This window comes from Kitasatospora sp. NPDC056783, assembly GCF_042789895.1.
Classification (GTDB): Bacteria; Actinomycetota; Actinomycetes; order Streptomycetales; family Streptomycetaceae; genus Kitasatospora.
On the sequence record NZ_JBHUAF010000025.1, the window covers coordinates 1 to 42,456 of the forward strand.

Genomic DNA, 42,456 nt, shown 5'->3' on the forward strand with positions numbered 1-42,456 from the left:
CGGCCGCCCCGGTCCATGACGGCCCCGGGGCAGCCCCCGCCCGCCGTCCCGCGCGGCTCGCACCGGACGGACGGACCGTCAGGCGGCCGGTGTGGCGCCCTTGGTGGCGCGGCGGCGCAGGTGGACGGTGGCGAGGGCGCCGGCGACCACCGCGCCGCCGCCCACCCCGGCGACCGACGGGTCGATCATCGGGACCGAGGCCGCGGGCTCGGCCCCGCCGCACGAGGCGTGGCCGATGACCAGGTTGGCGCCGTTCAGCGACGGCAGCAGGGTGATGTGGACGGCGTTGACGGTCAGCACCCCGTTCGCGTCGGTGGTCTGCTCGTTGAGCACGATCGAGCCGACCAGCGGGATGCTGACCTTGGTGTTGGCGGGGGCGTTGGCCTGGAGGTTGGTCGGGAGGCCGGCGACGCTGACCGACCCGCCCGCGATCAGGCCGCTGCCGGTGGCCCCGGTCGGGGTGGCGGTGCAGGTCGAGTTGACGCCGGTCAGCGAGACCGAGGCGACACCGAGGTTGAGCCCCAGCTTGTCGACCGTCGCGGAGGCCGAGGAGGTGCCGGCCGCCGGGTCCCCGGCGGTGGTCGCGGTCAGCGTGGAGTCGGTGGCGACCGGCCCGATGTTGAGGCCGACCAGGGTCCGGGTGCCGCCGGCCGGGTAGGTCGACTCGGGTGACGGCGCGACGGCGACCATGCCGCCCAGGGCCTCCGTGGAGACGACGTAGGCGTCCGCGGCGGGGGCGGGCAGGGCGGCGTACGCCGGGGAGGCCACGGAGAGGGCCCCGAGGGCGGCGAGCGCGGTTCCGGCGAGGACGCGGTTGCGGGTACGAGTTCTCACGGGTTGGCCTTTCGGATGGGTCGCACGGCGGACAGGCGCGTCCGCGGCGCGGGGGCGGGGGCGGGAAAGGGTGGTGCGTCGACTCCGCCGACCGGCCGCGGCGTTCGGAGCGGCCGCGGCATCGCCGGTCGGGGAGAAGTCCTGGGCGCTCAGGCGGTGGCGGCCTCGGGCCCGGTGCCCGCCGGCGGCGCGGCGGGCCCCGGCGGCGGCGCGGCCGTGCGGGCCGTCTTGTGCCAGGCGCCCTTGCCCCGCACGATCCGCCAGAAGGCGCGGACCGCAACGAGGTAGGTGGTCGCGGCGTACACCGCGAGGGCGAGTCCGTAGCCGAGCGCGGCCCGGCGGCTGATCCCCGGCTCGCTGCGGCGCCGGTACAGCGGGCCCCAGAGGGCGAACTCGGCGACGCCCACGACCAGGTAGAACGCGATCAGCACCGCGCCGCCCTGGCGGAGGAAGTCGAGCACGAACGCGGGGTAGAAGACGGCGTTGTAGGCGAAGGCCGCGATCGGCACGGTGTAGACCACCAGGCCGACGACCTGGAGCCAGGGCTGGACCATGAAGTAGAGGACTTCCAGGAAGCCCGGCGTGCTGAACTCGCGGGAGCGCCAGACCCGGCGCAGGTACGGCGCGCACTGCATCGAGCCCTGCGCCCAGCGGACCCGCTGGGTGATCAACTGCCGGACGTTCCACAGGGCTTCCTGGTCCACCCAGGCGGTCGTGGTGTAGCCGTTGCGCCAGCCGGCCAGCATCATCCGCAGCCCGAGCTCGAAGTCCTCCAGCAGCGCCTTGCCCCACGGTTCGCCGCCGCCCCGGTCGATCGAGCGCAGCGCGCTGAGCCGGTTGGCCTGGCCGTTGCCGCCGACGTTGACGGTCCGGGTGAGCCGGCGGGTGATCTGGATCGCGGAGATCGGGCCGCGGAACTCGATGTCCTGCAAGCGGGCCAGCAGCCGGGCGAACCGGTTGGCCAGGCTCCCCCGGTGGGGCAGCGGCACGGCCACGTCGCGGTTGGACATCCGGACCTCGACCTGGACGGCGCCGATGTCCGGGTCGGCGAAGAAGGACGGACCGGCGAAGACCTCCAGCATCCCCGGGGAGGGCCGGCCGTCGGCGTCCACGACGGTCAGCACGACCCGGTCGGCGTCGGTGTCCTCGGGCAGCCAGGCCTCGAGCGCCCGGTAGGCGGCGTTCAGGGCGTCGCCCTTGCCGGTGCGGGCCCGCGGCAGCCGCCGGCTCACCAGGTGGACGGGGCGCCCCGCGTCCGCCCTGGACCGCACCACCTCGGCCGTCCGGTCCTCGCAGTGGTCGTCGACGACCCAGACGTGCGCCCGGGGGAAGCGCCGGTCGAGGTAGTCCAGGGTGGTGCCGATCACGGCCTCCTCGTCCCGGCAGGGTATGAGGAAGTGCCAGTCGAAGCGGTCCGGATCGCCGGTGGCGTCCGGGCGGGCCCGCAGGAAGCCGCGCACGATCACGGCGACGTAGGCGAGGAAGCCGATCCCCAGCACGAAGGACAGCGAGACGGACAGGTCGAGCAGGGTCACGGCGCACCGGCCTCCGTGTCGCGGGTGGACGTTCGAGTGGTCAGGAAGAGGAAGAGCAGCAGCGCGATCAGGCCGGCGGCCATCATCAGCAGCGAGCCGAACAGGACGTGGGTCCAGCCGAACCCCTCGTCGCCGTACCGGTGTTGCATGGCGACGATCAGCGTCAGCCGGCCCAGGTTGGCGGCGACGACGAGGCCGGCCGCCAGGACGAAGCCCAGCAGCACCCGGGTCGGCCGGCGGGTGCCGAACAGCAGCAGGACACCGGCCAGCAGGGCCAGCGGGGCGATCAGCAGAGCGCTGCCGCACCCGGTGCTCAGGGCGATCCCCCGCCCGAATCCGCCCGCGTCGCCGGCGTACAGCACCGGCGCGTCGGGGGATTCGAGCAGCAGGGTGCGCAGGCCGAGCCCGTGCGAGACGAGCCACCGGGCGGCGGCCATCTCGCGGAACCGGTAGGCCCGTTCACCGACGACCAGGAACCCGCACAGCCCCAGCAGCAGCGGCCCGGCCACTGCGGCGAGCACCCGGCCGGACAGCGGGGTGCGGCCGTGCCGGGACGGCGGCCGGCGGGCCGCCCCCGGCGGTCGGGCGGGTTGCGGGTGAGCATCTGCGGTCACGAGGAAACCCCTTGGGGGAACGGCGGGTCGGCGGAGTTCGGCGCGTCGGCGGCCGGCCTTCGGGGCGGCCGGCGGTCGCGGCTACCGGTCGTCGCGGTCGCGGCGGCCGGGCGCGTCCCGGCCCGGCGCGTCCCCGTCGGCCGCCAGCCGGCTGCGCCGCAGCAGCGCGACCCCCACCAGCACCAGGGCCGTGCCGGCCGCGGCGGCGATGCCGAGGCCGGGCGAGCCGGTCGAGGCCAGGACGCCGCCGCCGGCCGCCGTCGGGGGAAGGCCGCCGCCTATCGGTCCGTACATGGGTGGGTTCCTCTCGTTGCGACCGGGTTGTCCCGATCTTCGTGATCTGGAGCCGTATGTTGCTGGGCCGATCGGATGATCGGAAAGATGCGGCGCGCCCATTCGGGTGGAATTCACCCGTTTGCCGCAGTCACGCCAAATCGGCCCGGTGCGAACAGTCTTGATGGGGTGGCACACGAACCGACCCCCCGTCCCACCTGGGCCGATCCGAGCCTCCTAGGCCAAGTGGGTGACATCGGCCCGAGGTGTGGACATTTCTTTCGAATCCGCCCATATCGTCTGCTGTTACTTCCCCCGCCCCACCCCTCGCCCCATCGGAGCGCCATGTCCTCGACCGATGTCGCCCTGGTCCTCGGCACCCGGCCGGAGATCGTCAAACTCGCCGGAGTGGCCCGGCTCCTCGGCCCGCGGGCCCGCATCGTGTGGAGCGGCCAGCACTGGGACCCGGCCCTCACCACCACCTTCTTCACCCAGTACGGCCTCCCCCGCCCGCACCACCTGCTGACCGGCGTCGGCGGCGAGCCGCGCGGCCGGCAGATCGGCCGGATGGTCAGCGCCCTGAGCGACCACCTCGCGGCCCACCCGCCGGCCGCCGTCGTCGTCCAGGGCGACACCAACACCGCCGCCGCGGGCGCCCTCGCCGCGCACTGCGCCGGCATACCCGTCGTCCACGTCGAGGCCGGTCTGCGCTCCTTCGACCCCGACATGCCCGAGGAGGCCAACCGCCGACTGATCGCCCCGCTCGCCGACCTGCACTGCGCACCCACCGCGATCGCGGCGGCGCACCTGCTGCGCGAGGGCATCCGACCGGACCGGGTGGTGGTCACCGGCAACACCGTCGTCGAGGCGACCCTGGAGACCCTGCCGTCCGAGGCCGAGGCCCACCGCGTCATGGCCGGGCACGGCGTCACCCCCGGCGGTTACGTGCTCGCCACGATCCACCGGCCCGAGAACACCGACGACGCCGCCCGGCTCGCCCAGATCCTCGGCCAACTCGCCGCGCTGGAACTGCCGGTGCTGCTGCCGCTGCACCCCCGCACCCGGGCCGCCGTCGAGGCGTTCGGCCTACGCGGACCGGCCACCCGGCTGCGCCGGATCGAGCCGCTGGACCACCCCGGTTTCCTCGCCCTGGCCCGGCACTGCCGCCTGCTGGTCTCGGACTCCGGCGGGGTCCAGGAGGAGTGCACGGTGCTCAAGCGCCCGCTCGTGGTGGTGCGCAACTCCACCGAGCGCCCCGAGGCCATCCAGGCCGGCTTCGCCCGGCTCGCCCGGCCCGGCCACGAACTCGCCCGCGCGCTGCGGGAGTTGCTGGCCGACGAGACCCTCACCGAGCGGCTCGGCCGGCTCCCCTCCCCCTACGGCACCGGACGGGCGAGCGCCGAGATCGTCGCCGCGGTCCGCGGCCGCTACCTCGGACCCGAGCGGGCCCCCGTGCCGGCCCCCGTCCCGGCCTCCGTACCCGCCGTCGTACCGGCCGTCCAGCGGCTCACCGCGAAGGCCGGCCACCAGGTCACCACGGCGGCGGCCCACCCCGGACGCTGACCCCGGCCCGGCCCGGCACCCCCGATCCGCCCGCAAGCTGCCTGGCAGGAAGGTGGCGGATCGGACCCGTCGACCCGGGGCGACCCGGCTGGCAGGGTCTGTCGCAGCCCGCAACCGGCGGGATCCACTGCTCCCGGGGGGTTCCCTTGACGACGACATCCGACGCCCGGACGACCACCGGGCCGGACGCCGACGGGTGCCGCCCGCAGCCCTTCCACCCGCGGCCCTCCGAGTCGCCGGCCCTCCCGCGGCGGCCCCGCCGGTCGCGGACCGCGGGCTGAGGCGGGCACCGTGGACGACCGCTACGAGCGCCACTGCCTCGCCGACCCGCTGTTCTACGACGACCCGGCCCGCGCCGAACGCCCGGACGACCGGTTCGCCGCCGCCACCACCCCGCTGCCGCCCGGCTGGCAGCGCCACGAGCACGGCCCCTGGGTGCACGTCAGGCCCCCGCGCCCGCGGCTGCCCGAGCAGGGCTGGAAGGTGCACGTCTCGGCGACCCCGGACGAGGCCGAGCGGGTGATCGACCAGGTCCTGGCGTACTGCCTGGAGCACGAGCTGACCTGGAAGTTCCTGCGCGGCCGGGCCACCGTGCACATGCTGAACAGCAAGTACGCCGACCGCCGTTCCAGCGGCAAGCTGATCACGCTCTACCCCGAGGACGACGCCCGGCTGACCCAGGTGCTCGACGAACTGTCGGACCTGCTCAAGGGCGTCCCCGGCCCGTACGTGCTGAGCGACCTGCGCTACCGGGAGGGCCCGCTCTACCTGCGCTTCGGCTCGTTCAGCGAGCGCTACTGCACCGACGAGCACGGCCGGCGGGTGCCCGCCATGAGCGGGCCGGACGGCGAACTCGTCCCGGACGTCCGGGGCACCGTCTTCGCGGTGCCGGACTGGGCACCGGTGCCGGAGGTCGTCAAGGCCCAACTGGCCGCCGACGCCGAGCGGGAGGCCGCGGAGACGGCGGAGGACTTCCCGTTCGAGGTCACCAAGGCGCTGCACTTCTCCAACGGCGGCGGCGTCTACCTGGCCACCGACCGGCGCGACGGCCGGCAGGTCGTGCTGCGCGAGGCCCGCCCGCACGCCGGCCTGGACCACGCCGACCGGGACGCCGTGCAGCGGCTGCTGAGCGAGCGCCGGGTGCTGGAGGCGCTGGCCGGACTGGACTGCGTACCCGCGCTCCACGAGTACCGGCAGGTCTGGGAGCACCACTACCTGGTCGAGGAGTACATCGAGGGCGAGCGGCTGGAGGAGGTCTTCACCCGCACCTGTCCGCTCGCCCACCCCGACCCGGACGAGGCCGAGCTGGCCCGGTACACCACCTGGGCGCTCGACGTGGTCGAGCAGGTCACCGGCATGCTGGCGGCGCTGCACGAGCGCGGGCTCGTCTTCGGCGACCTCCACCCCAACAACGTACTGATCCGGCCGGACGGGCGGTGCGCGCTGGTCGACTTCGAGATCTCCTTCCCGGTCGACGACGCCACCGCGCCACCGCTGGGCGCGCCCGGCTTCGTCTCGCCCGCCGCCCGGCGCGGCACCGCGGTGGACGCGTACGCCCTCGCCGCGCTGCGGCTCTACCTCTTCCTGCCGGTGAACCACCTGCTCGCGCTGGACTCCGGCAAGGCCGAGCTGGCCGCACGGGAGATCTCCGCGCGCTACCCCGTCGCCCCCGGCTTCGGGGCCGAGGTCGCCCAGGCGCTGCACCGGGCGGCCGGCGGGAAGCTGCCGCCCGGCGCCACCGAGCGCCGCCCCGGGGCGGCCGACGGCCCGGCACCGTCGCGACCGGCCTGGCCGCAGGCACCGGCGGCGGACACCGAGGCCTGGCGCCCGGTCCTGGACTCGCTGGCCGCGGGCATCCTGGCGACGGCCACCCCGGAGCGCGCCGACCGTCTCTTCCCCGGGGACGTCGAACAGTTCGGGCCGACCCACAACGGCCTGGGCCTCGCCCACGGGGCGGCCGGCGTGCTGTACGCCCTGGGGGCCTGCGGCCGGCCCGCCCCCGCCGGGCACACCGACTGGCTGATCACCCGCACCGGCGCCACACCCGACCTGCCGACCGGGCTGTACGACGGACTGACCGGCATCGCCTGGACGCTGGCCCGCCTCGGCGCCCCGGACGCGGCCGGCGCACTGGTCGAGCGGCTGCTCGCCGCCGAGCTTCCGCTCGACCCGGGGCTCGGTTCCGGACGCGCCGGCATCGCGCTCGGCCTGCTCGACCTGGCCGGCCCGCTCGGCTGGGACCACCTGGCCGAGCAGGCCCTGGAACTCGGGCACGAGCTGGCCCGGGAGGAGCGCGCGCCGCTGCTGCGCGGCCTGCTGGACGGCTGGAGCGGGCAGGCCGCGCTGTTCCTGCGGCTGCACGGGCACACCGGAGGGAGCGAGTGGCTGACGGCCGCCGAGGCGGCGCTCGGCCGCGAGCTGGACGAGGCGGACATCACCGACGGGATGCTCTTCCTGCCCGAGGACCGTTTCCGCCGCAAGCTGCCGTACCTGGCCGCGGGCGGCGTGGGCACCGCGGGCCTGATCGCCGAACTGGCCCGGCGCACCGGCCCCGACCGGCTGCCCGAGCGCTTCGCCGAGGCCCTGGCGGCCGCCGACCGTGCCTGCCTGCCGGACCTGATCGCCGCGGCCGGCCTGTTCGAGGGCCGGGCCGGGCTGCTGCTGCACCAGCTGCGGACCGGGAACCCGGCGGCGGCCGACCGCCATCTGCGGCTGCTGGAGTGGCACGTGATGGACCATCGCGGCCACCTGGCCTTCCCGGGCCGCCGCTCGCTGCGGCTCTCGACGGACCTGGCCACCGGCGCGGCCGGAGTGCTGACCACCCTGCACGAGGCGGTGCTCGGCCCGGTGCCGCTGCCCGGCATCACGGACCTCGCCTGACACCCGCCGGACTCTCCCGGCACCACGGACTTCCCCGGCCCCGAGCCGGGGGAAGGACGACGGCCGCCACCCGGTGGCCGCGCCCACCTCACCGAAAGGAACGGACCATGTCGAAGATCCTGGCCCTCCAGGGGCTGGAGACCGAGACCGGCGCCTCGGCCTACACCACCATCCTGCCGCCCAGCCACACCAGCAGCGCCCTGCACATGCGCTTCGAGGCCCCCGTCGCGGACGAGACGGCCCGCTGATGTCGAAGATCCTGGCCCTCCAGGCCCTCGAGACCGAGACCGGCGCCTCGGCCGCGGTCCCGTACAGCTTCTGGAGCAGCACCATGCACGACGTCTACGACGCTCCCGTCCCGACCGAGAAGGCGGCCCACTGATGTCCAAGATCCTGGCCCTCCAGGGGATCGAGACCGAGACCGGCTCCCCGGCCGCGGCCCCGTTCAGCTACTGGAGCAGCGACGTGCACTACATCTACGACGCTCCCGTCCCGACCGAGAAGGCGGCCCGCTGATGTCCAAGATCCTGGCCCTCCAGGCCCTCGAGACCGAGACCGGCGCCTCGGCGTACACCAACACCATCGAGCTGCCGCCCAGCCACTGGAGCGGCGCCGCGCACCTGCGCTTCGACGCGCCGGTGGCCGGTCCGGTCGAGACCGAGAAGTAACCGCCGGTCGGCGGAGCGGCTGCCCGTCGGGTCCACCCCCGGCGGGCAGCCGGTACTTCGCCTCAGCCGAAGAAGCCGAGCGCCCCCGCCGCGCAGACGCCTCCGACGCCCATGAAGACCGGCGTCAGCACCTTGACCTCCACCCGGCTGCCGGCCCGGAACCGCAGGCCCTTCGGCGGCCCGACCGGGTACCAGCGCCTGCGTCCGACCGGGATCGGCCACAGCACCGGGCAGCCCGAGACGGTCAGCGCGTCGCCCAGGCAGTGCACCAGCGCGCCGAGCCCGATCGGCAGCCCGATCCACAGGTACTGCTGCCCGGGCTCCTCGAACAGCCACTGCGAGCCGTTGCCGGGCTTGTCGAGGACCTCGGCGAGCATCCAGGCGCTGGTCGCCCCGAGCAGCCACACCAGGACGTCGCTGGAGACCCGGGCGTGCCGCCACAGCAGCCCCTCGATCGCCAGCACCATGTGCACGAACAGCACCACCAGCACGCCCCAGCGGCCCCCGTACACGGCCACCGCCGCGGCGCCCGCCCCGCACAGCACCGCCCAGAGCCAGGTGTGCGTCAGCGTCCGGTGGCCGCCCGAGCGGCGCGGGTCGCCCTTGCCCCGGGTGGCCTTGTAGACGGCGTGGGAGAGGTTGTCGATCACCTCGCAGGCGATCCGGGACAGCGGCCCGAACGCCCGGGATATCGTCGCCGCCTTGTGGTCCAGGTCCGGCGCCAGGGCCGCCCCCGCGCAGATCAGCGTGCCCGCGAGCAGGACCGGCCAGGGCATCGGCTCCCCCAGCCCGGCCGCCGCGGCACCGACCCCCAGCCACGCGGCCGCACCCGACAGCGAATGCGCCGGTCCCATCATGTCCGTACACCACCGATCCTCATCAGTCCTGCCCTCCCCGTGAGGACCTGACATCACGGCAGCCTATCCGTCCATGATCACCGGGCCGGTTCCCCGCCTTCCCCCCGCCCGTCCCCGGCCCGTCCACCCCGCCCGTCCCCCGGCCCCGGACACGACGGCGCGCCCGGCCGGAACCGGGCGCGCCGCGGCCGCCCCGTTCAGGCCAGACTCTTCTCCAGCGCCGCCAGGTAGCTCCGCATCAGGTGGTCGCGGATGCCCTCTCCGTCCGGCGAGAACGCCGCGGCGCCCAGCCCCTTGGCCCGGTCGGTCAGCCCGGCGACCAGCCCGGTCTTCTCCTCGATCCGGCCCGCGTCGTCGATGTGGCGCAGCGCCTGGACGTGGGTGAAGGCGGGCTCCGGCGGCAGCTCGGGCACGATGTCGTTGCCGTGGACGAAGCGGAAGGTGCGCCCCTTCAGCGCCTTGTCGTACGCGGCGGCGAGCAGCCGGTCACAGGTCCGGGGCTGCCCGAAGGTGTAGACGCCGTCGGCCGCCAGGCGCGGGTCCTCCAGGTCGAGGCGGGCGGCGACCAGCATGGCGAGGGCGCCGCCGAGGCTGTGGCCGGTGAACCACACGGTCTGGTCGTTGCTCCGCAGGTCGGAGATGGCCTTGGCGACGTCCGGGAAGACCGATTCGAGGGCCTCGGCGAAGCCGTAGTGCACGAAGCCCGTCCGGGCGGGCCCCGGCCAGGGCGGGGTGGTGGCGTCGGTGAGCCAGTCGCGGAGCTGTGCGGGCTCGGTGCCCCGGAAGGCGGTGACGATCATGTCGTCGCCGGCCATGGTGTAGGCCTGGGTGTCCTGGAGCGGGAACGGCGGGGTGAAGCGCGTCTGGTGGTGGCGCACGGTGTCGAAGCCCCAGGCGCGGGCCTGCTCGTCGATGGTCGCCCCGTCCTGGTAGGCGAGCTCGGAGGCCTTCGCCAGCCAGTAGGCGTGCGGAAGGCTGTAGCCGGTGACGTGCTGGTCGAAGGTGGTGGGGACGGCCACGGGGGCGCTCCTGTCGGGTCGACGGTCGGGACGGCGGGTCCCCCCCACGCCCACCGCCGGCGGCTCACCGTCACGGTACGGTGACCGGATGTGACGCTACTCCGCCCGCCGTTCGCGGGCGACCGGGCCGGTGCCCGCCGCGCCGCCCGGTCCGCTCAGCCCGCCCGCGTCCCGTCCAGGTAGGCGAGCACCGCGAGCACCCGGCGGTTGTCGTCGTCCGAGGCCCCCAGGCCCAGCTTCCCGAAGATGCCGGAGGTGTGCTTGCTGACCGCCCCCTCGCTGAAGCGCAGCCGCTGGGCGATCGCCGCGTTGGAGCGGCCCTCGGCCATCATCGCGAGGACCTCGCGCTCCCTCGGGGTGAGCAGGGCGAGCGGCTCGTCGTAGGCGTTGCGGGCCAGCAGCCGGGCGATGACCTGGGGGTCCATCACGGTGCCGCCGGCGGCGACGGTGTGGACGGCGTCGACGAACTGGTCGGCCTTGGAGACGCGGTCCTTGAGCAGGTAGCCGACGCCGCCGGTGCCGTCGGCGATCAGCTCCCGGGCGTAGAGCTGTTCGACGTGCTGGGAGAGGACCAGGACGGGCAGGCCGGGCTGTTCGCGGCGGGCGGCGAGCGCGGCCTGGAGGCCCTCGTCGGAGTAGGTGGGCGGCAGCCGGACGTCGACCACCGCGATGTCCGGGCGGTGTTCGGTGAGCGCGGCGGCCAGTTCGGGGCCGCTCTCCACCGCGGCGACGATCTCGTGCCCGTGGGCGCCGAGCAGCAGGGCGAGGCCGTCCCTCAGCAGGACGAGGTCCTCGGCGAGGACAACGCGCACGGTAGCTCCATGATCAGCCGGGTCGGACCCCCCGGGGGGCTGGTCAGCGTGAGCGTACCGTCGAAGGCGGCCAGCCTGCGCCGGATGCCCCGCAGGCCGCTGCCCCGGGCGGGGTCGGCGCCGCCGCGGCCGTCGTCGGTGACCTCGGCGCGCAGCAGTCCGGCGGCGTGGGCGAGGTGCACCGTGGCGTGCCGGGCGTCGCCGTGCTTGACGGCGTTGGTGAGCGCCTCGCTGACGGCGAAGTAGACCGCCGACTCCACCGGCGCCTCCGCCCGCCCGGGCAGTTCGGTCCGGACCTCGACCTTCAGCGGGACGTCCAGCGCCAGCGCCCGCACCCCTTCGGCGAGGCCTCGTTCGGCGAGCACCGGCGGGTGGATCCCGCGCACCAGGTCACGCAGTTCCTGGAGGGCCTGGGTGACGTTGTCCTGGGCGTCCGTCACCACCCGCTTCGCCTGTTCCGGGTCGTGGTCGATCAGCGCCGCGACGGCGCCCAGGCGCAGGCTCACCGCGACCAGCCGGGCCTGCGCGCCGTCGTGCAGGTCCCGTTCGATCCGGCGCAGTTCGGCGGCCTGGGCCTCGGTGGCGTCCAGCCGGATCTCGGTGAGCTGCTCGACCCGCCGGGCCAGCCGGGCGCGCTCGGTGGGGCCGAGCAGGAGGCGGGTCCACCGGCCGTGCAGGCGCAGCGCGGGCCGGGCGAGGGCGAGGCCGCCCGCGACCAGGGCCAGGCCGGACAGCGGGGCGAGGGCGCCGGCCGACGGGAGGAGGTCGTAGCCGGGGCCGGGCGCCGGCAGCAGGGGCTGGGCGAGCCCGTACAGGCCGTAGCCGACCGCCAGCGGGGGCGCGGCGGCGATGCCTCCGCCGACCAGCGGGTCGGTGACGGCCCACAGGATGTCGCGCCAGGTCGCCGGGTCGTTCCAGATCCAGCGGAGGTTGCGGGCCGCGCGCGCGAACCACTGGTTCTTGTGGTAGTCGTGACCGGTCCAGAACCAGCCGTGCGGGGTGCGCTCCAGCCCGGGGCGCGGCCGGTAGGGCGACGGCACGGGCACCTGCGACCACTGCCCGGCCACCCGGCGGGCGGCCTCGGCCGCGCGGCGGAGCAGCCGGACGGCCAGCAGGGCGAACGGGAACAGTCCGAGGCCGCACCAGAGCACGGCAGCGAGCAGCACGAGCGCGCCCAGCGCCGCCCCGGCCGGTACCAGCAGGGTGAGGACGGCGAGGCGCCCGAGCGCCCGCGCGGCCGGGCACGACGCTCGGACGCCCGGGGACTGCGGGCTGCTCACGGGACCTCCGGTTCCAGGGGATCGACGGACGCGACGGCCTCGACGGACGCCTCGGACGCCACGGCAGGCACGGCAGGCACGGCCCCCCGGTTCAGCCGGTGCGCCGCGACCAGCAGCCCCGCCCCGAGCAGGATGAACCCGCCCGCCGCCGGCGCCCGCCAGCCCGGGGGAAGGTACATGGCCGCGAACCAGCTCCGGTTGGCCGGCAGGAAGAACGCCATGGTCATCGCCACCGCGCCCTGCGGGGCGACGCCCAGTATCCCCGCCGTGGTCAGCAGTCCGACCGCCGCGGCGCGGCCGGCCGGCAGCCGGTCCGGGCCGTCCCGCTCCGCCGGGGCCCGCCGGGCGCCCTTGCGCAGGGCGTCGAGCAGTTCCGGCCCGTGTGCCTCCAGCCGTCGCCGGGCCGCCCGGCCGAGCCACCACGCGTACAGCCACCCGGTGCCGAGGCCCGCCGCCACCCCGGCCCAGCGCAGCGGCGCGCTGGGCAGCAGGGTGCCGGCCAGGACGACGCCGACGGCGGGCAGCGCGGCGAGGAGCTGGAGCAGCAGGACGGCCAAGCCCTGCATCCGGCCCTGGTCGGCGCTCTCGTCGCCGAGGGCGTCCAGCGGGTTTCCGCCGGGCCGGTCCGGTGCGGGCGCCGGGCCGAGCAGGGACATCAGCGGCACCAGTCCGGCGCCGGCGCCGAGGACGGCGGGCAGGGCGGCGAGCAGCCAGGGCCAGGCCCGCCCGGGCGGGACTGCGGCGCTCGCCGCGAGGGTGAGCAGCAGCGCGGCGGGGCCCACGACGGCCAGCCAGGCCAGCTGTCGGGCCCGGACGTCGACCCGTTCGGCGCCGGGGACGACCATGGTCAGCCAGAGCGCTCCGGCGTCCAGGCCGTACAGGTTGGCGCCCAGCGAGCCGGCGAACAGCGCGGCGACCACACCGGTCCACGGCACCAGGACGTCGAAGCCGCCGAGCAGCGGGAGCAGGCCGGTGAACACGCCGGTCCACAGCGCGGCCCGCAGGGCGCGGGCCCGGCGCGGGTCGCGCGTCCACAGCCGCAGTTCCTTGCCGAGGACGGCCCCGGCGGGGGTGTCGGGCACGGCCTTCAGCAGGATGGCACTGCTGGAGCCCCGCAGGGCGGCCGGGCGGCCCCCGGCGGTGCCGTGCGCCAAGTGCCGGGCGAGCAGGGCGGTCCAGGCGGCGAACAGCAGCGCGCAGAGGGCGAGCAGTCCGCCGAGGCACGCCGTGACCAGCGCCCAGTCGCCGCGCCGGGCGGCGCCGACCGCGACCACCGACCAGCCCGAGGGCAGCACCCGTACGGCGGTGCCGACGCCGCCGGCCCACTCGCCGGTGAGCAGCCGTACGAAGAAGCCGATCGCGAACCAGCCGGTGTTGAGGAAGCCGATGACCAGGCCGAGCAGCAGCGCGGCCAGCTCCCAGCCGAGGCGCGAGCGGGTCGCGCCGCCGAGGACGCTCAGGGTGAGCTTGGACAGCACCACGACGAGCAGCAGGTGCAGCAGCAGCGCGGGCACGGCGACCAGGGCGGGCAGCGGCCCCAGCCCGGCGCCGAAGACCGGCAGCACGGCGAGGGCGACCAGGCTGACCAGCGGGGCGACACCGACGAAGGAGGCGCCGAGCAGTCCGAGGGCGAGGGTGCGGGGGCGCCGCGGCACCAGGGTGACGTAGTCGAGGCGCAGGGTCGGGTCGCCGCCGGTGACGGTCGGGCCGAGCGCCCAGCCGGCCGTCCAGACCAGCAGCACGGCGGCGATCACGCCGACCCCGGCCTCGGGGGTGGCGAAGTCCGCCAGGCCGAGCAGCGCGGTGCCGACGGCCGCGAGGAGGCCGGTGACGGCCCCGAGGATCAGGCTCGCGGCCCGGGGGCCGGACATCGACCGCCGCAGGACGGCCAGTTTCATCCCGGTCAGGACGCCAACCACGACAGCCCCTCCGCTCCCCCGGTCCGGGCGCCGACCAGTTCGACGAAGGCCTCCTCCAGGCCGCGTCCGGCGCGGACCTCGTCGACCGGTCCGGCCGCCAGCACCCGGCCGGAGGCGATCACACCGACGTGGTCGCAGAACTGCTCGACCAGGGCCATCACGTGACTGGACAGCACCAGCGACCCGCCGGAGGCGACGAAGCGCCGCAGGATGACCCGGATGGTCGCGGCGGACAGCGGGTCGACGGCCTCGAAGGGCTCGTCCAGGACCAGCAGCCGGGGGGCGTGCAGCAGGGCGGTGGCCAGGCCGATCTTCTTGCGCATCCCGGTGGAGTAGTCGATGACGGGGGTGTGCTCGGCCCCGTCCAGCTCCAGCACGGCGAGCAGTTCCTCGGCCCGGGCGTCCGCGGTGGCGGCCGGCAGACCGCGCAACCGGCCCAGGTAGTGCAGCAGTTCGCGCCCGGTCAGCCGCTCGGGCAGCATCATGCCGTCGGGCAGCACCCCGACCAGCGCCTTGGCCCGCACCGGGTCGCTCCACACGTCCACCCCGAGGATCTCGGAGCTCCCGGCGTCCGGCCGCAGCAGCCCGACGGCCATCGACAGCGCGGTGGTCTTCCCCGCGCCGTTGGGCCCCACCAGCCCGTAGCGGGACCCGCGCGGCACCACCAGGTCCACCCCGTCCACCGCGGTGTGCGACCCGAACCGCTTGCGCAGTCCCGACAGCCGCAGTGCCGGGGCCTCCTGCCCCGTCCGCGCCGTGCTTCCCGGCACCTCGTCCTCCCCGCGTCGTCACGGCCGCCCGGCTCCGGGCGGCTCGTGCTCGACACTAGGAACGACGGGAGGCCGGCGGAATCCAGCTGCGCCCCCGGCGGGGGGTGGGTCCAGGCCCACCCCCCGGGTCCAGGGCCTCAGGCCCCCGGTCTCAGGTCCCCGGTCTCAGGCCCAGGGCGGCTTGCCCCGCCCGTCCGCCCACAGGGCGAGCGCGCGCCGGTCGACGGCGCGGATGCCGACCCGGCCGCAGAACTCGGCGGCGGCCTTGGTGAAGGAACTGGTCGTCACCACGGCGGCCAGGTCGCAGCGGTGTATGTCGCGGTAGGTGCCGTTCACGGTCTGGACGTCCCGGGAGCCGACGAAGGTCCGCGGCCCGTAGCGCTTCGCCTGGATGAGGATCCGCTGCCCGGTGGGGGTGGTGGCCAGCACGTCCGCCGCGAGGTCGCCGGACCCGCCGACCACCGTCACCGCCGTGCAGCCGTCCCGGCGGCACAGGTCCGCCAGCGCGTGCTCGAAGGCCTTCGGGGTCATCGACAGGAACGGGCCGATGTGCCGCAGTCCGGCGGTCCGCGCGTCCAGCTCCCGCTGCCTGGTCCGCACCCGCGCGCGCCGCACGACGACCCCGGCGCCCGCGCCGACGGCCAGCAACGCGGCGAGCGGCAGCAGGTGGTGGGCCGCCCACTGGAGCACCAGCAGGACCAGGACGAGCGCGGCCAGGACGGCCGCACCCGCCACCGCCGGGTGGCGTCTGGCCACCCGCCGCGCCACACGGACGGCGATCGGCCGGCGTCGCCGGACGGGCTTCCGGGCCACAGCATTCCCCCTCGCACCACGGTGTCCGGACGAGCCTAGGGCCGGCCGCCTCCCGTGCGCCCGCGATCCACCGAACTCCACCTGCCGGGTCGCCGAGTTGACCGGATACCGGCGGCCGGGGGCCGAACCCCCCGCGCGCGGCCGCCGGACCGATTCTCCTGGAACTTCCCGCGGCCCGGCTCAGCGCCCGACCGGAAGCACCCGCCCCGGCTTCCCGTCCTGACCGTCCCGACCGTCCCGACCTGGCCGCCCGGCCTGCCCCGACGGCCCGGGGCGGTGCCCATGGTGCCCCGAGCCCGGCGAGCCCGACTCCGGCCGCCGCGGCTCGACGTAGTCGATCAGCTGCATCATCCCGAGGTCCTCGTGCTGGAGCTGGTGGCAGTGCAGCACGGTGCGGCCGGTGAAGTCCTCGTACTTCACCAGGAAGGTGAAGGTGTCGCCCGGCCGCCCGCCGGCCAGGCTGACGGTGTCGTGCCACACCGGGGGGTCGAGCCGTTCGCCGTTGCGGTGGGTGACGAGGAAGTGGTTGGTGTGCAGGTGGAAGGAGTGGTGGAAGACCGGCCGGTCGTCGTCGGTGCGGACGGTCCACCGCTGGACGGTGTCGAGCGCCAGGGTGTGGTTGACGTAGTCCGGGTCGAACAGGCCGTAGGCCGGGTCGACGGCGAGGTCGCCGTCGGGGTCGGCCGCGGGGGTCGGGTTGCTGCCGAGGACGCGGTAGGCGTTGGGGAACGGCCTGGCGAAGACGCCCCCGTCGACGTGGAAGACCACGCTGCGCTCGTCGTCGGGGTCGGTGACGTCGTCCGCGTCGAGGAACGGCTTGCCCTGCGGCAGCCGGTCCGGCAGCCCCATCGGCGGGGAGACGGCCTCCCCCGAGACCTCGACCGTCATCAGCGGCCCGGACACCCCGTCGGCCCGCAGCTCGTACGTCCCGGGGTCACCGCCGAGGACCAGCACGTCGGCGCGGTTGCCGGGGGCCATGACCAGTGTCCCGGTGGCGACCGGCGCGGGGAAGGTGATGCCGTCCTGGGCGATCTGGTACAGCGTCACGTCGTCGTCGCCGTCGGTCAGGTGGAGCGGAAGCGTGGTGAACGCGAGCGCCCCCACCAGCCGCCAGCGCTGGACCTCGCCCGGGCGCAGCACCAGGGTGGGGTTGACCTCTCCGTTGACGGTGAAGGTCGGCGCGACGGCGGCGAACGTGTCGCCGGCCGTGAACTCGGGGACCTTCCCCTTCTTGAGCCGGAGTTCGTTGATGCACACGACCACGTCGGCGGCGGCCGCGATCTCCGGCACCTCGTCGACGTCGCCCTCGACGATGATGACCCCGGCCATCCCCCCGGCGATCTGCTCGGCGGTGGACCCGTGCACGTGCGGGTGGTACCAGTAGGTGCCGGCCGGGTGGCCGTCCGGAATCCCGACGGTGGTCAGGTACTCCGGTTCCGGGGCGCCGGCCTCGACCTCGTCCGCGGTGCGCGGCCGGAACTCGCGCAGGATGTTGTCCGCGTTCCCGGACGGGGAGACGTGCAGGCCGTGGGTGTGCAGGTTGAAGGTGTTCTGGTGGTGCGGGCGGTTGTGGGGGCCGCGGTAGGGGCGGTCGGGCGGCAGGCCGTTGATCTGCCGCAGCCGCAGGGTGTCCCCGGCGCGCACCCGCAGGGTCGGCCCGGGGATGGTCCCGTTGTAGGTGCGGGTGGTGGCCGTCCCGTAGCCCGGGATGTCGGTGTCCGTGAACCGCACGTCGAGCGTCTGTTCGAGCACCGCCCTCGGCCTGCCGGCGGCCGTCTGCGCCGTCCCGGCGGCCGCCCGCGGGCTCCGGACGACCGGCTGCGGGAAGGCGGCCGCCGCCGCGGCCGGGGGAAGGGCGAGGATGCCGTCGGAGGCGGCCACGAGGGCGGCCGCGGGGAGGGCCTTGAGCAGTGTCCGACGACTGATTCCGACATTTTCTCTCATAACCGGGCAATTTAGGTCGGCTTGCGGACGGCCCCGGTCAGGCACACCGCGCGCCCGCCGGGGGTTGGGCCTTCCGTGCTCCGGTCCGGTGCCCGGCTACGAGTGCTCCGGGTGCGTCAGGTTCGCCCCGCCGCGCGGGTCGAAGACGTGGATCCGCGCGGTGTCCACCCACAGCTCCAGCGGGCCGCCCTCGGCGGCCCGGGTGGCCGGGCTCAGCCGGGCGACCACCCGGTGCCCCCGCATCCCGGTGTCGGCCCGGCCCGAGTCGGCGGCCAGTTCCTCGAGTTCGTCGGTGAGCACCGGCCCGCCGTCCTCCGTGAAGTGGACGTAGACGTCCGAGCCCACCGACTCCCGGACCTCCACGGTCACCGTGACGGTCACCCCGCCGGCGTGCCCCTCGGCCAGGGCGGCGTCCCCGAAGTCCTCGGGGCGGATGCCGACGATCAGCTCGCGCGGCGCGTCCGCGCGCTCCAGGGCGCGCCGGGTGCGGTCGTCCAGCGGCAGGTCCCCCAGCGAGGTGCGCAGCGCGCCCCGCTCCAGCACGGCGCCGAGGAAGTTCATCCCGGGCGAGCCGATGAACCCGGCGACGAAGAGGTTCACCGGCTCGTCGTACAGGTGCTGCGGCGAGCCGACCTGCTGGACGACGCCGGAGCGCATCACCACCACCCGGTCGCCGAGCGTCATCGCCTCGACCTGGTCGTGGGTGACGTAGACGGTGGTGGTGCCCAGGCGCCGTTGCAGGGCGGCGATCTGGGTGCGCATCTGCACCCGGAGCTTGGCGTCCAGGTTGGACAGCGGCTCGTCCATCAGGAAGGCCTTGGGGTCGCGGACGATCGCCCGTCCCATCGCCACCCGCTGGCGCTGCCCGCCGGAGAGGTTGGCGGGCTTGCGGTCCAGGTGCCGGGTGAGGTCCAGGATCCGGGCGGCCTCCTCGACCTTCGCGGCGATGACGCGCTTGTCGGCCTTGGCCAGGCGCAGCGCGAAGCCCATGTTGTCGCGCACGCTCATGTGCGGGTACAGGGCGTAGCTCTGGAAGACCATCGCGATGTCCCGGTCCTTGGGCGCCCGGTCGTTGACCACCTCCCCGGCGATCCGCAGGGTGCCCTCGGTGATGTCCTCCAGCCCGGCGATCATGTTGAGCGTGGTGGACTTGCCGCAGCCGGAGGGGCCCACCAGGATCACGAACTCGCCGTCGGCGATGGTGAGGTCGACGTCGCGCACGGCGAGCGCGCCGTCCGGGTAGCGCTTGGTGATGCCGTCGAGGACGATCTCGGCCACGATCCGCCTTCCTGGCCCGCCGGGTGGGACGGGCTCGACCTTCGGGGACTCAACCTTCGGGGACCCAGCCTTCGGGAACCCAGCCTTCGGGTACTCAGCCCTTGACCGCGCCGGCGGTGAGCCCGGCGACGATGCGGCGCTGGAACAGCAGCACGAAGACCACGATCGGGATGGTGATGATCACCGCGGCGGCCGCGATCGAGCCGGTCGGCTGCTCGAACTGGGAGCTGCCGGTGAAGAAGGCGATGGCGGCCGGCACCGTCCGGGCCGACGTGGTGGAGGTCAGCGAGACGGCGAACAGGAAGTCGTTCCAGCAGAAGATGAAGACCAGGATGCCGGTGGTGAACACCCCGGGTGCCGCCAGCGGTGCGATGACCAGCCGGAACGCCTGCCACGGGGTGGCGCCGTCCACCTTGGCCGCCTTCTCCAGGTCCCAGGGGATCTCCCGGAAGAACGCCGAGAGCGTGTAGATCGCCAGCGGCAGCGAGAAGGTCATGTACGGGATGATCAGCCCGGGCCAGGTGTCGAACAGGCCGAGCGCCCGCTCGATGTCGAACAGCGGCGAGACCAGCGAGATCGGCGGGAACATCGCGATCAGCAGGGACACCCCGATCAGCAGCCGCTTGCCGGGGAAGCGCAGCCGGGCCACCGCGTACGCGGCCATCGTGGCGAGCACGACGGCGACGGTGGTGGCGATCACCGCGATGCCGATCGAGTTCACCAGGGCGCGGGTGAACTCCGAGGTCCGGAAGATGCCGCGGTAGTTGGCCAGGGTCCACCGGCGGGGCACGAAGGCGCCGTCGGAGAGGGTGCTCGGGTCCTTGAAGGAGAGCGCCACGATCCACCACACCGGGAAGAGCGCGTAGAGCACCACCAGCAGGTCGGCGACGCCCCAGCCGGTGAGCGTCCGGGCGGACCGGCCGCTCACCGCCGCCCCGGTTCCGCGCCCGGCGTCGCCGCGCCGAACAGCTTGACGAAGACCAGGGCGATCAGCGCCACGCAGACGAAGACCAGCACCGAGATCGCCGAACCGATGCCCAGGTTGAGCGCGGTGAACAGGTTGTCGTAGCCGAGGATCGACACCGAGCCGGTGCCGTTGGAGCCTCCGGTCAGCACGTAGACGTTGTCGAAGATCCGGAAGGCGTCCAGGGTCCGGAAGAGCAGCGCGACCAGGATCGCCGGCTTCATCAGCGGCAGGATCACCAGCCACAGCCGCTGCCGGAAGCCCGCGCCGTCCACCATCGCCGCCCGGACCGTCTCGTCCGGGACCAGCGCCAGGCCCGCGAGCAGCAGCAGCGCCATGAACGGGGTGGTCTTCCACACCTCCGCGAGGACGATCAGACCGATCGCCGGCCACTGCTCGGTGAGCGGGGCACTGCCCTCCGGCAGCAGGGCGGCCAGGTAGCCGGTGCCCGGCGTCCAGGCGTACTGCCAGGAGTAGGCGGCGACCACGGTGACGATCCCGTACGGCACCAGCACCGCGGTGCGCACGGTGCCGCGGCCGAGGACCGCCCGGTGCATCACCAGGGCGAGCGCCAGGCCGAGCACCAGCTCGACGGCCACCGACACCGCGGTGACCAGCGCCGTGACGCCCAGCGCCCGCCACCAGAACGGCGAGGTCAGCACCGCGCCGTAGTTGGCGAGCCCCACCCAGTGGGCCTGGTCGGGGAAGCGCAGGTCGTAGCGCTGGAGGGACAGGTACAGCGCGTAGCCGATCGGGTAGGCGGTGACCGCGAGCATCACGATCACCGCCGGCGCGCACAGCAGCAGGCCCAGCCGGCGCTCCTGGCGGGCACCGCGCGAGGGCGCGGCGGGCCTCGGTGCGGCCGCGGCGGCGGCCTCGGTGGACGGTGTCACGGGATCAGCCCCTTCGAGCCGAGGGCGGCCTGGATCTGCCCGCGCAGATCGGCCACGTCCCGCTCCGGGCGGATGCCGGACGGCGGGGAGAGGGTGTGCGAGACGGCGATCGAGACGTTCTGGTAGGCCGGGGTCGGCGGCCGCACGCTCGCGGAGTCGAGGGCGGCCAGCACGTCGGCGGCGAACGGGTAGCTGGCGACGAGTTCGGGCGTGGCGTACAGGCCGCGCAGCGAGGGCGGGAGCCCGCCCTCCAGCGCGTTGGTGAGCTGGTTGTCCCGGTCGCGCAGGCAGAGGGTGGCCTCGGCCGCCAGCTCGGGGTGCCGGCTGTAGGCGCCCACCGCGAGGTCGATCCCGCCGATGGTCACGCTGGCGGGGCGGCCGGCGGTCACCGCGGGGTACGGGGCCCACCGCAGGCGCGGGAACAGGTCGGGCCGGTTGGCCTTCATCGAGGGGTAGACGAAGGGGTAGTTGAGTTCGAAGGCGGCCGTGCCGGACTCCATGGCCAGCCGGTTCTGGTCCTCCATCTGGTTCGCCAGCGAGGGGTCGGCGGCCACCGAGTCCGCCAGGTCGCGCATCACGCCCGCGGCGGTGACGGCGGGCGCCCCGAGCGAGGGCGCCCGGGCGTCGGGGGTGAGGATCGAGCCGCCCGCGCTGGTGACCAGCGTGTTGAACCAGACCGTCAGTCCCTCGTACTGGGCGCCCTGGATCTCCACCAGGTGCGGCCTGCCCTCGTCGGCCAGCTCCTTCGCCTTCGCGAGCAGCTCCGCCCAGGTCCCGGGCGGGGTGGGCACCAGGTCCTCGCGGTACCAGAGCAGCTGGGTGTTGGAGTTGTACGGCACCGCGTACAGCCGGCCCCGCCAGGTCGCGGTGCGCACCGCCGCGTCCAGGGTGTCGGCGGTGGCCCGTTCGCGCATCGCCCCGGTCCACTCGCGGATCCATCCGGCCTCGGCGAACTCGGCGGGCCAGGTGACGTCCAGGCCCAGGATGTCCACCCCGGCGTCGTGCGCCGCCATCCGGCGCACCAGCTGCTGGCGCTGGCCGTCCGCGCCGCGCGGCAGCTTGTTGTAGCGGATCGTGTAGCGCCCGCCGGACCGCTGCCCGCAGCGGTCGGCGGCCTGCTGGAGGGCGCCCGAGTCGTCCGGGAAGTTGTACCAGTCCAGGACCGCCGGGCCCGCGCCGTCACCGCCCCCGCAGCCCGCCAGGGCGGAGGCCAGCACGGACAGTCCGGCGGCGGCGCTCGCCCACCGCGAGCGGAATCGCAGGACCCTCGGCATCGTTCTCCCGGGCTCGGACGGACCGGCCCGGCCGACCCTAGCCCGGCGCCCCGCCCGCCCCCGGGTGTGCCGCGCCGCCGACCAGCCGGACGGCCGAACCGGGACGGCCGTCACCCCCGGTGACCAGGGGGCGGCTCCGGGAGGCGGCGGCCCGGGACGGCGCGGATACTGGGGCCGCACCTGGTACTCCGGCGGCCGGGGCCGGGCCGGCACTCCGGCCGCCAGGGCCGCACCGCACCCGAGGAGCACGCCGTGACCGGACCCGTCGTCGTCGGATTCGACGGCTCACCCGAGAGCCTGGCCGCCGCCGCGTGGGCCGCCCGCGAGGCGCGGCGCCGGAACCTGCGCCTGGACGTCCTCCAGGCCTGGCCCCGGCCCAAGCACGTCGCACCCGGGACCGAACAGGGCGACCACGCGGCGCTCGCCCGGCTCGCCGAGCGCGAGGGAGAGCTGCGCGCCCTGGTGCCGGAGGTCGCGGTCTCCGCCTCGTCGGTGGCCGCCGACCCCGTCGAGGCGCTGGAGGCCGCCGCGCACGACGCCGCCGTCCTGGTGCTCGGCTCGCGCGGGCTGGGCACGGTGCGCGGCTTCCTGGTCGGCTCGGTGAGCCAGGAGGTGCTGCGCCGGGCGGCCTGCCCGGTGGTGCTGATCCGGGCCGACGGGGACGAACCGGACGGCCCGGTGACGGTCGGCCTGGACCTCGCGCACCCGGCGGACGCGGTGCTGGCCTTCGCCTTCGAGACCGCCGCGCTCCGCTCGGCGCCGCTGCGCGTCATCCACGTCTGGTCCCCGCCGGCCGGCAGCGAGTACATGTCCTACGGCGCGATCGGCGGCCTGGAACCCGAGGTCTCCGCCGTCGAGCGGTCCGGGCTCGCCGAGGCGCTGGAGCCGTGGCGGGAGCGGCACCCGGAGGTGGCGGTGACCACCGACCTGATCCGCGGCAAGGCCGCCGTCGACCTGGTGGACGCCGCCACGACGGCCCGGCTGCTGGTCGTGGGCCGCCGCCTGCGGCGGATGCCGCTGCGCCACCACCACCTCGGCCCGGTGGCGCACGCCGCGATCCACCACGTGCACTGCCCGGTCGCGGTCGTCCCGTACGGCTGACCGGGCCCTCGGGGGGAATCCGGCGGCACGCTACAGTCCGGTGGCATGACCGATTCCGTACGCCCGCCCTTCGGGAACTTCAGCACCACCGTCCCGGCCCTGGAGGTCTGCGCGGACCTCGCGGCGCCGGTCGCCGAGGCGCTGAAGAACTGGGACGCGCCCGGGGCCGCCGCCTCGGTGCTCTACGTGGACAGTGATCCGGAGCACGCGGACACCGCGGTGTTCTGCGAGGCCTACGACGTGCCGTCGGAGGTCTCCGCGAACTGTGTGGTGGTCGCCGCCAAGCGCGCCGGGGAGGTGACCCTCGCCGGGTGCCTGGCCCTGGCCACCACGCGGGTGGACGTGAACAGGGCGGTGCGCACCCACCTGGGGGCGCGCAAGGCCTCCTTCGCGCCGATGGACACCGCGGTCGAGCTGACCGGCATGGAGTACGGCGGCATCACCCCCGTCGGCCTGCCCGGCGGTTGGCCGCTGCTGATCGACGAGGCGGTGGCCGCGGCCCCGTACGTGCTGGTCGGCAGCGGCCGGCGCCGGGGCAAGCTGATCCTGCCCGGGTGGGCGCTGGCGGCGCTGCCGGGTGCCGAGGTGCTGCCGGGCCTGGCGGGACTGCCGGGCCTGGCGGGCTGAGCCGGCCGCCCGGCGGACCCGCCGAGGCCGTCCGCGGTACCGGGGTCCTCAGCGGGTCCGGGGCGCCAGGCCGACCGGGCAGACCACCGGGGTGCCGTGCACCGGGTCGGTGAGGATCGCGCTCTCCACCCCGTACAGCTCGCGCACCAGCTCGGGGGTGACGATGTCGCGCGGGGCGCCCTGGGCGACCACCTCGCCGTCCCGCATGGCCACCATGTGGTCGGCGTAGCGGCAGGCGGTGGTGAGGTCGTGCAGGACGAGGACGACGGTGCGGCCGCGCTCGGTCAGGCCGCGCACCATCTCCAGCACCTCCAGGGCGTGGCCCATGTCCAGTGCCGAGGTGGGTTCGTCCAGCATCAGGATGTCGGTGTCCTGGGCGACGGCCATCGCGATCCAGGCCCGCTGGCGCTGGCCGCCGGAGAGGGTGTCCAGCGAACGGTCGGCCAGGTCGTGGAGGTCGGCGGCGGCGAGCGCGTACTCGACCGCCTCGGCGTCGGTGGCGGACCACTGCCGCAGCAGTCCCTGGTGCGGCTGGCGGCCGTAGCGGACCAGGTCACGGACGGTCAGCCCGTCCGGGGCCGTGGCGGACTGCGGCAGCAGGCCGATGATCCGGGCGATCGCCCGGGTGGACAGCGAGGTCAGCGGCTTGCCGTCGAGCAGCACGGCGCCGGAGCGCGGGGCGATGGTCCGGGCCAGGCCGCCGAGCAGGGTGGACTTGCCGCAGCCGTTCGGGCCGACGATGACGGTGACCTGCCGCTGCGGCAGTTCGAGGTCCAGCTCGCGGACCACGATGGTGCGGTCGTGGCCGAGGCTGAGCCCGCTGGTCGCCAGCCGGGGGGCCGGGGCGGCGTCGGCGGCGCTCTCGGGGGTCACAACGGTCGCGGCGGTCGCGGCGGTCGCGGTGCGGGCGGTCATGCGGTCCTCCGGGGACGGGTGGTGAGCAGCAGCCAGAGCAGGTACGGGCCGCCCACGACGGCGGTGACCAGGCCGGCCGGCACCTCGATCGGCGACAGGGCGGTGCGGCCGATCAGGTCGGCGAGCAGGGTGAGGACGGCTCCGGCGGCGGCCGAGGTGAGCACCGGCACGCAGCGCGGTCCGGCGATCCGGCGGGCCGCCTCGGGGGCGGCGAGCGCGATCATGCCGAGCGGTCCGGCGACGGCGACGGCCAGGCCCGCGCAGACCACGGCGACCGCCAGCACGCCGATCCGCAGGCCGCGCACCCGGACGCCCAGCCCGGTGGCGACGGCGTCGGAGAAGCGCAGCAGCGACAGCCGGCGGCCGAGCAGCACGGCGGCGGGCAGGCAGAGCAGCAGCCCGAGTTCGAGGTAGCCGACCGTGTCGGCGTCCCGGCTGTTGAGGGTGCCGACCGTCCAGCCGTAGGCGGCGTTGGCGGCGTCGATGGCGGCGCGGGAGAGCATCAGGTTGGTCACCGCGCCGAAGACCGCGCCGATGCCGAGGCCGACCACCAGGAAGCGGTAGCCGTTGCGGCCGGCTCCGCCGCCGAGGGCGAAGGCGAGCGAGGCGGCGGTGGCGGCGCCCGCCAGGGCTGCGGCGGAGGGGAGCAGCTGGGTGGCGACACCGGTGACGGAGGCGACGGCGAAGGCGGTCGCGCCCTCGTTGAAGCCGACGGTGTCCGGGGTGGCCAGCCGGTTCTGGGCGAGGGTCTGCATCAGGCAGCCGGCGACGCCGAGGGCGGCGCCGACGGCCAGCGCGGCCTCGGCGCGGGGCAGCCGCAGCTTCTCCACCAGCAGGACGTCGCGCGCGGTGCCGTCGCCGAAGGCGGCCCGCAGGGCGGTCACCGGGTCGAGGTCGGTCTCTCCGACGGCCAGGCAGACGGCGGTGACCGCGACCACGGCGAGCAACAGCGCCGCACAGCCGATCAGCGGCCGGACGGGGACGAGCACCGAGCGGCCGCCCAGGGTGAGCAGCCTGGTGCCGGGCGGGACACTCCGGCGCGGGGCGGGCTGTCCCGGGCCGGCCTGTCGCGGCGCGGCCGAGGGGGTGTCAGGGTTCACGGCGGTGTTCACAGGGGCCTTCACAGCGAGGGCATCCGGTGCGAGCGGACGACGGCGACCAGGACGGGCGCGCCGCACAGGGCGGTCATCACGCCGAGCGGCATCTCGTACGGGCGGGCGACCAGCCGGGAGGCCACGTCGGCGAGCAGCACCACGGCGGGCCCGAGCAGCGCGGACACCAGGAGCAGCCGGCGCAGGTCCGGGCCGACCAGGGCCCGGGCGGCGAAGGGCACCACCAGGCCGACGAAGGAGACCGGTCCGGCGATCGCGGTGGCGGCGCCGACCAGCAGGGCGACGGCGGTCACCGCGAGGGCGCGGGCCCGGCGGGGCTTGTGGCCGAGGCCGGTGGCGACGTCGTCGCCGAGGCTGAGGGCGGTCAGGGCCGGGCCGGAGAGCAGCGCCAGCACCAGACCGAGCAGCAGGACCGGCAGCACCGCCACCAGTTGGTCCGTGCCTCGCCCGGCGACCGAGCCGATGGTCCAGAACCGGATCTCGTCGGCGGCCCGGGCGTCGGACAGCAGCAGTACGGAGGAGCCGGCGTTCATCAGCCCGCTCAGGGCCGCGCCCGCGAGCACCAGCCGGACGGGGTCGTCGCCGGTGCCGCGCAGCCGGGCCGCGCCGAGGGCCAGCAGGCAGCCGGCGGCGGCGCCCAGCACGGCGACGTACGGGCCGACGCTCGCGGCGCTGGCGCCGAGCACGATCGCGATCACGACGGCGAAGGAGGCCCCGGTGCTGACGCCGAGCAGGCCGGGTTCGGCCAGCGGGTTGCGGGCGGCGGCCTGCAGCACGGTGCCCGCCACGCCGAGGGCGAGGCCGACCGCGAGGGCCACGGCGGTGCGCGGGACGCGCAGGTGGAACACCGTGAACCGGGAGTCGGAGTCGCCGTCACCGAGCAGTGTGGCGAACGCCCGTGACGGCCCCACGTCGCCCGCGCCGAGCAGCAGGCTCGCCAGCACGGCGGCCAGCAGTATCGCGCCGGCGGGCAGCAGTCCGCGCAGCAGGAGTGATCGGGTTGTCACACCGGGCCTCTCCGTCAGGGTCTTGGGTATGGTTAGGCTAACCTCAGGAAAACGGTTCGTCCGTAAACTACCATTTCCCGGAGAACACCCATGCTTGGCACCCGCTTTACCAAGACCCTGCTCGGTGCGGCCGTCGTCGGCGCCCTCTCCCTGGGCCTGACCGCGTGCGGCTCCTCGGGGTCCGACAGCTCCGCGGGTGACGGCTCTTCCTCCTCCGCCGCGAAGGGCGGCAAGCGCAGCATCGACACCGCGTTCGGCGCGGTCGAGGTCCCGGCCGAGGCCAAGCGGGTCGTCGCCCTCAACGACACCTCGCTGGACACCGCCATGTCGCTGGGCGTCACCCCGGTCGGCACCAGCTCCAGCCGCGGCGGCACCACCGCCCCCGCCTACCTGAAGGCCGACGGCATCCCGCTGGTCGCCACGGTCAAGGAGCCCAACATCGAGGCCATCCTGAAGGCCACCCCCGACCTCATCCTCGCCTCCTCGGGCATCGAGAAGGCCCAGTACGACAAGCTCTCCGCGGTGGCGCCGACCATCGTCCCCAAGGCCGGCGACTGGCGCTCGGTGCTCGCCGTCTACGGCGACGCGCTCGGCCACAAGGACGACCTGAGCGCCAAGCTGGACGCCCTGGACAAGCGCGCCGCCAAGGCCGGCGAGGGCAAGACCGGCAGCGCCGTGGTGATGCGCTGGATGCCCAACGGGCCGATCGTGATGAACACCACCAACATGCCGGGCGACCTGCTGAAGAAGGCCGGCGCCACCACCATGCCGATCGCCGACGGCCTGGGCGCCCAGCCGCACTCGGACCCGCTGTCCCTGGAGAACCTCAACAAGGCCGACGCGGACCGGCTGTTCGTCGCCACCCTGAACGCCGAGGGCGAGAAGGCCCTGGAGACCGCCCGCACGCAGGAGGCCTTCAACCGGCTGAAGGCCGTGGGCGCCAACCAGCTGATGGGCGTGGACGGCCAGGTCTGGAGCAGCAGCTCCGGCCCGATCGCGGCGGAGAAGGTCATCCAGGACATCGAGAAGGCCTTCGGCGCCAAGTAGTCGCGCCCGCAAGGGAATTCCCCCCCCCGGAGGGGCACGAAGGGCCGTCACCGGCGAACCGGTGACGGCCCTTCCGGCGCGTGCGGGCGCGACGCGCGGGGCCTCACCCCTGCCGGCGGCTCGCGGGGCCTCACCCCTGTCGGCGGCTCGCGGCGGCGCTGCGGCCGAAGAACTCCAGTTCGGCGATGGCGACCTGGGTGGTGTCCGAGGCCCCGTAGGCGGACCGCAGGATCAGCCGGACCTTGGTGACACCGGCGCCCCGCAGGGCGAACGCCTGCGGTCCCGGGGTGTCGTCGAGGGTCAGCCGGCGCATGGTGGTGGTGCCGTCGCTGTGGAAGAGGACGGCGTCCAGGACGAGCGGCCGGGCCTGCTGGTAGTAGGAGTCGCGCGCGGTGCCGGTGCCCGGGGTGATCATCAGGTCCAGCAGGTGCACCGGCCGGCCGAACTCGGCGTCCACGTACTGCCCGGCGCCGTTGCCGGCCAGGCCGTCGCCCCACCAGGTGTCGGAGAAGCCGTCGGCCAGCGCCTCCGGGCCGTGGCCCGGGTCGGAGGAGGAGGCCGTCACCGCCTGCGGGTGCAGCCGGACGGGCTGGGTGAAGTGGTCCTGGACGGCGCTCACCGCGGGCTCCGTCCACAGCAGCAGCCCGGTGACCACCGCGCCGGCCGCCACCGCTCGCAGCGTCCACAGCGGCCAGCGGGCGCGCAGCCCGCGCACCCGGGGACGCTCACCCGCCATCGGTACCCGGCCCTTGCCGGGCCTGACCATCCGCCGCCACCAGGGCAGCCTCACCGGCCGGTCCGCCACCGTCAGGAACAGCGCGCAGCTGCGGCAGAAGTACCGGGTCTCCGGGTTGACGGCGCCACACCAGGGGCAGGCGACGCCGTCGTGCGGCTCCTCCTCGGCACCCGGGCGACGGACCTGCCGGGGGCGGGCGCCCTCGGCCCGGCCGGGCAGCACCGGGCCGGCTACGGGCACCCCGGTCACGGAGGGGCCCGTCGGGTCCACCGGGACGAGCAGGGCGCGGGCGCGCTCGGTGCGGTCCGCGTCGCCGGTGTCCCGCACGGCCCCGGCCCCGGACCCGGTCCTGGTACCGGCCCCGGCACCGGATTCGGTCGGGGCCATGGTCTCGGTGTAGCAGTCGGCGAGACCCGCCGCGGGGGCGGCCGCGGCCGCGGTCACCGGCGCCAGGGTCGTCGGCGGCGGAGGCGGGGCCTGGCCGGGTACGGCGGGAGCCGACGCGGTGGCCGAAGGAGCGGCCGAAGGAGCGGCGGGAGGGGCCGCCGACGCGGTGGCGGGGGCCGGGGTGCCATGGCGTTCTCCCCCGTGTTCCCAGCTCAGGAACGCCCCGCAGCCCGCGCAGAACGACTCGCGCTGTCCGGTCGCTCCGCACTCCGGGCAGGTCCCGGTCCCGGTGGTTCCGGTCGTCACGTCCGGTCCTTCTCGTTCATCGTGTCCCTCTCGTTCGTTCCACTCGTCCCGCCGGCGCCCTTCGTTCCGCTCGTACCGCTCGTACCGCTCGTACCGCTCGCCGGGCCGGTCACCTCGACCGCCCCGGCCGCCGCCACCTCGACCCGGTACGGCACGTGGGCCGGGCAGACCGAGGCGATCAGCTCCTCCAGCGCCCGGCGGTCGACCGCCGCCGGGTCGGCCACCCGCAACCGCACCGTCAGCCCCGGCACCGGGCCGCCCGGGAACGCGCCGAGCGGGCGGGCCGACCAGGCCGCGCCGCCGCTCTCCTCGATCTCGGGCCGCACCCCGAAGGCCAGCCGCACGGCCTCGACCAGCCCGGCGACCGTGCCGCGCGCCCCGTGCAGCCGGGCCGCGGCGGCCACCCGGGCGCGCAACCGCTCCCCGTCCGCCTCCGGCCCGGAGTCCGCGCCGACCCAGCCGCCGAGCCAGCGCACGAAGTCCTCCGGGGCCAGGCCGGCGCGCAGGTAGGCGTCCAGGCAGTCGAGGTCGACCAGCAGCGGGGCCAGCAGGTCGTCCAGTCCGGCCACCCAGCGCCGGGCGAACTCGTCCTCGGCGAACAGCGCGGGCAGCCGCGGCACCAGCGGGTGCGGGCTGGCCAGTCCGGGCACCGCGCCCCTGGTCACGCGATCACCCGCACCCGGTGGTCGAACGGGAAGGTGAGCGCGCCCGGCGCGATCGGCACCCGGCCCGTGGCCTCGCCCCGGCGGCCGGTCAGCGGATCCGCCGGGTACAGCGTGACCTCGTCGACGAGTTCGACGCCCGGCACCCGTTGCAGGACCGCGAACAGCTCGCCGGCCTGGACCGGGCGGCCGAACGGCCAGCCGGTGCCGTCCGGCCCGCCGGTGAGCGGGTCGAGGTGGCGGTAGAGGGCGTCGAGCGCGGCGGTCGTGACGCGCTCGGCGGAGCCGGCGGCGTAGGCGTGCAGCGTCGCCACGACGGTGACGCCCTGGTAGAACGGCGGGCCGACGGCCAGCCGGGTGCCGATCGGGCGGCGCCGGTCGAGGTGCTCGGTGATGGTGGCGAGCAGGCCGTCGTCCGGGACGAGTTGCTCGAAGCGCAGCCGCCCGCCGGTGTCCGGCACCGCGTTCGGCACCACCAGGACCCGCACCGCGCCGGGCCCGCCGTCCTGCGGTCCGGTCCCGTCGGCGGCCAGGCAGCGCAGCCGGGCGACCCCGGGCGCGGCGCGGCGGGCCAGCTCCTCGTAGTCGCGCTGGGTCACGGCGCGCTCCTGGGTGCGCAGCGCGATCGGGGCGCGCAGCTTCGCCTCCTCCACCGTCTCGCCGTCCACCCCGCCACCGGCCGCCTCCCGGTTGACCACGGTCGCCACGTACGGGACGGAGCTGCGCAGCACGCTGATCGCGCCGCGCGCGACGTTGCCGACCTTGCCGCCGCCGATCCGGTAGCGGGCGGCCCGCAGCACCGTGTCCTTGGCCGGAACGGCGCCGAACTGCCGCAGGCCGCCGTCGGGTTGGCGAACAGCGGGGCCGAAGGCGAGCTCGCCGGTGGCCGGGTCCAGGAGCACGTGGCGGTCGCCGGGGCCGGAGCCGGCGAAGTCCGTGACCACCCGCCAGTCCACCCAGCCCTCGGCCTCGCCGGGCACGGCGGACTGCACCAGCACCGGCGGGTCGCCGGCGGCCACCGGGGCGTGGGCGAGGGTGAAGCGCTGGCCGGGGACGCCGGTGGACGCCCCGAGCAGCTCGTCACGGACGGTCTCCTGGTGACTCACCGTGGTGGTGCCGCCGATCGTGAAGGCCTCCGCCGCCCGGACGGTCGGGCTGACCGAGTAGAACGGCTGCCCGGGTTCGGCGGCCGTCACCCGGCAGCGCAGCCACGCCGCCTCGGCGCGGGCCACCCGGGAGGCGGTGTGGCCACCGGGCACGTGCAGCAGCACCTCTCCGGGGCGGTTGAGGCCTCCGGTGGTGTCCTCCTCCACCTCGCAGGGCCGCCAGCCGTCGACCGTCCACGCGTCCCAGCCCAGCGGCGGCTGCCGCGGGTCGACGCCGATGCCGTCCACCCGGCTGTCGAGGCGCAGCACCACCAGGCAGTCCGGCACCGGCGCGGACAGCCCGAACAGCAGGGCGTCGTCCACTCGCGGCTGCTCCTGGAACGCCGCGACGTCCTTGCCGCTCAGCAGCTCGGCGCCGCGGTCGGCCGCGACGCCGCCCACCGGGTGGTGCATCAGGGCGTCCAACCGGCAGGGGGCGATGCGCAGTTCGCCCTCGGTGCGGAAGACGACCGACTCCTCGACCTCGGTCCTGGCGGTGGCGACCTCGGTGCCGGCCGGCACCGCGACCGGCCGCTCCTGCGGAGCCGACAGCCGGAAGGTGACCCGCGCCCGGGCCGCGGCGGGCGGGAGCAGGGTGAAGCCCAGCAGGTCGAGGAAGGCCAGGTAGTTGCGGTCGGGCACCCGGTTCAGCCGGTAGCCGACCTGGTCGAGCATGTGCGCCACCGCCTCGATCAGGGTGACGCCCGGGTCGGAGACGTTGTGGTCGGTCCACTCCGGGCAGCGCCGCTGGACGTGGCGTTTGGCGTCGTCGACGAACTGCTGGAAGCGCCGGTCGTCGAGGTTGGGTGCGGGCAGGGCCATGACGGTGCTCACTCTCCGGACGGGAGCCCGGCGGCCGGCGGCTCGATGCCGCCCACCGGGCCGTCCGGGCTCTCGTGCGAGGGGATGACGTAGAAGGGGAAGACGAGGTTGCGGGGGTTGTTGGTGGCGCGGACGTGGTAGCGGACGTCGATGTAGAGGACGGCCGGCTGCCGCGGGTCGGCGGAGACCTCGACGTCCCGCACCTCGATCCGCGGCTCCCAGCGGTCCAGGCAGGACCGGACGTCGTGCGCGATCCGGCCCGCCGTCGCCCCGTTGACCGGGTCGAACACCAACTCGTGGATGGCGCAGCCGAATTCGGGCCGCATCGGCCGCTCCCCCGGCGCGGTGGCCAGGACCAGCCGGATCGCCTCCTCGATCTCCCGCTCGCCGGAGACCAGCGCGATCCCCCCGGATGCCCCGGTGCGCAGCGGGAACGCCCAGCCGGAACCGGCGAACTGACCACTCATCAGATCACCGGCATCCCGTTGGCGGTGACCGTCCCCACCATCGCCACCGAAGCGGCCGCGGTGCGGACGGAGGCCGCCTCGGTGGCGACGCTGGCGGCGGACAGGTTCAGCTCGGCGGCGGACAGCTTGAGTCCGGCGGCGGCCCTGATGTCCACCGTGCCGCCGCTCAGGCTGAGCCGTCCGGTGGTGGAGACGGACACCGCGCCGACCCCCTGGATGCTGACCCGCCCGTCGCCGCGCACGGTGATGGTCGAGCGGGACTGGTCCAGGTGCACGGTCATGGTGTCGTCCCCGGTGCGCAGCCGCACCCCGCGCGGCCCGGCCGGGGCGTCCAGCAGCTCGATCCGGTTGCCGCTGCGGGAGGCCAGGCTGCGCCGGTTCACCCGGCCGCTGGTGCGGTCCACCAGCGGGGTGTCGTGCCGGGAGGGACGGTCGCGGCCGTTGTAGAGGCCGCCCAGGACGTACGGGTGGTCCAGGGCGCCGCGGTCGAAGACGACCAGCACCTCGTCGCCGACCTCCGGGCTGATCACCCCGCCACCGCGCTCGCCGCCGAACTGGGCGGTGCGCGCCCAGTCGGAGACGTAGTCGTCCGAGAGCCACGGGAAGGACAGCTTCACCCGGCCCTGCTCCAGCGGGTCCTTGACGTCGGTGACCACGGCGACCGCGGCGCCCGGCAGCCGGGCCTCCTCGCCCCGCCCGCCGGAGGCCAGGCCGTGCAGGCTGCGGTGCTGGCGGCCGCTGACCGTCACCCAGGTGCGGTAGCCCGTGTCGGCGGCGAAGTGGTGCCGCACGGCGGTGGCCGTGTACCGGCCCTCGAAGGGCGCGCCGACACCACCGAGCGCCACCGGCGTCCCCGGCCGCAGCCACGGATCGCCGCGCACCTCGGCCTCCAGCTCGGCGAACGCGCCGGTCACGTCGGCGGCCAGCGCGGAGGCCGCGTACCGCACCTCCGCCTGGGTGTCGTACGGCACGTCGGAGCCGAGCAGTTCGGCGCCGCCGAACGGCGCGCCCGCCTGGCCCGGAGTGATCCCGATCAGCAGCTCCTCGCTCTCCGTCGCCGGGGCCTTCGCCACCAGCGGACGCTTGGCGTGCACGTCCCAGCCGCGCACGGTCACCGCCGACACCTGGTCCGAGGCGGTCACCCCGGCCCTGCAGCGGACCAGGTTCCGGCCCTTCTCCAGCACGTACGGGCTGGACTTGGCCGGAGTGCCCGGCCCGGGCGCGCCGGCCGCCCGGGCCGGACCGACGAACTGGAACTCGCCGGTGTCGGTGAACACCACCTCGGCGTCGTTCTCCTCGGCCAGCCGGCGCAGGAACTCCCAGTCGGAGACGCCGGGTTGGGTGAGCTGCTCGTACACCGTCCGGGTCGGCTCGATCCTGCCGACGGCCAGGCCCCGCTGCCCGGCGATCCGGCGGGCGATGTCCGAGGCCGTCATCTGACGGTAGGCGGCGACCCGCCGCCCGCGCAGCAGCCGGTGGCCGAAGTCCAGACCGCGCACCACGGTGAAGCTGCCGCCGCCGTCGAAGTCCGTCTCCAGCGCGGTCACTTCACCGGTCAGCAGCGGCCGCTCCCCGCCCACCCCGTCGGCCAGGCCGCGCAGCACGGCGCGCGAGCCGATCCGCACGCCCAGCGCGGCCAGCACCCGGTGGTTCGGGTCCTGGAAGACCAGCTGGAACGCGGCGGGCACGTTGACACTGGCATCCACCCAGCCCTCGACCAGCAGCGCGGCCACGCCCGGCGGCAGCGGCCGGCCGTCCAGGGTGACCGCCAGGACCTCGGTGTACGGGGTCTCACTCATGCCGGCTCGCCTCCTGGTGCGGGTCGTGGTCCAACTCCTCGGCAGCGGGCAGCAGCAGCGTGGTCCCGGCCGGCAACCGCATCGGGTCGTCGATGCCGTTCGCCGCGGCGATCACCCGCCAGGCCCCGGCGTCCCCGTACTCCCGCCAGGCCAGCGACTCCAGGGTGTCGCCCGCCACGCTGCGGTGCACCCGGCGGGCGGTGAGGGCACCCGAGGTCGGATTCTGGCCCTTGGTCTGGCCGGGGATCTCCTGGAGGGTCAACGAGCAGACGGCGCGCAGCGGTTCGCCGTCCGGGGAGAACATCGTGTAGCCGACGTCGACGGAGGTCACGCACGCCTCGAAGCCGATCGTCCGGTGACTGCCCCACTCCAGGCGCACCCACGGAGGCGACGGCGCCTTGCGGCCCAGACTGGCCGGGGTCGGCTCGCAGCAGGCCAGCAGGGTGTCCACCCGGCGGCGCACATCCGCCCGGCTCGGCTGCTCGGAGGAGTCCAGCAGGATCCGCAGCCGCAGCACCCGCGGCTCGGCGTTCAGGAACTGCGGCGGCGACGTGCGCTCGAAGCCGACCGCCCGGCCGGGCTGCCACTGCGCGCTCTTGGCCAGTTCGAGCGTGGCCGGGTTGAACTGGAAACGCAGCTCGGCGATCACCCCGCCGGGGCCCGCCGCGATGTCGGCGGGCGGCTCGTACACCCGCAGCGTCGCCCGGCGCATCAGGCGGCCCGCGCGTCGGTGAAGCCGTGGTGGGCGATCTCCAGCACCTCGGTGGCCACGGTGGGGCTCGCCGGGTCCAGCGTCGGCCCGGTCCAGCTCAGCGGCAGCACGTCCAGCAGGCCCCACTGGGCGACCTGGCTGCCGTCCGCGCGCAGCGCCACGATCTGGGCGGTGGGCCGGGTGATGCCGGTCGCGACCGAGGAGACCCAGGCCGTCACCCGGGCCGTCTCCGGCGTCAGCGGACGGGACAACCGGACCGGGGTGTGCCGGACCCGGGTCGGCAGCTTCCACACGTGGCCGTTGTTGCCGCCCTCCTGCCACTCCTCGGTCTCGACGTGGGCGGCGAGGCCGTCGCAGCTGTTGAAGAGGCCGAGGTCGAGACCGTCGATGGTGAGGCGGAAGAAGATGGAGGACCCGGGGTCCTTGGTGGTGGTCACGACGCTCCTCGGGGGTGGGTGGGGCTGAGGGGGATTGGTTGACGGGGTCGGTCGGTTGGCAGGTCGGTCGGTTGGCGGGTCGGCTCCGCGCCACGAGCCGCGGAGCCGGCCAACCCGCTCCCCGCCCGAGCGCGACTCCACGCGCGGCGGGCGAGCGAGCGGGCGGCGAGCGAAACGAAGAACTCCCGAGAGCCAAAGCGCGTCCGGCAGCTCAACGACGCGGATCGCGAAGCCGGCCGGTCCTCTCCCGGTCCAACCGCAGCTCCGCGCGGAGCAGCCGCGCGAGCGGGGTGAGCAGGCGACGGGCGAGCACATCGAGATCCGGCTCGGCGAACTCCGGGGAACGCGGCGGGGCCGGTGGGTCCGGAAGCGCGGACGGTTCGGGCGGTTCGGGCGGCGGGGTTGCGGGCCGCGCGGCCGCCCGGCGGGTCGTGGGCGCGGCGGGAACAGGTGCGGGCGATGGCGTCCGCGCCACCGTCCGCAGGCCCGCCGGACCGGCGGGGAGCTGCTCGGCAGGCGGCGCGGGCAGGCTCGGCGCCACCGGCGGCAGGTCCGTCGCCCGCCGCACCGGCGCCGCCGCGAACGCGGCGCCCGGCCGAACCGCCGGGCCGGCAGGCCCGGTTCGCGCCGCAGACGCATCGCCGACCCGTCGTTGCAGGCTGACCACCCGCCGAACCGAAGACGTACCACCCACCGCCGAAGCACCGGCCCGCTCCACGACGGGCACCGGCCTGCCATGCGCAACGGTCTGGCCGCCGGCCGCCCCCGAGGAGACGGACCTCCGAGCACCAACGACACTTCGCCACCCCGGCGTTGAAGCACGCACCGGCCGGCCGTCGGCTGGACGCTCCGAGTCGGCCCGGGCCGGGCCGGACCCGGACGCCGCCTGGACGGTCCACAGCCGAGCGGGCACCGCCGCCCGTGTCCCTGCCGGACCGCCCTCCCCGCCGGCGGCAGCCGTCCCTCCCACCGCGGCGGGACCCACTGCCACGACGGACCGCTCCGAGGCCAACCCCACCGAGGCGGCCGGAGCCACTGTCCGCCCCGGGAAAACGGTCGACCCCGCAACGACCCGACGCGCCACCACAACCGGCCCGCCCGATCCACCAGCCGCGGCCGATCCCTCCTGCGCAGCAGCCGACCCCGGCACCACAGCGCCTGCCGACCGCCCGCCCCCCGACACCTCGACACCACCCCCCACAGCACCAGCGGACACAACCCGACGCGAAGCGGCCATCCGCCCGCCCCGCACGCCCACACCTGCCGACCCAGCGGCACTCCTGGTCACCGCCGACACCACTCCACCCGCCACCGGTGTCGAAACCCGCCTGGTGGCAACGGCGTTCGGCTCTCCTGGCAGGCCTCCGACCGACGGTTCCACGAAACCACCGGCGGGCTCTGCCATCGCCGTCGCGACCGCCCGACGCCGGACGGCCGACGGCACGGCCCCGGTCGAGGTGAGCGGTACGGCGCCTGCCGGAGCCGCTGTGACGGGCGCGCCCAACACGAGGCCTCGAACCGCCCGTTCGCCGGGGCCCGGGTGTCCGGCCCCGCGCGGCCCCTGCGGGTGCCGCCTGCCATCGACCACCCGCCCGACGACCGGCCCGGCGCCGACCGGACCTTCGCCCGGCCGGCCGACGGCGTCCCGGGCGAGCGGCACGGCCCGCGACGGAACCGGCACCTCCATCGGGGCCCCGAGCCCGACACCCACCGGCCGCACAACCACCTCATCGGCCCGGTGATCGGCACCGGACACACGCTGAACCGCCACGCCTTCGGCAACGGAACGACCCGAAGTCACCCCGGCCACCACCGCAACCGGCACTACCCGCCCGCCCTCGTCCGTCCGCCGCCCCACAAGCCCCTCGGAGACCGCCTGTCCGGCAACAGGCGCGCTCTCAACTACCGCCTGCCACAGCCCGCCTGGCGCCTCGATCGGAGTGCCAAGCCCGGCACCCTTCCGCCCGCCGGCATCCGCGCGCCGCTCCACGGGCCCCTCGGGGGCCACCTGGCCGGTGACGGAGGCGCGCTGAACGGCCGACTGCGGCGGCCTCGGCCGGTCACCGCGCCGAGCGCGAGCACCGGGCAACGAGGCCCGCGTCGGGCCGCTCCGCCGCAAGTCGGTCACACCTACGGCAGCGACAGCACCGTCCACCGAGGCCACCGCGTCCTCGGCTTCCCTGCCCGGCCCTCGGCGACCGGCACCGGCGGGGGACACCCCCGCCATCGCGCCGGAGCGCTGAGCCGCGGCCCCGTCGCGCGGCGCCCGACCCGGCACGATGGCGACACCGCCATCGTCCGCGGCGCCCCGCACCGCATCACCGGCGCGGGCCCGGCCCTCCCCCGCCGCCGCACGCGCGCGCTGGACAACATCCGTCCGAGACACCCGGCCACCAGCGGACGAGTCTCCGGCCGCCACCGCCGCCGCCGAATCCTCACCACCGCCACCGCTCACAGCACCCGCCTCCCGTACGGCCGCCGCGTCCACCCGGGCCACCGTCCTCACGGACCGTCGGACCAACCGACGCGCCAGCCGGGCGACGCCCCGCACGGAAGGAACCGGAGCCGCCGACACGGCCGATGGCACGTCCACGGCCACGTCCGCCACCGCACCAACCCGCGTCCCGAGCCCCTCGGAGCCCGCCGCGTCCGGGGGTGCGGCTTCCGCACTCACCGGCCACCGACGCGCGACCGGCAGGGTCGGAATGTCGGGCCCGCTCGATGCCGGCCCACGCCCCGCGCTCCCCCTCACGGGGTGCAGCAGGCCGTGGACCAGCCCCGACGGCGCCTCGTGCGTGACCAGGTGGGCCATCGCGCCGGACTGCGCCGGGTTGCCCCGGGTCGCCAGCCGGTCTCCGAAGTCCGGTCGCGCGCCGATCGGCGTCAGCCGGGCCCGTCGGAGCAGCGGCGGCAGCCCGTACCACTCCTGGACGCGGTGCTCCACCAGCGGAGCCACACCGGCCGCACCGGCCACACCGGACGCGGCACCATCGCCCGCAGGGACCGCACCGTCCCCGACACCCCGCCGGAACCGAGGAATTCGCATCCTGTTTCAGCCCCTCCGCCGTTCCGCCCGCTCGACCAGCGACGCGATCTCGTCGACCCATCGCCGCCGGTCCCGGTGTTCCAGGTCCAGGATGTCCGCCATGCTCCAGTGGAAGTGGTAGGCGACGTACGCGGCTTCCTCGTACAGCCGGTCGGCCGCGTACGTCACGATTCCCCCAGGCGGCTCCCGCCCAGTTCCACCTCGAAGGTGTCCTGGCAGGACGGGCAGTTCACGGCGGCACGGGTGTGCCCCTCGGCGTTCACCTGGCGGTAGAAGTCCTGGAGGAACGCCAGGTCGGAGGCGAACATCTCCTCGACCACGCCGTCGTGCACGACCGGGACGGTGCCGAGCCGGGTGATCACCCGGCCCAGCAGCACCACCGAGAGGTAGGCGGGGTTCTCCTGCACCCGGACGTCCCGCAGCGGCACGAGTTCGTCCCGGGCCGTGGCCAGGCGCATGGTGCCCCGCCGGTGCACGACCCCGGCCGCGTCGACGTACCCGCGCGGCAGCTCGAAGTCGAACTCGGTACGGAGAGCGCCGGCTTCGGTGCCCGAGGTCGAGGTCGAGGCCACGAGCGAATCCGCCGCCGGATCCGGCACCGAGGAGCCCGCCTCCGACGTCTTCCTCAACCCTGCGGCAGGAGGCATGATCTGACGACGCATCACTCGATGACCAGCTCTTCGAAGGTGATGGTCACCGTCTCGGTCAGCGCCGAGGCCTCCCCCGCCTTGGCCGAGCTGGCGTCCACCTTGGAGCACCAGGCGTTGCGCAGGTGGTAGCGCTTGACCGGGGTGTTCATGTAGTCCATGAAGATGATGCTGGCGTTCTTGCGGGCCAGCCCCATGTTGCCCTGGATGGACTGGTTGATCCACTGGGAGAAGGCCGAGCTCTGGGTGGCGCCCCGCACCACCGTGCACTGGCCGGCCTTCTTCACCCCCGGCAGCTTCTTGATGACGGGCTTCCCGTCCGCCGAGACCTGCTGGTACTCGATGACGTCCTGCTCGATCGACAGGCCGTCCACGGACTGGAGGTACTCGACCATCACGCCGTCGATCTGGAGGCCGAAGTTGTGTGAGGTGAGGGCATCACCGGGCTGGAGCGACATTGTTCCGTGATCCTCTTACTGTGCTGGTGGCGAATGTACGGACGGGAGGGCGGGAGGGATGGAGGAAGGGAAGCCGGCCGGTCACTCGTCCAACTCGCCCGCTCCGCTGGAGTGCTGGGCCATCCGGAAGACGACGAACTCGGCGGGCTTGACCGGCGCGATGCCGATCTCGCAGACCACCCGGCCGACGTCCACCGACTCCGGCGGGTTGGTCTCCGCGTCGCACTTGACGTAGAAGGCCTCCTCGGCGGTGCTGCCGAACAGGGCGCCGGCCCGCCACTCGTTGACCAGGAAGGCGGAGATGTTGCGGCGGATGCGCGACCACAGCGCCTCGTCGTTGGGTTCGAAGACCACCCACTGGGTGCCGATCAGGATCGACTCCTCCAGGTAGTTGAAGTACCGGCGGACGTTCAGGTAGCGCCATGCCGGGTCGGAGGCGAGGGTGCGCGCGCCCCACACCCGGACGCCCCGGCCCGGGAACGCGCGAATGCAGTTGACGCCCACCGGGTTCAGCAGGTCCTGCTCGCCCCGGGTGATCTGGAGCTCCAGATCGACGGCGCCGCGCACGACCTCGTTGGCGGGGGCCTTGTGCACACCGCGCTCGGAGTCGTTGCGCGACCAGACGCCGGACAGGTGGCCGCTCGGCGGGACCATCCGGGCGCGCCCGGCCGAGGGGTCGAAGACCTTGATCCACGGGTAGTACAGGGCCGCGAAGCGCGAGTCGTAGCCGGCCGTCTGCTGGCGCCACACCTGGACCTGCCGGGCGTTCAGCCCGGGCGGCGGGTCGAGGATCGCCATCCGGTCGCCCATCTGCTCGCAGTGCGCGATCAGCCCGAGCTGGACGGCCTTGACGGCTTCCAGGTCGAGGGCGCCCTGCTGGTAGGCGGCCATCAGGTCGGGGACGGCGACCATGGTGATCTCGTCGATCGCCTCCAGGCCGCCGAACCCGGTGCGGTCGGCGGAGTCGCCGAGGTACTGCTGGGCGCTGTGGCCGGCGGTGACGGGGGCAGCGGCAGCACCGGCAGCCGCATCGGACACGGCCACCGGGCCGGCGCTCACCGCGCGCGGCGCCGGCAGTGCGACGGTCTGGTTCTCCGGCCGGGTCAACTGGCCTGCGGGAACGGCCTCTTCGAGGCTGATCAGGCGGGACTTCTCCTTGACCTGGGTGACCACGTAGCCGCGCGCGCCGCGCTTGGCGGTCACCTCCAGCGTCTCGGCCACCTTGTCGCCGGCCTTCACCACCAGGCGGAACCGGTCAGCCGGTCCCTCGCCCTCCGGGTCGGCCACCTCGACGGTCAGCGCGCCGCCGGCCCGGGCGGCCTCGGGCAGCGCGGCGACCCGGAAGCCCCCGAGGGCCCGCGGCTCACCGGGTTCCAACGCCGGGGCCCGGTCCGAGTCCTGAGCCGGGTCCGGGGCCCCGGCCCGGCCGGTGGACACGCCGCCCGGCGCGAGGGCGGGTGCGGAGCCGGGCGCGGCGCCGCCCACCCGGACCACGTAGCAGGCGGTGCCGCCGTTGTTGAAGAACCCGTACACCGCGTGGGCGAGGTAGTACCCGTCGGTGAAGTCGCCGAAGGCGGCGGTGTACTGGCTCCAGTTCGTCACCAGCGTCGGCTCGTTCGACGGGCCGCGCGGCGCGAGGCCGACGAAGGCGCCGACCGCGGTGCCCACGCCCTCGATCGGGCGCGATCCGCTGGCCACCTCCTCCACGTAGACGCCGGGAGACAGGTAGGACGGCATGGTGTGGTGCTCCTTGGGATCCGGGAACGAAACGTGGGAACGGCGTGCGCGAGCACGGCGGTCGCGCCCGGTTGCGGACCGACCATCCGCATCCTGCGCCCGCCGGTCCCCGCCCCGGAACGTCCGCGAGGGCGGCCACCGGGGCGGTGGGCACTGCCCCCCGGACCGCGCGCCCGGCCGCTGACCCGGCCCCCGGTCCGTCCCTACCGTGGCCGGGTGAGCACCTGGGCGAACCTCGAACCCGCAGCAGCCACCGTCGAACCGGGCGGCAGCACGTCCATCCGGCTGCGGGTACGCAACACCAGCGACGTGGTGGACGAATTCCGGATCGAACCGGTCGGCGACCTGGCGCCGTACATCCGGGTCGAGCCCGACCGGCTGCGGCTGTACCCGAACACCACCGGGACGGCGGAGGTGACGTTCAGCCCGCCGCGCACCCCGGACGTCCCGGCGGGGCCGAATCCGTTCGCGCTCCAGGTCGTCCCGGCCGAGCACCCGGACGGCCTCAGCGTCCCCGAGGGGAACCTCACCGTCAACCCCTTCCACACCCTGCGGGCCGAGCTGGTCCCGGGGCGGGTGCGGGGCCGCTGGCGGGGCCGGCCCCGGCTGGCCGTGGACAACCTCGGCAACGCCCCGGTCACGGCGGCCCTGCGCGGCAACGACCAGGCCGGCGAGCTGCGGTACGACCTGCGCGAGAGCACGGTGCGGATCGAACCCGGCCGGGCCGCGTTCGTCCGGCTCGCCCTGCGCCCGGCCCGGTTCCTGTGGGCCGGACGGCCGCACCGGCACGAGTACGCGGTCGAGGTCCAGCGGGCCGGGGCGCCGCCGGTCGCCGCGAAGGGCGAGTACGTCCAGCCCGCGCTGCTGGCCGGGTGGCTGTCCCGGGTGCTGATGGTGGCCGTACCGCTGACGGTGGCCCTGGTGGTGGTCTGGTTCTCCTTCACCCCGCGGATCGGCACGGGCGCCGTCGCCCGGCCGGCGGCCGCGCCCGCCCAGGTCGTCGCGCCGCCGAACCCGGCGACGGTCCCCGAGGCGGCGCCCCAGCCGGCCCTGCCGGAGCCTGCCAAGCCGACCCGCGCGGACCCGCCCACCCGGG

Annotated in this window: 39 protein-coding genes and 1 pseudogene; 10 read left to right on the forward strand and 30 right to left on the reverse strand. The window is 75.2% G+C overall.

Annotated features, from left to right (window positions below):
• Positions 1–78: 78 nt before the first annotated feature.
• From ACFRMQ_RS06515 to ACFRMQ_RS06530, 4 genes are all read right to left on the reverse strand, one after another.
• Positions 79–834 (reverse strand): choice-of-anchor P family protein, encoded by a 756-nt coding sequence (locus ACFRMQ_RS06515; protein ID WP_380727600.1) that lies wholly within the window; start codon positions 832–834, stop codon positions 79–81.
• Positions 835–983: 149 nt separating this feature from the next.
• Positions 984–2,369, reverse strand: coding sequence for a glycosyltransferase family 2 protein (locus tag ACFRMQ_RS06520; protein ID WP_380727602.1), 1,386 nt, complete (start codon positions 2,367–2,369; stop codon positions 984–986).
• Positions 2,366–2,983 (reverse strand): exosortase/archaeosortase family protein, encoded by a 618-nt coding sequence (locus tag ACFRMQ_RS06525; RefSeq protein ID WP_380727604.1) that lies wholly within the window; start codon positions 2,981–2,983, stop codon positions 2,366–2,368. The genes ACFRMQ_RS06520 and ACFRMQ_RS06525 overlap by 4 nt, the downstream gene beginning before the upstream one ends.
• Positions 2,984–3,064: 81 nt before the next feature.
• A complete protein-coding gene (locus tag ACFRMQ_RS06530) occupies positions 3,065–3,277 on the reverse strand; it encodes a hypothetical protein (RefSeq protein ID WP_380727606.1) in 213 nt (70 codons plus the stop codon).
• A 324-nt stretch (positions 3,278–3,601) separates the two neighbouring features.
• Between ACFRMQ_RS06530 and wecB the strand changes: the two genes are divergently transcribed.
• From wecB to ACFRMQ_RS06560, 6 genes are all read left to right on the forward strand, one after another.
• Positions 3,602–4,819 (forward strand): non-hydrolyzing UDP-N-acetylglucosamine 2-epimerase, encoded by a 1,218-nt coding sequence (gene wecB, locus ACFRMQ_RS06535; RefSeq protein WP_380727608.1) that lies wholly within the window; start codon positions 3,602–3,604, stop codon positions 4,817–4,819.
• Positions 4,820–5,110: 291 nt separating this feature from the next.
• Positions 5,111–7,699, forward strand: a complete 2,589-nt coding sequence (gene lanKC / locus ACFRMQ_RS06540; protein ID WP_380727610.1) for a class III lanthionine synthetase LanKC — start codon at positions 5,111–5,113, stop codon at positions 7,697–7,699.
• A 107-nt stretch (positions 7,700–7,806) separates the two neighbouring features.
• Positions 7,807–7,947, forward strand: a complete 141-nt coding sequence (locus ACFRMQ_RS06545) for a hypothetical protein (protein WP_380727612.1) — start codon at positions 7,807–7,809, stop codon at positions 7,945–7,947.
• Positions 7,947–8,081, forward strand: coding sequence for a hypothetical protein (locus tag ACFRMQ_RS06550; protein WP_380727614.1), 135 nt, complete (start codon positions 7,947–7,949; stop codon positions 8,079–8,081). The genes ACFRMQ_RS06545 and ACFRMQ_RS06550 overlap by 1 nt, the downstream gene beginning before the upstream one ends.
• Complete coding sequence (locus ACFRMQ_RS06555; protein WP_380727616.1) at positions 8,081–8,215, forward strand: hypothetical protein; 135 nt, start codon at positions 8,081–8,083, stop codon at positions 8,213–8,215. Before ACFRMQ_RS06550 ends, ACFRMQ_RS06555 begins: the two co-directional genes overlap by 1 nt.
• A complete protein-coding gene (locus ACFRMQ_RS06560) occupies positions 8,215–8,367 on the forward strand; it encodes a hypothetical protein (RefSeq protein WP_380695917.1) in 153 nt (50 codons plus the stop codon). Before ACFRMQ_RS06555 ends, ACFRMQ_RS06560 begins: the two co-directional genes overlap by 1 nt.
• 62 nt (positions 8,368–8,429) lie before the next feature.
• On the opposite strand, the gene ACFRMQ_RS06565 is transcribed toward ACFRMQ_RS06560, so the two are convergent.
• The 12 genes from ACFRMQ_RS06565 to ACFRMQ_RS06620 all read right to left on the reverse strand — a co-directional run bounded on the left by ACFRMQ_RS06565 (position 8,430) and on the right by ACFRMQ_RS06620 (position 22,190).
• Positions 8,430–9,224: a metal-dependent hydrolase gene (locus ACFRMQ_RS06565; RefSeq protein WP_380727618.1), complete on the reverse strand. Its 795-nt coding sequence runs from the start codon at positions 9,222–9,224 to the stop codon at positions 8,430–8,432.
• Positions 9,225–9,421: 197 nt separating this feature from the next.
• The gene (locus ACFRMQ_RS06570) at positions 9,422–10,243 is read right to left on the reverse strand and encodes a lipase family protein (RefSeq protein WP_380727620.1); all 822 of its coding nucleotides are present in this window, start codon (positions 10,241–10,243) and stop codon (positions 9,422–9,424) included.
• Between the two features lie 155 nt (positions 10,244–10,398).
• Positions 10,399–11,055, reverse strand: coding sequence for a LuxR C-terminal-related transcriptional regulator (locus tag ACFRMQ_RS06575; RefSeq protein ID WP_380727622.1), 657 nt, complete (start codon positions 11,053–11,055; stop codon positions 10,399–10,401).
• On the reverse strand, positions 11,019–12,335 hold the full coding sequence (locus ACFRMQ_RS06580) for a histidine kinase (protein ID WP_380727624.1): 1,317 nt from the start codon (positions 12,333–12,335) through the stop codon (positions 11,019–11,021). Before ACFRMQ_RS06580 ends, ACFRMQ_RS06575 begins: the two co-directional genes overlap by 37 nt.
• On the reverse strand, positions 12,332–14,254 hold the full coding sequence (locus ACFRMQ_RS06585) for a hypothetical protein (RefSeq protein ID WP_380727626.1): 1,923 nt from the start codon (positions 14,252–14,254) through the stop codon (positions 12,332–12,334). The genes ACFRMQ_RS06580 and ACFRMQ_RS06585 overlap by 4 nt, the downstream gene beginning before the upstream one ends.
• Positions 14,239–15,024, reverse strand: a complete 786-nt coding sequence (locus ACFRMQ_RS06590; RefSeq protein WP_380727628.1) for an ABC transporter ATP-binding protein — start codon at positions 15,022–15,024, stop codon at positions 14,239–14,241. The genes ACFRMQ_RS06585 and ACFRMQ_RS06590 overlap by 16 nt, the downstream gene beginning before the upstream one ends.
• Positions 15,025–15,189: 165 nt before the next feature.
• Positions 15,190–15,780, reverse strand: coding sequence for a restriction endonuclease (locus ACFRMQ_RS06595; protein WP_380727630.1), 591 nt, complete (start codon positions 15,778–15,780; stop codon positions 15,190–15,192).
• Positions 15,781–16,017: 237 nt separating this feature from the next.
• Positions 16,018–17,781, reverse strand: coding sequence for a multicopper oxidase family protein (locus tag ACFRMQ_RS06600; RefSeq protein ID WP_380727632.1), 1,764 nt, complete (start codon positions 17,779–17,781; stop codon positions 16,018–16,020).
• Positions 17,782–17,877: 96 nt separating this feature from the next.
• Positions 17,878–19,059 (reverse strand): ABC transporter ATP-binding protein, encoded by a 1,182-nt coding sequence (locus ACFRMQ_RS06605; RefSeq protein ID WP_380727635.1) that lies wholly within the window; start codon positions 19,057–19,059, stop codon positions 17,878–17,880.
• 94 nt (positions 19,060–19,153) lie between these two features.
• On the reverse strand, positions 19,154–19,987 hold the full coding sequence (locus ACFRMQ_RS06610) for a carbohydrate ABC transporter permease (protein ID WP_380727637.1): 834 nt from the start codon (positions 19,985–19,987) through the stop codon (positions 19,154–19,156).
• Positions 19,984–20,916 (reverse strand): carbohydrate ABC transporter permease, encoded by a 933-nt coding sequence (locus tag ACFRMQ_RS06615; protein WP_380727639.1) that lies wholly within the window; start codon positions 20,914–20,916, stop codon positions 19,984–19,986. Before ACFRMQ_RS06615 ends, ACFRMQ_RS06610 begins: the two co-directional genes overlap by 4 nt.
• Positions 20,913–22,190 (reverse strand): ABC transporter substrate-binding protein, encoded by a 1,278-nt coding sequence (locus ACFRMQ_RS06620; protein ID WP_380727641.1) that lies wholly within the window; start codon positions 22,188–22,190, stop codon positions 20,913–20,915. Before ACFRMQ_RS06620 ends, ACFRMQ_RS06615 begins: the two co-directional genes overlap by 4 nt.
• Positions 22,191–22,442: 252 nt before the next feature.
• On the opposite strand from ACFRMQ_RS06620, the gene ACFRMQ_RS06625 reads away from it, so the two are divergent.
• Together ACFRMQ_RS06625 and ACFRMQ_RS06630 are read left to right on the forward strand one after the other, a co-directional pair.
• Entirely contained in the window at positions 22,443–23,291 is an 849-nt protein-coding gene (locus ACFRMQ_RS06625) for a universal stress protein (protein WP_380727643.1), read from the forward strand.
• Positions 23,292–23,336: 45 nt separating this feature from the next.
• Positions 23,337–23,918 (forward strand): YbaK/EbsC family protein, encoded by a 582-nt coding sequence (locus ACFRMQ_RS06630; protein WP_380727645.1) that lies wholly within the window; start codon positions 23,337–23,339, stop codon positions 23,916–23,918.
• A gap of 48 nt (positions 23,919–23,966) precedes the next feature.
• On the opposite strand, the gene ACFRMQ_RS06635 is transcribed toward ACFRMQ_RS06630, so the two are convergent.
• From ACFRMQ_RS06635 to ACFRMQ_RS06645, 3 genes are read right to left on the reverse strand one after another with little or no spacing between them, the layout of a single operon-like run.
• Entirely contained in the window at positions 23,967–24,833 is an 867-nt protein-coding gene (locus tag ACFRMQ_RS06635; RefSeq protein WP_380727647.1) for an ABC transporter ATP-binding protein, read from the reverse strand.
• A complete protein-coding gene (locus ACFRMQ_RS06640; protein ID WP_380727649.1) occupies positions 24,830–25,933 on the reverse strand; it encodes a FecCD family ABC transporter permease in 1,104 nt (367 codons plus the stop codon). Before ACFRMQ_RS06640 ends, ACFRMQ_RS06635 begins: the two co-directional genes overlap by 4 nt.
• A gap of 20 nt (positions 25,934–25,953) precedes the next feature.
• Complete coding sequence (locus tag ACFRMQ_RS06645; RefSeq protein WP_380727651.1) at positions 25,954–26,952, reverse strand: FecCD family ABC transporter permease; 999 nt, start codon at positions 26,950–26,952, stop codon at positions 25,954–25,956.
• Positions 26,953–27,042: 90 nt separating this feature from the next.
• On the opposite strand from ACFRMQ_RS06645, the gene ACFRMQ_RS06650 reads away from it, so the two are divergent.
• Positions 27,043–27,999 (forward strand): ABC transporter substrate-binding protein, encoded by a 957-nt coding sequence (locus ACFRMQ_RS06650; protein ID WP_380727653.1) that lies wholly within the window; start codon positions 27,043–27,045, stop codon positions 27,997–27,999.
• 130 nt (positions 28,000–28,129) lie between these two features.
• Here ACFRMQ_RS06650 and ACFRMQ_RS06655 read toward each other — a convergent pair whose 3' ends face one another.
• The 11 genes from ACFRMQ_RS06655 to ACFRMQ_RS06705 all read right to left on the reverse strand — a co-directional run bounded on the left by ACFRMQ_RS06655 (position 28,130) and on the right by ACFRMQ_RS06705 (position 41,360).
• Entirely contained in the window at positions 28,130–29,179 is a 1,050-nt protein-coding gene (locus ACFRMQ_RS06655; protein ID WP_380727655.1) for an NADase-type glycan-binding domain-containing protein, read from the reverse strand.
• 245 nt (positions 29,180–29,424) lie between these two features.
• On the reverse strand, positions 29,425–30,093 hold the full coding sequence (locus ACFRMQ_RS06660; protein ID WP_380727657.1) for a phage tail protein: 669 nt from the start codon (positions 30,091–30,093) through the stop codon (positions 29,425–29,427).
• Positions 30,090–32,057, reverse strand: a complete 1,968-nt coding sequence (locus ACFRMQ_RS06665) for a putative baseplate assembly protein (protein WP_380727675.1) — start codon at positions 32,055–32,057, stop codon at positions 30,090–30,092. The genes ACFRMQ_RS06660 and ACFRMQ_RS06665 overlap by 4 nt, the downstream gene beginning before the upstream one ends.
• 8 nt (positions 32,058–32,065) lie before the next feature.
• Positions 32,066–32,524, reverse strand: a complete 459-nt coding sequence (locus ACFRMQ_RS06670; RefSeq protein ID WP_380727659.1) for a GPW/gp25 family protein — start codon at positions 32,522–32,524, stop codon at positions 32,066–32,068.
• Positions 32,524–34,323 (reverse strand): VgrG-related protein, encoded by a 1,800-nt coding sequence (locus ACFRMQ_RS06675; RefSeq protein WP_380727661.1) that lies wholly within the window; start codon positions 34,321–34,323, stop codon positions 32,524–32,526. Before ACFRMQ_RS06675 ends, ACFRMQ_RS06670 begins: the two co-directional genes overlap by 1 nt.
• Complete coding sequence (locus ACFRMQ_RS06680) at positions 34,316–35,035, reverse strand: tail protein X (protein ID WP_380727663.1); 720 nt, start codon at positions 35,033–35,035, stop codon at positions 34,316–34,318. Before ACFRMQ_RS06680 ends, ACFRMQ_RS06675 begins: the two co-directional genes overlap by 8 nt.
• Positions 35,035–35,472: a phage tail protein gene (locus tag ACFRMQ_RS06685; protein WP_380727665.1), complete on the reverse strand. Its 438-nt coding sequence runs from the start codon at positions 35,470–35,472 to the stop codon at positions 35,035–35,037. Before ACFRMQ_RS06685 ends, ACFRMQ_RS06680 begins: the two co-directional genes overlap by 1 nt.
• Before the next feature lie 3,052 nt (positions 35,473–38,524).
• Positions 38,525–38,686 carry a DUF6760 family protein gene (locus ACFRMQ_RS06690; protein ID WP_380727667.1) on the reverse strand — a complete coding sequence of 54 codons (162 nt, stop codon included), beginning with the start codon at positions 38,684–38,686 and terminating at the stop codon, positions 38,525–38,527.
• Positions 38,683–39,180, reverse strand: coding sequence for a hypothetical protein (locus tag ACFRMQ_RS06695; RefSeq protein WP_380727669.1), 498 nt, complete (start codon positions 39,178–39,180; stop codon positions 38,683–38,685). Before ACFRMQ_RS06695 ends, ACFRMQ_RS06690 begins: the two co-directional genes overlap by 4 nt.
• Entirely contained in the window at positions 39,180–39,623 is a 444-nt protein-coding gene (locus tag ACFRMQ_RS06700; RefSeq protein WP_380727671.1) for a phage tail protein, read from the reverse strand. The genes ACFRMQ_RS06695 and ACFRMQ_RS06700 overlap by 1 nt, the downstream gene beginning before the upstream one ends.
• A gap of 81 nt (positions 39,624–39,704) precedes the next feature.
• Entirely contained in the window at positions 39,705–41,360 is a 1,656-nt protein-coding gene (locus ACFRMQ_RS06705) for a phage tail sheath family protein (RefSeq protein WP_380727673.1), read from the reverse strand.
• A 216-nt stretch (positions 41,361–41,576) separates the two neighbouring features.
• Between ACFRMQ_RS06705 and ACFRMQ_RS06710 the strand changes: the two are divergent.
• Positions 41,577–42,456 (forward strand): annotated as a pseudogene (locus ACFRMQ_RS06710) (hydrogenase expression protein); the annotation flags it as partial.

Coding starts and splice junctions, on each gene's coding strand:
- ACFRMQ_RS06530 (WP_380727606.1), bottom strand. CDS start 3,277: ATGTACGGACCGATAGGCGGCGGCCTTCCCCCGACGGCGGCCGGCGGC.
- wecB (WP_380727608.1), top strand. CDS start 3,602: ATGTCCTCGACCGATGTCGCCCTGGTCCTCGGCACCCGGCCGGAGATC.
- ACFRMQ_RS06545 (WP_380727612.1), top strand. CDS start 7,807: ATGTCGAAGATCCTGGCCCTCCAGGGGCTGGAGACCGAGACCGGCGCC.
- ACFRMQ_RS06550 (WP_380727614.1), top strand. CDS start 7,947: ATGTCGAAGATCCTGGCCCTCCAGGCCCTCGAGACCGAGACCGGCGCC.
- ACFRMQ_RS06555 (WP_380727616.1), top strand. CDS start 8,081: ATGTCCAAGATCCTGGCCCTCCAGGGGATCGAGACCGAGACCGGCTCC.
- ACFRMQ_RS06560 (WP_380695917.1), top strand. CDS start 8,215: ATGTCCAAGATCCTGGCCCTCCAGGCCCTCGAGACCGAGACCGGCGCC.
- ACFRMQ_RS06565 (WP_380727618.1), bottom strand. CDS start 9,224: ATGATGGGACCGGCGCATTCGCTGTCGGGTGCGGCCGCGTGGCTGGGG.
- ACFRMQ_RS06600 (WP_380727632.1), bottom strand. CDS start 17,781: ATGAGAGAAAATGTCGGAATCAGTCGTCGGACACTGCTCAAGGCCCTC.
- ACFRMQ_RS06620 (WP_380727641.1), bottom strand. CDS start 22,190: ATGCCGAGGGTCCTGCGATTCCGCTCGCGGTGGGCGAGCGCCGCCGCC.
- ACFRMQ_RS06630 (WP_380727645.1), top strand. CDS start 23,337: ATGACCGATTCCGTACGCCCGCCCTTCGGGAACTTCAGCACCACCGTC.
- ACFRMQ_RS06635 (WP_380727647.1), bottom strand. CDS start 24,833: ATGACCGCCCGCACCGCGACCGCCGCGACCGCCGCGACCGTTGTGACC.
- ACFRMQ_RS06650 (WP_380727653.1), top strand. CDS start 27,043: ATGCTTGGCACCCGCTTTACCAAGACCCTGCTCGGTGCGGCCGTCGTC.
- ACFRMQ_RS06665 (WP_380727675.1), bottom strand. CDS start 32,057: ATGGCCCTGCCCGCACCCAACCTCGACGACCGGCGCTTCCAGCAGTTC.
- ACFRMQ_RS06670 (WP_380727659.1), bottom strand. CDS start 32,524: ATGAGTGGTCAGTTCGCCGGTTCCGGCTGGGCGTTCCCGCTGCGCACC.
- ACFRMQ_RS06675 (WP_380727661.1), bottom strand. CDS start 34,323: ATGAGTGAGACCCCGTACACCGAGGTCCTGGCGGTCACCCTGGACGGC.
- ACFRMQ_RS06680 (WP_380727663.1), bottom strand. CDS start 35,035: ATGCGCCGGGCGACGCTGCGGGTGTACGAGCCGCCCGCCGACATCGCG.
- ACFRMQ_RS06695 (WP_380727669.1), bottom strand. CDS start 39,180: ATGCGTCGTCAGATCATGCCTCCTGCCGCAGGGTTGAGGAAGACGTCG.
- ACFRMQ_RS06700 (WP_380727671.1), bottom strand. CDS start 39,623: ATGTCGCTCCAGCCCGGTGATGCCCTCACCTCACACAACTTCGGCCTC.
- ACFRMQ_RS06705 (WP_380727673.1), bottom strand. CDS start 41,360: ATGCCGTCCTACCTGTCTCCCGGCGTCTACGTGGAGGAGGTGGCCAGC.